Origin of the sequence: Streptosporangium sp. NPDC002721 (genome assembly GCF_042888905.1) — a bacterium.
In the GTDB taxonomy this organism is placed as follows: domain Bacteria; phylum Actinomycetota; class Actinomycetes; order Streptosporangiales; family Streptosporangiaceae; genus Streptosporangium.
Genome location: NZ_JBIAQI010000002.1, coordinates 398,015 through 453,344 on the forward strand (window position 1 = coordinate 398,015; position 55,330 = coordinate 453,344).

A 55,330-nucleotide genomic window follows, 5' to 3' on the forward strand; every position below is an offset into this window, starting at 1 on the left:
CCCTAGGTGCCGGGCCATTTCTGCGGTGGCTCTGAAATTCGCGCGCCACACCGTTCCGCCACGTGCCGGAGGCCGTGCGCGAGCTGTTCGACGGCCACTACGCGAACGGGACCGTCGGCCTCGGCGTCGCCGTGACCGCGATCCTGCCGGTGCTCCGCGTCGCGGTGGGAACCCGCGTCCTCAACCGCGAGAACGCCTGACCGTGGCTCCAGCCCGGACAGCGCTCGGAAGAACTCACTCCGGGGGGCCGTACGGCTCGATCCTCGGGTCGGAGTAGGGGCCCTCGCCCGCCGGGGCGACCCGGCGGGCGGCGGTCTCGCTCACCCGCAGGCCGTACAGGCCCTGGTCGGGGTCGATGAGCACCAGGCCGTAGTCGGTGTCGACGTCCTCCTCGGGTAACTCCAGGCGCCGCATGGCCTGCGCGAGCGTCGCGTCGGGCGGGAGCCGTACGGTGATCAGGAGCATGCACTCACGCTACGCGCCTGGCGCGGCGGCGCAACGAGGCGAGCATTCCGGCCGTGTCGACGACGCCGTAGCCGTAGTCGTGGTCGTATCCGATGACGCCGTGGTCGTCGGCGGTGCGCCGGAGCAGGGTGCGCAGCTGGGCGGGTGACAGGCGGGAGGAGGGCCACACGGTGCGCACGGCCGCGACCAGCCCGGCGGCGACGGGGCACGCGGCCGAGGTGCCCGAGTCGGCCTCGTCGGCGCCGAAGGCCGCCGAGCCGGAGAAGTGGGTGTAGGCGCACAGGTCGGGCTTGCGGGCGGTGAGGCGGCCCGGCCCCTGCGAGGAGTAGCCGACCCGCTCGCCCCGGACGTCGACGCCACCGACCGACAGGACGCGCGGATGGGAGTTGGCGCCGGTGATCGGCCGGCCGGGGTAGGCGCACCGGCCGTCGGGGCAGTCGCGCCCGCAGTTGCCCGCGGCGAACAGCACGTCGGCGCCCGCCCGCTCCAGGCTGGCGACGATGAGGTTGAACGGGTGGGCGGGGTTGTCGGAGTAGTTGCCGGGGTGGCCCGCGGGGAAGTCCCAGGCGGGGGAGAAGGAGCCCCAGCTGTTGCTGACGACCAGGGAGCGCGAGGCGGCGGGCTGGGCCTCCAGGACGGTGCGCAGGTGGGCGAAGGCCGCCACCGCGTCCGACAGCAGGCCGTCCAGCGCGCTGCCGCCAGGGCGCCGGGACAGCAGCACGGGCACGTCGATCAGCGACGCGTTCGGCGCGGCGATGAGCGCGTCGAAGGCGCACATGCTGCCGTGGTCGACGGGGAACTCGCCCGCCTCGCCCCGTACCCCCGACGGCTTCCAGCTGTGCTGGGCGTCGAGGGCCACGGGGCGGTCGAGGCGCCGGGCCACATGGGCGGCGTTGATGCCGGTGTCGAGCACCGCGAGCGCGACGCCCGAGCCGTCGAGACCCTCGCGGGCCAGCTCGGCGACGTTCAGCAGCCGCTCCACGTCGTGCCAGTCGCCCACCGGGGGCGTTCCGCCGCAGGTGAGGCCGCGCTGTATCACCGGGTCGGCGAAGACCCCCACGACGTCCGGGCGGAACGAGGGCAGCAGGGCGACGCGGGTGGAGATCTCGTCGTCGGAGATCTCCCCGCGGACCAGCACGGAGGCCTGGTCCGCGGCGAAGGAGAACGTCAGCGGCTGGTTGAGCGAGAGGGGGTCGCCCCCGGCCTCGGGAACGGGCCGGGGCGTGAGGACCGGGGCGAAGGAGGGGTCGACGACGACCCCGGGCAGCGCGTCGGCGACGTCGGCCGCCGGGGTGCTCACCGTGGGGTCGGCCACGGCCGCGACGACGTCGGGAGAGGGACGGAGCTGGAGCAGGACCCGCATGTGCACCACCGTGGCTCGAGGGGATCGGGGATCACCACGTTCCTTCATCCGCCTCGGTCGCGTCCAGCCGTTGAAACCGCTCCCTATCTGGACTCATAGGACGAACCATTACAAACGATGGGCGCGGATTTCCTTCCCTGCGCGGGTGCCGATCACTAGCGTGGGGCGTCATGACCGCAGAGGCGGAGACGACTCCACCCCCCAGCCCCGATGACCGGCACACCCACTGGCTGAGCACGCGGCCCCGGCTGATAGTGGCCAGTGGTTTCATGCTCTTCCTGGAACTGGCCCTGATCCGGTGGACCGGGTCGAACATCGTCCATCTGAGTTACTTCACCAACTTCGTCCTGCTGGGGTCCTTCCTCGGCATCGGACTCGGCTTCCTGCGGGTGGGACGCAGCACCCGGCAGCCGTACTACTCGCCGATCGTGCTGGCCGTCCTGGTCCTGGTCGTGTGGCTCTTCCCGGTCACGGTGGACCGCCAGACCGAGGGTGTCCTGTACTGGACGAGCCTGAGCGCCAGCGGGCCGCCCCCCTGGCTCATCCTGCCGGTGATCTTCGCCGCGGCGGCGATCGTGCTGATGGGCCCGGCCGAGCTGGTCGGGCGGTGCTTCCCCGAGCTCGAACGGCTGGAGGCCTACCGCTACGACCTGATCGGCAGTCTCAGCGGCATCGCGCTGTTCACCGCGCTGTCGTTCCTCAGCGCGCCCCCGGTGGTGTGGGGCACGATCGCCGCGATCGCCTACGCGGTGCTGCTGTGGCCCCGCAAGGTCTGGGCCCGCGCGGCGCTGCTCGTGCCGTCGCTGATCGTCGTCGGCGTCCTCGCGACGGAGACGCTGACGGCCGGGGCGCTGTGGTCGCCGTACTACAAGGTGACCTACGTGCGCGGCTACTGGAACGACGTGCCGCTGATGAACATCGACGTCAACGGCATCCCGCACCAGCAGGCCACCCCGGCCAAGAGCCGCCTGGAGTGGGAGCGCCAGTACGCCCTGCCGTACGAGCGCGCGGCCTCCGGCAAGCTGGACAACGTGCTCATCGTGGGCGCGGGCAGCGGCACCGACGTGTCGATCGCGCTGTCGAAGGGCGCCAAGCACGTCGACGCCGTGGAGATCGACCCCAAGCTGCTCGAACTCGGCCGCTCCTACCACCCCGACAGTCCCTACAGCGACCCCCGGGTCACCACCCACGTCACCGACGGCCGCGCCTTCCTGGAACGGACCTCCGACAAGTACGACCTCATCCTCTTCGCGCTGCCCGACTCGCTCACCCTGGTGTCCGGAGCGAGCTCGCTGCGGCTGGAGAGCTACCTGTTCACCCGGCAGGCGATGGAGGCGGCCAGGGACCACCTCAAGCCCGGTGGCGCCTTCTCGATGTACAACTACTACCGCGAGACCTGGCTGGTGGACCGCCTCGGCTCCACCATGCAGGCCGCCTTCGGCCACAAGCCCTGCGTCGACATCGTGAGCGAGACTGGCCAGCAGGCGGTGATTACCGCGGGGCTCACCGCCGAGGCGCAGCGGTGCGGCTCGGAGTGGGCGGGGGCGAAGGCCGACACCCCGCCCCCGGCCAGTGACGACCGGCCCTTCCTGTACCTGAAGGACCAGACGATCCCGCAGATCTACCTCATCACCCTCGGTCTGATCCTCATCGTGAGCCTGCTCGCCGTCCGCGCCGTCGCCGGTCCGTACCGGCGGATGCGCCCGTACGCCGACCTGTTCCTGCTCGGGGTGGCGTTCCTGCTGCTGGAGACGAAGAGCGTCACCGGGTTCGCGCTGCTGTTCGGCACCACCTGGGTGGTGAACGCGATCGTGTTCGGCGGGGTGCTGGTCGCCGTGCTCGCCGCGGTGGAGGTGACACGCCGCTTCAGGGTGCCGTCCCTGCCGGTGATGTACGGGGTACTGCTGGCCGGGCTCGTCCTGGCCTGGCTGGTGCCCGACTCCTGGCTGCTGAGCCTGCCGCTGCCGCTGCGCGCGGTGACCGCCGTGGTCGTGGCGTTCCTGCCGATCTTCGCGGCGAACGTGGTGTTCGCCAAGCGCTTCGCCGACTCCGCGGACGCCACGGTGTCCTTCGGCGCCAACCTGCTGGGCGCGATGGTCGGCGGCTGCCTGGAGTACCTGGCGCTGATCGTCGGCTACCAGGGACTGCTGATCGTGGCGGGCCTGGTCTACCTGGGCGCCTTCGTCCTGCTGCCCAGGAGCTCCGGGGCGGTCGGGGTGGCCGGGGGTGCCGGTGGTGCCGGTGGGGTCAAGGTCGGCTGAGCCCTGAGGTCCCGGACAGGGGTCCGGTCCGGGAAAGCGATGTGGCCCGTCCTCCCGTGGGGGAGGACGGGCCACACGCGTGCGGAGCCGTCATCGACGGCCGGGCCGCCGGTCGTCAGGGGCGGGTCAGGGCGGGGTGGTCAGAATCCGCAGAGTTCGTCCAGGGACTCGGCCTCGCCGTTCTGGGTGGGGGTCTGGCTCGGGGCGGCGGCCACGGCCGTCTTCGAGGGCTTGGGTGTCGCGCCACTCGTGCCGTTCGTGCCGTTCGTTCCGCTCGCGCCGGGGGAGGCCGTCGCGGCCAGGGGGCGGCGGGCGGGCTGCAGTGACCGGCGAAGTGTCTTGGCGGTCGCGGCACGGATCTTCTGCCAGTCGGGCGAGCCGGTGTAGAACTGCGGCGGCACGAACTGGAGGCTCACGATCCTGGCGTCCTTGACCTTCAGCCCCAGCTCGGTGATGTGCTCCAGCAGCTCGCGGGGGATGTCGGTCTTGGCCATCTTCTTGGCCACGCCCGCGATCTTGGCGAAGTTGGTGAGCACGACCGACGGGGTGGCCTGCTGGGCGAAGGCGCCGATGACGCAGCGCTGGCGGGCCATCCGGGAGAAGTCGTCGCTGCCGACGCGGGAGCGCCCGTACCAGAGGGCCTCCTCGCCGGAGAGCTTGCGGTATCCGGCCTTGATGGTCCCGGCGGTGCCGTAGAGGCCGCCCCACGGGATGTCCCGCTCCACCCTGATCCTGAGGCCGCCGATGGCGTCCACCAGGTGGGCGAAGCCGAACATGTTCACCAGGGCGTAGTAGTCGATCTTCAGGTTGAGCGTGTAGCCGATGGCGTCCATGAGCGCCCGGGGGCCCCGCTGCCCGTTCTTGACCCCGGGCATCACCTCGGGGTGGTCCTCGGCGTACTGCCAGACCTCGTTGAGCAGGCCGCCGTTGGGCAGCTCGCGCATGAAGCCGTCGGGGAACCGCTTGCCGAGCGCGCTGCCGGGCGGGAAGCGGACATGCTGGAGGTTGCGGGGGAGGCTGAACATCGCGGTGTTGCCGGTCGCGACGTGCACGCTGGCCATCGTCATGCTGTCGGTCCGCACGCCCTCCCGGTTCCCGGCGCCGTCGCCGCCGACGAGCAGGAAGTTCACCCGCTTGCGGCCGCCCCACGGGTCCTCGTGCTTGACGGGGGCGGCCGTGGGGTTGTCCGAGGCGCTCTCGAAGATGCTGTTGGCCGCCTCCTTGACGGTCATCACGGTGCTCGCGGTCAGCGCGAACGGCGCCATCACCGACACGCACAGCACGCCGACCGCGACGCCCGACACGATCTGTCCCCTGCCGCTGAGCCGGTTGGGCCCGAGGGAGACGTAGGAGAAGAGCACCAGCAGGAACCAGGCGACCGCGCCGACGACGGCCAGGACCGCCCCGGCCATCAGGGTGCTGTCGCGGGCCAGGAAACCCGTGTTCCCCTCACCGCTGAGGACGAGCCCGCCGACCAGGGCGGCCAGCAGCAGCGCGACGAAGACCGTGAGCAGGATGTACCCGGTGCGGCGGCGTCCCGCGCGCAGGTGCGCCGCGCCGGGGAGGATCGCCGACAGCGCGGTCCAGCCGATGAGCGCACCGACCGTGAGCGGCTTGGCGAACTTCGGCCGCTTCCCGGCGGAGGCCGGAGACCCGGGGGGACCGGGAGGGCCGGGAGGTCCGGGAGGTCCCGGGGGACCTGGAGGAGATCCGGCGGGTCCTCCAGGGTGTCCCGTTCCCTGACCCTGTCCCGCTCCCGGGCCCTGGCCTGCTTCCTGGCCGGGGCGCGTGACCGTTCCGGCCTGCGAGGGGGAGGCGGTCCGGCCGTCGGCCGCGCCCTGAGCGGGAAGGGGCTCCTGCCCGTTGTGCGTGGCCTGCCCGTTGCGTACGCCGTGCGGGGGGTTCGTTCCCTGCCCGTTCTGCACGCCGGGGGACGGGCTCACCCCCTGTCCGTTGAGTACGCCGACGGAAGGGCTCGTCCCCTGCCCGTTGTGCGTGTCCTGGAGGGGACGCGCCTCCTGTCCCTCGGCGGTGGCCCGTGCGCCGGGCCGGGGCTGCGGGGGAGGCGTCCCCCGATTGTCCGGTGCGCCCTGGACCAGGTCGGGGACCGGCCGGAGCCCGTTGTGCGCGTCCTGGCCGGTGGGAGCGCCCTGGGCCTGGGGCGTGCCGGGCGGGCCCGGGGGGATTCGCGTCTCGGCCGGACCCTGCTTGCCGCCGCGGTTCGCGCCCTGGCCTCCGCTGCGGCGCCGGGGGCGCCGTTTCCCACTGTCGCCGGCGAGATCCCCCGAGTCTTGCCCAAGGCGCATCGTCACACCGCTTCCTACTACTTTTGCCCCGGTCTACCTGCCAAAACGGCCAGGGTTCCCCGATTGAACAGAATTTGCCAGGATTCTAGTCCCCATACCTGGACATGACAGACAGATGACTAATCTGTGGTGAATGATCCCTTAAGTCGTGACGTCAGCTAAGACGTCGAGGAGGACGGCGCCAACCAGGTGTTGCACTGGAACGCCTTGTTCTTCTCGTAGCCCTGGCGGAACCACCGGTTGTTGTTCGCCGGGGAGCCGTGGTCGCGGGGATAACCGGGCCAGTCGCCCACGCGGGAGTAGAAGTAGTAGAGGGTGTTGCGCCGGGCCGGGGTCACCGGGTAGCTGGCCGAGACCGAGCGCATGAACATCGCGCCGAAGCAGGTCGCCTGGAGCTCGAACCTGCGGCTCAGCGCGAGCTTCCCGCTGCGGCTGCTCGAACGCAGCGACCGCTGCCACCAGGTGTCGGACAGTCCCGACAGGTGCTGCACGTGGTGCCCGTACTCGTGCGCCATCATGCTGATGACCCCGCCGTGCCATTCGGTGATGGAGCCGTACCCGCCGGAGTTGCCGACCCCCCGCGCCATCGCCCTGGTCGAGGCGTAGATGGTGGTGTTGCGCGGGCAGTAGTACGGCACCATGCTGCCCGGCGAGGGGAAGTCGCCGCAGGCGCCGCGGCCCTTCGTCGGGGTGAGGGCGTAGCCGGGCGGGCGCCACTCGATGCCCTGCCTGCGCATGATCTGCGACCAGCCCCTGTCCATGCACTTGGACGTCTTGAGGATCAGCGCCTTGAGCTGGCTGTGGCTGTAGATGCTGGCCGACCCCGCCGGGCAGTTCACCCGGGGAAGCCCCCCGGCCCGGTAGAGCGTGTTGTTCTCCAGGGTGGTGTTGAGCCGTACCTTGACCGGTGGCGTGATGGTGTTCTCGGAGATGTCGGAGGAGGTCGTCGTCCGGCTCGGCTCGGCGGACGCGGTCCGCGAGGGCTCCGAGGTAGGCCTGTACGTCGGCCTGCTGTCCAGTGAGGTGGGCAGGATCGCGATCGGCGAGACCGGGTCCGAGCGGCGGCTGTTCTTGGCCACCGCGCCCAGCACCACGAGCCCGACGAACACCAGCGCGAACACGCCGAGGATCCCGCCGACGATCGCCCCGGCGCCGCCGGAGCGAGGACGCTGCGGCTGCCACTGCGGCGGCGGGTGGGCGTGCCGCTGCCGGGGGTCCGGCGGCGGTGAGCCTGGATGCCCGTACGGCGCCGGACCCGGATGCCCGTACGGCGCCGGACCCGGATGCCCGTACGGCGCCGGGCCCGCGGGGCGCGTCGGCTGCCGCTGGTACCCCTGTCCCGGCGGTGGCTGCCGCGGAGGCGCCTGCGGGGGCATCTGCGGGGGCATCTGCGGGGGCGGGAAACGCGGCGGATATCCCGGATGCGGCGGCTGGGGGTGGCCCTGCGGCGGTCCGTGAGGCGGTCCCTGTGGCGGTCCGTGAGGCGGGCCGTGCGGTGGTCCGTAGGGCGGACCCTGCGGCGGTCCCTGCGGTGGGTACCCCTGGCCCGGCGGGGGTGGCTGCCTGGAGGGTGCGGGCGGGTACCCGTACCCGGGCGGGAATCCCTGTCCTGGCGGCGACGCCGGGTGGCTCCCGTGCCCCGGCGGCGGCGCTGGACGGTTTCCCTGTCCCGGTAATGCGGGTGGATGTCCCGGCGGCGGCGCCGGTGGGCCTCCCTGGCCCGGATACAGGGGCAGGTGCGGATATCCCTGTCCCGGTGGCGGTTGGGGGTGGCCCTGGGCGGCCCAGCCGGGCGGTGTCTGAGGCGGTCCCTCCTGAGGTGGAGGGGGCGGTGGAGGATAGTGCCCGTTGCCTGTCACGCTGTCTCCCCGTCGACCCGAGCGTCCGATATGAGCTACAGGTCCGGACTTTTGCCGAATTTGGGGCGTAAGCATACTGATTTATCATCCGTCACGGATGTCGCTGCATTCGATTACATTCCGAAATCATCCAAGGTGATCTCCGCGATGTGCCGGACCGATCCAGGGCTTGTGACCTAGCTTCAAATCATGAATCTGCAGCAGCTCCGCTATGTGGTCGCGACGGCGGAGCATCGCACCATGACCGACGCGGCCAGGTCGCTGTACATCGCACAACCTGCCCTTTCCCGTGCGATCAGGGATTTGGAACGAGAGCTCGGGATGACGTTGTTCGCACGTTCCGGACGTGGCGTGGTCGTCACGGCCCAGGGACGCCGGGTGGTCAAGCTGGCCCGGGAGGCACTCGACGCCGTCCGCGAGATCGAGTCACTGTCCACGCACGGCCACGCGTCCGAGGCGGAGCTCCGCATCGCCTCGATACCCAGCCTCGAACCGGGGCTGGCGGGACGCCTCCTTCCCGCGTACACCGCAGAACATCCGGGTGTGCGCATTCACATCGTCCGCTGTGACGGGCGGGACGGCGTGGTGAGCGCCATCAGGGACCAGCGGGCCGACCTCGGCCTGACGGACCTGCCCGTCCCCACCGATCTGATCAGCCATCCGCTGGAGCGCCAGGAGATCGTGCTGATCTCCCCGCCCGGCGTGGACCTGCCGGACCCGGTGCCGATGAGGAGACTCAACGGCATGCGGCTGGTGTTACCGGTTCCGGGCAGTTCCCGGCGCCGGGAGTTCGACGCGCTCTTCGCCAAGCACGGTGTGGCCCCCGTGGTGGCGACGCAGCTCGACGAGCGCGGCAACTGGCTGAGCACCGTACGTTCGGGTACGGCCTCGATGCTCTGGTACCGGGGGATGGCCGAGCAGGCCGCCCGCGCCGGGCTCGTGGTCCGCACCCTCGATCCCTCGGTCCGCCGGGTGATCGCCATCGTTCACGCGCGACGGCGGCTGCCCGCCATCGCCCAGGAGTTCCTGTCCGTGGCCGAAAGTGGGTCGGCCGCGTAGGAGCCCTGAGGCTCGTCTGTTTTCCCCCAGAGGCGGCGCAGGTGGGAGCGCCGTCCTCTCCGACACCGGGCTATAGGCTCGGTCTCGATGACTATCTTGCGCCTGCGCGGCCGTGAGTTCCGGCCCGGCGAGTTCGCGATCATGGCGGTGGTCAACCGCACCCCCGACTCCTTCTTCGACCGTGGAAGGACGTACGGCTTCGCGGCCGCCCTGGAGGCGGTGGACGGTGCCGTCGCGGGAGGCGCGGACATCGTCGACATCGGCGGCGTCAAGGCGGGGCCCGGCGACGAGGTCGATCCCGCGGAGGAGATCCGCCGGGTGGCAGACCTGGTCGCGGAGGTCAGGCGCCGTCATCCCCGGCTCATCGTCAGCGTCGACACCTGGCGCGCGGAGGTCGCCGAGGTCGTCGCCGAGGCGGGCGCGGACCTGCTCAACGACACCTGGGGCGGGGTCGACCCCGAGCTGGCCGGGGTCGCCGCCAAGCACGGCATCGGCCTGGTCTGCGCGCACGCCGGCCGCGTGACCCCGCGCACCCGCCCGCACCGCATCGCCTACGCCGACGTGGTCGCCGACGTCATCGGCTACACCGTCGACCTCGCCGAGCGCGCCGTCGCCGCGGGGGTGCCCAGGGAGTCGATCCTCATCGACCCGGCGCACGACTTCGGCAAGAACACCTGGCACTCCCTGGAGGTCAGCCGCCGCCTGGACGAGATGGTCGCCACCGGCTGGCCGGTGCTCGTCGCGGTCTCCAACAAGGACTTCGTCGGCGAGACCCTCGGCGGCCTGCCGGTGGACGAGCGCCACGCCGGGACCATGGCCACGCTGGCGGTCTCCGCCTGGCAGGGGGCCCGCGTCTTCCGGGTCCACGACGCCGCGTCCGCCCGCGCCGCCCTGGCCACCGTCACGAGCCTGCGCCGATGACGTCTCCGACCCCCGCGGGCGCCACACCGCCCGCCGCGAACACGGACGGGAGCCCGACCATGCCGGAAGCCACCCCGCGAGCCATCCAGCAAGCCACGCCGGAAGAACTGCTCGACCACCTCGTCTACGCCACCCCCGACCTGTACGCGACCGTACGGGAACTCGGGGGCCTGCTCGGCGCCGAGCCCGTCGAGGGCGGGCGCCACGTGGGGCTGGGCACCCGCAACTACCTGCTGGGCCTGGGCGGGCGCCGGTACCTGGAGATCATCGGCCCGGATCCCGAACAGCCCGATCCCGGCCTCGCCCGGCCGTTCGGCCTCGACCTGCTGCCCGGCCCGCGCCTGGTCACCTGGGCGATCCACCCGGCCGACCTCGACGCGACCGTCGCGCGGGCCCGCGAGCGCGGGTACGAACCGGGCGACGTCCACCCGATGTCGCGCCGCACCCCGGAGGGCGAGCTGCTGGAGTGGCGCCTCACGTCCTCGCCCGAGGACACCGGCGACGGGCTGGTCCCGTTCCTGATCGACTGGGGGGCCACGACGCACCCCGCCGAGCGCGGCCTGCCCGTGGTGGAGCTCACCTCCCTGACCGCCTTCCACCCCGACCCCGCGGCCGTCGCCTCGCACCTGGCCGCGCTCGGGGCCGAGCTGGAGGTGGCCGCCGGAGACGAGCCCCGCCTGGTGGCCGTGATCGGCGGGGTGAGGCTCTCGTAGAGCGCCGTCCCGGGGAGGACCGGCCGGGTCCGGGGAAGGGCGGGCCTTCGCGGGGAAGCCGGGCCTTCGCGGGGAAGCCGGGCCTTCACGAGGAGGCTGGGTCTTCACAAGGAAGCCGGGTTTTCGCGGGGAAAGGGACCGGGCCACCCGTTGGGGGGACGGGTGGCCCGGTCATGGGGCGGGCGCGTGCCGCGCCCTCCTGGAGGGTCTACTGGAAGGTCTGCTGTGAGGTGATCTTGCCTGGAGGGTCTACTGTGAGGTGATCTTGACGTCGTCGATCCCGGCCTCCACCAGGCTCGCCCCGGAGGCGTCGGCCGCGTCCACGACGACGCGGACGACCTGTCCGGCGTGACCGGAGACGTTGGCCGTTGCGGTGGCCCAGGCGGCGGCGCGGTTGGACGCGGCACCGGTCTGGTTCAGCACGGTCGTGGTGGTCGTGCCGACCACGCGGACCCGGACGTAGTCCGCGCCGCTCGCGTTGTTCAGGTGGCCGAGGTACCAGGAGAAGGACAGCGTGAGCGTCCCGCTCGCGGGCAGCGTGATCGCCGGTGACTGGGCGCTCGTCACGCCGCCGTCGATGTCGCCGTCGCCCGCGCTCGCCCCGGCCGCCGCGCCGCTGACCAGCCCGTACGTGCCGCTGGGGGTGGTGCCGGGCTGGGTGACCACGCCGCTCGACGTCTGTCCCGGGTCGCCGCGCTCGAAGCGGCCCGTCGTCGCGGTGTCGGTGCCGCCGGGGTTCACCGTCCAGCCGCGCTCGGCCTCGAAGTCGTCGGAGTAGACCACGGTGGGCTCGGGGCCGGGGGGACCCCCGGCGACGTACAGCAGCAGGTTCGGCGATCCGGTGCCGGGGTTGGTCACCACGCCGGGCGTGGCGTCGGTGACGATCGTGTCGCGTACCTGCGCCGGGGTGGCGGTGGGACTGCCGCTCAGGACCAGCGCCGCCGCGCCCGCGACGTGCGGGGAGGCCATCGAGGTGCCGTTGATCGTGTTGGCGGCGGTGTCGTTCGTGTTCCAGGCCGAGGTGATGGCCGAGCCGGGGGCGAACAGGTCCAGGCAGGTGCCGAAGTTGGAGTAGGACGCGCGGGCGTCGGTGCTGGTGGTGGCGCCCACCGTGATCGCGGCGGGCAGCCGCGCGGGGGAGCGGGTGCACGCGTTGGTGCTCTCGTTGCCGGCGGCGAGCGCGTAGACGACGCCGGAGGCGATGGAGTTGGAGACCGCGGTGTCGAGCGCGGTGCTCGCGCCGCCGCCCAGGCTCATGTTGGCCACGGCCGGTTTGACCGCGTTGGCGGTGACCCAGTCCACGCCCTCGATGATGATCGAGGTGGAGGTGCTGTTGCCGCAGCCGAACACCCGCACGCCGACCAGCGTGACGGCCTTGGCGATGCCGTACTGGCCGCCGCCGACCGTTCCCGCGACGTGGGTGCCATGGCCGTTGCAGTCGGCCACGTCGTTGTCGTCGTCGTAGACGTCGCGCCCGGCCTGCGCCCGCCCGCCGAAGTCGGAGTGGGTGACCCGGATGCCGGTGTCGATGATGTAGGCCCGCACGCCGGAACCGGTGTTCGGCGCGGTGTAGTTGCCGTCGAGCGGCAGGTTGCGCTGGTCGACCCGGTCCAGGCCCCACGAGGCGACGGCCTGGTTGATCAGGGTGAACTCCTGGTCCTGCTCGACGTAGGCGACGTCGGGGCGCGCGGCGATCCGCCTGGCCTGCTCCTCGCTGGCCCGTACGGCGAATCCGTTGATGGCGCGCTGGTAGACGGCGCCGACCTGCGCGCCCTCGCCCTCGGCGACCTCGCGTGCCCTGCGCTCGCGGTCGGCGCGGCTGAACTGGCCCTTGAGGACCACGATGTAGCTGTCGGGGAGGGCGTTCGCGCCGCCCGCGTTGACGATGGAACCGGTGGAACCGGTGGATCCCGTGTGCTGCAGCGCCGAGGCCGGGGTGACCGAGCCGAGGGCGAGCAGGAGTGCGGCGGTGACCAAGCCCGCTAATCGGAGGGCGGGGGCTTTGCTCATGTTCGCGGACCTCCTGGAGGGGGTTGGCCCGGTATCCCGATCGGGAATACCGGGCGGCGGTGGAGCGTCCCCATCGTCAGTCAGCCCGATATTTACTGCAATATCGTGACAGAGGTAAATCAATTTGTTATGGAGTTGTCCGCAAGGAATCAGGAGTAGATAACGGAAAGGAAGCGGATCAGGATGGCCTCCCGCCGGTCGGCGGGGAGGGCGTCGAGGACCGCGTTGACCACGGCCATCTCCGGCTGTCCCGAGCCGCCCAGGTCCACCCCGACCGCCGCCGCCAGCTCGCCGAACGCGGCGTCGTCGAGCGCGTCGAGGTCCAGGCCCGCCACCAGCTCCACCAGTCCCTCAGGCAGCCGCGCGGGGCCGTGCTCGCGGGCCGCCTCCGTGGCCTCCGCGATCACCTCCAGCATCGCCTCGACACCCCGCAGGGTCACCCCGGTCACCGTGATGTGGATGTTGGCCGGGATGCCCGCGTAGGACAGCTGCGGCTGCAGGAACCACCCGCGCTTCCTGGCCTCGTCCGACAACACGAAAACGTCCACCCCGTCCGCGTCCCCCGCGGAGCCGAAGGCGACCAGCGCCGACTCCGGGTCGCCGAGCACCCGCAGACCGGGGATCTTCGCGATGCCCTCGCGGAGCTCGCGGGCCGCCGCCAGGGTGGTGCGGCCGAGCTCCAGGTAGCCCTCACGGCCCAGGGCCTGGAAGGTGGCCCACGCGCCGCCCAGCGGGCCCGCGGACTTCGAGCTCTGCACGGTGGCGTTGATCACCGTGTAGCCGGGCCACGACGCCGAGGCGAAGTACGCCTTGCGCCGCAGCGCCGGGTCGGCGAACAGCACGACCGAGGCGCCCTTGGGCGCGTACCCGAACTTGTGCAGGTCGCAGGAGAGCGACGTGACCCCGGGAACCGACAGGTCGAAGGGCGGGATCTCCGCCCCCGCCTCGCGCAGCCACGGCAGCAGCCACCCGCCCACGCAGGCGTCCACGTGGCAGAGCACGCCGCGCGCGGCGGCGATCCCGGCGATCTCGGCGATCGGGTCGATCACGCCCTGCGGGTACGACGGCGCCGAGGCGACCACCAGGACGGTGTCCTCGGTGATCGCGGCCTCGACGTCCGCGGGGGAGGCCCGGAACGTCACCGGGTCCACCGGTACGGCGTCCACCACGACGCCCAGGTAGTGCGCGGCCTTGTGGAAGGCGGGGTGCGCGGTCACCGGCACCGCCATCCGGGGACGGCCGGCCGTCTCGCGGGAGTCCCGCGCGGCCTTCACCGCCAGCATGATCGACTCGGTGCCGCCGCTGGTGAAGATGCCCGACCCTCCGCCGAGCAGCTCGGCGACCGCGCCGACGACCTGCTTCTCCATCTCCACCACGCTGGGGAAGGCCGTCGGGTCGAGGGTGTTGACCTCCAGCATCTCGAAGTAGGCCCTGGCGGAGGCCTCGTGCACCTCGGGCCGCCCGGTGTCGTAGACGTACGCGGTCACCTTGCCGCCGCGCACGGGCAGGTCGTCCTGCTTGAGGCGGGCGATCTCGGCCAGCAGTTCGTCGGTGGTACGGCCCTTGTCAGGCAGGCTCATCTGTCTCCTCGGGGGTACGGCTCGCGCGGGCCGGAAGGACGCGGCCCGCAGGGGCCGCCGGGGAAATGTCAGCATCACACGAAATCACATGAAATCGTGCCTTATGGGGGTGTGGCGGTGTGGAGCGGCCCGGGGGTGTCGGGCGGCGGGGACGGGGGCGACCCGGGACGCGGGGCCGGGTGGCGCTGGGAAAGCCCGGGGCAGGGGGTCAGGGCGGGGGAGGGGAGCCGGGCAGGGCGGCGACGCGGTGGACCATCTGGTGCAGGTAGGCGCGGAACCGCCGCACCGCGGCGGGGTCGTCCGCGCCATGACGGTTGCCCTCCTCGTCGAGCACCCCGGTCCGGCAGAAGCCGTGCACACACCACACCACCGACCAGAAGACGTACCGCATGTCGGCGTCCACGTACCCGGCGGCCGTCGTGGGGGCGATCACGCTGAAGATACGGGCGAAATGCGGGTGGACGTACCTCCGTTCCAGCTCGGTGATGTCGCTGGCGTCCGAGAGCCACCGGTGCATCCAGAGGGAGGGGAACTCGGGATGGGCGAGACACAGGTCGAGGTAGTGGTCGACGATCCGGTGAACCACCAGCGCCGTCTGCTCGGGGGTCGCGGTGGACGCCCCCTCCAGCGCCTTGTCCAGGGACGCCCGGTCGGTGCGGTACGCGTGCTCCATGATCTCCAGGTAGAGCTCCCGCTTGCAGCCGAACTCCTCACCGAGGGCCTCGACGCTCAGTCCGGCGGCCTCGGCGATCTGGCTCGTGGACGTGCTGTCGTACCCCAGCGCGGCGAACAGGCTGGTGGCGACCCGCAGGATCAGCTCTCGCCTGCTGTCGTCGACGGAGGTCATGGATGCGACGCTAGGTTCCGGCCGATCGCGGGCCAAGCAGGTGATTCACAAGCCTCGGTCAAGATAGCGGAAGTCGTACGACGGCGCGGAGGCCCGGTGAGGCGTCCTCCAGGTGGACCGCGCCGCCGTGGGCGTGGACCGTCTCGCGCACGATGGCCAGGCCCAGCCCGGCCCCGCCCTCGTCACGGCTGCGCGCGCTGTCCAGCCGGGTGAACCGGTCGAACACCCGTTCCCGGTCGGTCTCGGGGATGCCCGGCCCGTCGTCGGTGACGGTCAGCACGGCATCGGCCCCCTCGGCCCGCAGCTCGACGAGCACGGGGGCGGAGGTGTGCCGCAGCGCGTTGTCGACCAGGTTGACCAGCACCCGGCTCAGGTCCATCGCGTCCCCGGTGACCCGGAGCGGCCTGCTCTCCGGCCTGCTCTCCGATCCGTTTCCCGGTTCGCGGGCCGTGCCGGGCTCGTGCCCGGTCCCGCCACCGGGCGCGCGCTCCGGCCCGTGGTTCGGCCCGTTGCCAAGTTTGTGGTTCGGCCCGTGGTCAGGTTCGCGGTCCAGGCCGTGGTCCGATCCGTAATCCGGTTCGCCCGCGATTCGCACCGTGACGGCCTCGCCGTAGCGCTCGACGGTCTGCGCGACCAGCTGGTCCAGCTCCACCGGCTCCCCCCGCGCGGGCGTGCCGCCGCGCTCGTCCAGCCGGGCGAGCGAGAGCAGGTCCTCGGCCAGCCTGGACAGGCGCATGGTGTCCTCCAGCACGCCCTCGGCCGTCTCCCGCCAGTCCTGCCCCTCGGGGTGGCCGAGCGCCACCTCCAGCTGGAGCCGGATGCTCGCCAGCGGGCTGCGCAGCTCGTGCGCCGCGTCCGAGACCAGGGCCCGCTGCCGGACGCCGGCCTTCTCCAGCCGGGCCAGCATCGCGTTCAGCGTCGTGGCCAGGCTGTGCACCTCGTCGCGTGCCTCGGGCACCGGCAGGCGGCGGGAGCGGGCGGTGTCGCTGATCTCGTCCGCGCCCCGGCGCAGCGCCGCGATCGGCCGCAGGGTCCCGCCGATGATCACCCAGCTGGCCCCCGCGAGCAGGATCAGCAGCAGCGGCGTGCCGACGACCAGTACGTGCCCGGCCGTGGAGATGCTGGTCTGCACCTCGCTGAAGGGACGCGCCGCGATCACCGTCTGCCCCCGGTCGGCGCTGAGCACCCGGACGCGGAGCACGTGCGGGATGCCGTACGGCTTGCCGTCCAGGAAACGCGCCTCGCCCCTGCCGACGGCCGCCGCCCGCTCCCCGGCGTCCAGCAGCGGCACCAGCCTGTCGGTGCCGGTGGTCGTGTGGGTGATCCGCCCCCTGCCGTCGATCACCTGCAGGAGCGTGCCGTCCGGCGAGGTCATCTCGTCGGGCAGCCGCCCGGCGTCGGCGAGCGAGACCGTCTCCCTGGCCCGCTGGTAGATCGAGTCGTCGATGGTGGCCAGCAGCGCGTTGCCGAGCACAGTGATCATCACGTAGGCCGAGACCACCAGCGCCACCGCCAGCACGGCCGAGGCGACCGCCGTCAGCCGGAATCGCAGGCTCTTGCGCCGCCACAGGCCGACCGCGCGCGCTCCCCCGTGCGCGACCGCGTCGGCCGGGGAGGCCGCGCCGGTACGGTGCCCCGCGCCCGCGCCCGCGCTCGCTTCGGGGGCAGGCCGGTCGCGGGGGTCGCGGCGGCCCCAGGGGCCGCGGGCGTCGCGGGGATTCCGGGGGGCCCGGGGAGACGGGTCAGCCGCCATCGCCGGCCAGCCGGTATCCCGCTCCCCGTACCGTCTGCAGCGCGTTCCGGGAGAACGGCACGTCGATCTTGCGCCGCAGGTAGCCGACATACACCTCGACCACGTTGGGATCGGTGTCGAAGGTGTCCCATACGTGCTCCAGGATCTCCGTCTTGGAGACCACCTCGTCGTGGTGGCGGATCAGGAACTCCAGCAGCGCGAACTCCCTGGGCGTCAGCTCCACCGGCGTCTCGCCCCTGGTGACCCGCCGCCGCGCCGGGTCAAGCGCGAGGTCCCCGGCCCTCAGCACGGACGGGCGCCGGTTCGCCCCGCGCCGCAGCAGTGCCCTCAGCCTGGCGACCAGCACCACGTACGAGAACGGCTTGGTCAGGTAGTCGTCGGCGCCGAGGTCGAGCCCGTCGGCCATGTCGTACTCGCCGTCCTTGGCCGACAGCATCAGGATCGGCACCCAGTTCTCCTCGGCCCGCAGCTGCTTGCAGACGTTGTAGCCGGAGATCTTGGGCAGCATGATGTCCAGCACCACGATGTCGTACTCGCCGTGCCTGGCCTGGTGCAGGCCGTCCTCCCCGTCGTGCGCGAGGTCGACCGCGAACCCCTCGGCCTGCAGGCCGCGTTGCAGGGCGGCGGCCATCCTCCGCTCGTCCTCCACGACGAGAACCCGCATGAGCTGCCCCTTCCATCATCCGCCGCCGCCTGGACGTGCCCATCCTCGACCACCCGGCCTGAGAGACGGCTGAGAACCCTGTGAGCCCTCTCAGTCTGTCTCAGCTTCGGCACAGGACCCGTCACGCAGGCTGCTGATGACAGGGATCGACGGCATACCGTGGAGGAATGAGATGTCTGAGCAAGCGAGACGGGGGCGCGCGTTGAGGTGGGCCGTGCCGGTCGCCGCGACCGCGCTGGTCGCCGGAGCCATCGGAGCCGGACCGGTCATCGCCGCCGTCCAGGGGGATCCCGCACTGCCCGAGCGCACCGCCGAGCAGCTGCTGGCGAGCGCCGCCCAGGCCGGCGAGAGCGGGCTGAAGCCCATGTCGGGCACCGTCATGCAGACCGCGTCGCTCGGGCTGCCCAGCCTGCCCGGCCTGTCGGGCGCGGGCGGAGCCTCGCCCGCCGCCCTGCTGTCGGGTTCGCACGAGCTCAAGGTCTGGTACGGCGGGGAGGACAAGGTCCGCTTCGCCCTCCCGGGCCGGATGAGCGAGACCGACCTGATCGTCAACGGCGACCAGGTGTGGCTGTGGCAGAGCGACGTCAACAAGGCCACCCGCGTCAAGGCGGGGAGCGCCGAGGGCCACAAGGAGCGGAAGCCGGGCGCCTGGAACGGCGGCGCGCACGAGGCGCTGCCCACGGCGACCACACCGCAGCGACTCGCCCGGGACCTGCTGGGACGGATCGGCGCCGACACCACGGTCAGCGTGACCAGCACCGAGAAGGTCGCCGACCGCGCGGCCTACCAGCTCGTCCTCGCGCCCAAGGACCCCTCGTCCCTGGTCAGGGAGGTCAAGCTCGCGCTGGACGGGGAGACCTTCGTCCCGCTGCGCGTCCAGGTGTACGCCAGGAACGCGGCCGAGCCCGCCTTCGAGGTCGGCTTCACCTCGGTCACGTTCTCCCCGCCCGCCGCGGAGAACTTCACCTTCACCCCGCCCGCGGGGGCCAAGGTCGAGGAGACGTCGATCGGCGAGCTCACCGGGGAGGACGGCGCGCGGCAGGGCGAGAAGCTCAAGGAGGGCGAGGAGATCAGGGAGAAGGCCAGGACCGTCGGCGAGGGCTGGACCACGGTCGCGGTGCTCCCCGCCCCCGAGCTGGAGAAGCTGACCTCGGCTCCCGAGGGCGAGGGCCCCGCCGGGCAGGACGCCGGCGCGGTCACCGACGCCCTGCTGAAGTCGGCCAAGCCGATCAGCGGCGCGTGGGGCAGCGGCAAGGTCGTCCAGACCAAGCTGGTCTCCGCGCTGCTGACCGACGACGGCCGCCTGCTGGTCGGCGCCGTCACCCCGGAGAAGCTGTCCGAGGCGGCCGGACAGAAGTGAGACCGGCGCCGGAAGCCTGACGCCCCCGCACCGGAGGCGTCAGGCTCCTTCCCGGCCCCCGCCACCGGCCGAGTCCGGCGGGGTCCGGCGGCGGGGTCCGGCGGCGTGGATCGGGGACGCCGTCCGGGCCTCGCGTGCCGCTCCGGAAAACCAGCACATCCAGCGTGTTCACCCGTTCACGGGTGTTCGTGGGCACTCGTGAACGTTCAGGGCGTGAGATCCGACCGGGACGGCCGCGTGGCCGTCCCGGAACCGACGAGCAGTGGGGGAGAAGTGCCGATCGTCCAGAACGTGAGGGCCGGCGGGAGCGGGGAGAGCCGCTCCGGTGAGGTCCGGGAAGGCCCGGCGGGAGGGGGCGCCGTGCTGACCGCCGAGGGACCGGACCCCTCCGAAGAGGGGCTCGCCATCGTCACCAAGGGGCTGACCAAGCGCTTCAAGGGCGGCCAGGTGGCCGTGGACGCCCTCGACCTGGCCGTACCCGGCGGGTCGGTGTTCGGCTTCCTCGGCCCCAACGGCTCGGGGAAGACGACCACGATCCGCATGCTGCTCGGCCTGGTGGCCCCGACGGCGGGAGACTGGCGGCTGCTCGGCACGCCGATGCCCGGAGGGGCGGGCGGGGTGCTGCCCAGGGTGGGGGCCCTGGTCGAGGGGCCCGCCTTCTACCCCTACCTGTCGGGTGAGGCCAACCTGCGCCGCTACGACGCCGCCGACCCCTCGGCCGACCCGCGCACCGTCTCGGCCAGGATCGGGTACGCGCTGGAGAGGGTGGGCCTGGCCGCCGCGGCGCGCAAGCGCTACCGGGCCTACTCGCTCGGCATGCGCCAGCGGCTGGCCATCGCCGCCGCGCTGCTCGGCCCGAGGGAGCTGCTCATCCTCGACGAGCCGACCAACGGCCTGGACCCCCAGGGCACCCGCGAGGTGCGCGGCCTGGTCAGGGAGATCGCCGCCGAGGGGACGACGGTGTTCGTCTCCTCCCACCTGCTGGCCGAGGTGGAGCAGATGTGCTCCCACATCGCCGTCATGCGGACCGGGCGGCTCGTCGCCCAGGGGTCGATCGCCGAGCTGCGCTCGGGGGAGGCGGTCAGGATCCGGGTGGAGACCCCCGACACGGTCGAGGCGGCGGCCGTGCTGGCCGGGCTCGGCCTGCCGGAGATCCGCCTCGGCGAGGGCGACGTCAGCGCCGAGCTGGGAACCGGCGTGCCGGAGCGGGTGTGCGCGGCCCTGGTCGCCGCGGGCGTCGCCGTCCGCGGCCTGGCCGTCCAGCGGCCCAGCCTTGAGGACATGTTCGTGGGCCTGACCGGGGAGGGATTCGATGTCGACGGTTAGCGGGAAGGAAGCCGTGTCCACCGAGAACGCCGCACGTGCCACAGGTGCCGTACGCGCGGATTCCGGTGGGGAGCCCGTCACGGGGGCGGGCTTCGCATCGGGAACGACCCGGCCGGAAACGGGCTCCGCGCCGGAAACGGCTTTCATGCGGGAAACGGCTTCCACGCCGGAAACGGGCTCTGTGCCGGAAACGGCCTCCGCGTCGTTGGCGACCCCCGCGCCGCCGACGGCTTCCGTACCGGAAACGGCTTCCGCGTCGGGGACGGTCCACGCGCCGGGGGCGGGTCCCGCGGGTCGCGGGCGAGCCTCCGGAGGTCCGGTCCTCGCCGGGCGGGCGGTGAGTGCGCCCCGGGCGTGGCTGCGGCTGCTCGGTTCGGAGGTCGGCCTGACCTTCCGGCGGCCGAGGAACATCGCCATGCTCGCGGTGCTCGCCGTGATCCCGGCGCTGATCGGGATCACGCTGCGGACGTTCAGCGGCTCCATGGGCGGCGGGGGCGGCGAGGGCGGTGGGGGTGGCGGCGGGTCGGCGATCTTCGAGCAGGTCACCGGGAACGGGCTGTTCCTCACCTTCGCCGCGCTCTCGGTCCTGGTGCAGCTGCTGCTGCCGGTCGCCGTCGCGATCGTCGCCGGAGACTCGGTCGCGGGGGAGGCGGGCATCGGCACGTTGCGCTACCTGCTCGCGGCCCCGGCGGGCCGCACCCGCCTGCTGGCCGTCAAGTACGTCGCCGTGATCCTCTTCTGCCTGGCCGCCGTCACCGCGGTGGCGCTGTCCGCGCTGCTCGTCGGCCTGCTGCTGTTCCCCGCCGGTCCGATCACGCTGCTGTCGGGAGGGACGATCCCCTTCCTCGAAGGCGTGCTGCGAATCGGTGTCGTCGTTCTGTACGTCACCGCGGGCATGGCGGCCCTGGCCGCCATCGCGCTGGCCCTGTCGACCTTGACCGAGGTGTCCGTCGGGGCCATCGCCTCGACCGTGGTCGTCGTCATCGTGGTCCAGGTGCTGGGGGTGATCCCGCAGCTGTCGGTGATCCGGCCGTACCTGCTCACCGAGTGGTGGAGCGGCTTCGACGGCGTCCTGCGGGATCCGATGGCCACCGGTGAGATGGGCCAGGGATTGCTGGTCTTCGCCGCCCATGTCGCCATCTTCGGCTCCATCGCCTGGGCGCGCTTCACCGGCAAGGACATCACCGCCTGACCCTGCCCCGGCCCCTCAGCCTCCAGGTCCCCCGCGTCCCGCGAGGTGCGATCGTCCGGAGGAGGTGCCGGGTGCTCAGAACCTGGCAAGCCGGGCGGTTCGCTCCCGATGTCCCGGCGGTCCGTGATCACGCGGCCGCCGGGGTGCCCGTCTCACCGCCCGTGCTCCTCGAGGTGTTTCCAGCCATCGGGGCGGCGATGGGAGAACCTGTCGCCGGGGAAGACCTTGAAGCCCTGCCGCCGCGCGTAGGCGCTGAGCCTCCGCTGCCAGGTCTTCAGGCCGGTGTTGAGGTCGGTGGCGTTCGAGAACGAACGCCCCACACTGTCGCCGAACAGGCCGTTGGCGTAGAGCTGGAACGGCAGGTACTGCCAGCCCTTCGCCACCTGCGCGGAACCCTTGCTGAACAGCCTGTTCGCCTGCTGGCCACCCAGGACAGGGATCCTGACGTCGAGGAACTCCCGGCTTCCCAGCAGGCCGGTCGTCGCGGGGAACACGCCGGAGGCGGTGTTCAGTGACCTGACCGCCTCGGGATCGGAGTTCAGCCAGCGGGCGAAGCCGAAGGCGGCGAGCCGGTGTTCGCTCGTCGAGAGCACGGACACGCCGGAGCCGCCGTTCTCCGCGTTGACCGGCTTCCCGGCGTTCCAGCGCGGGAGGGGCGCGGCGCGCCACTCGCCGCTGGTCCGCGGGATCGCGCCCTCGATGACGCCGGGTGCCCAGGCGCCCGTCAGCCACAGCGCGTACCTGCCGCTCGCCATGTTCCTCCACCACGCGTCGGTCCAGCCCACGGCCGGCTCGACGAGCCTTTCGCGCGCGAGTCTCGTCCACAGCCCCGCCCAGCGCCTGCTCCCCCTGTCCTGCAGGTCGATCCGGATGGTCGTGGCGTTCTGGATGCCGAACGGCCGCCCGCCCGCCTGCCAGATCAGGCTGTCGGCGATGCCGGAGTCGGTCGGGTCGACGCTGGTGATGAAGAGGTGGGGGTCCTTCTTCCTGATCGCCTCGGCGACCGTCACGAACTCGTCCCAGGTTCTCGGCGGCGTCAGGCCGAGCCGGTCGAAGACGTCCTTGCGGTAGATCATGGTCATCGGGCCGGTGTCCTGCGGGACCGCGTAGACGCTGCCGTTGAGGTCCACCTGGTCCCAGGCCGAGGGGGTGAACCTCTTCTCCAGCTCTTCGGCGCCGTACGGGTTGAGGTCGGCCAGGGTTCCGGAGAACGCGAAGCGGGGCAGCGCGAAGTACTCGACCTGCACCAGGTCGGGAGCGCCGGTCCCGGCCTTCAGCGCCGCCCGGAGCTTGGCGTACTCGACCCTGGACCGCCCGGCGTCGACCAGATTGACCTTGATCTTGGGATATCTCCGCTGGAACAGCGCCACCGTCTTCTGGAGGTTGGGCACCCATGACCAGAACGTCAGCGTGGTCCTGGTCCGCAGGGCTTTCTCGATGGCGGGGGCTTTGATCTCAGGTGCCGGAGACTGCGAGCTGTGGTGCGGGGGCACGCCGCAGGCCGCCGGGGCGAGTAAGGCGACGGAGAGTGCGGCGACAGCTGTGGCGTGCTTGGTGTGCCGCATGACGGAAACCTCCATGAGGAGCGGAAGAACGTTGCCCGGCGGCCTCGGCCGGCGGAGCCGGTGAAACCGGCGCTGCCGTGGGAGAGGGAGGGGGCGGGGCGGCGTAAGAGGCGCGGTGCAACGTACATACCGATACAACGCTGCCCTGAGCTGCAAACATTTCCGTAACGCGCGGCCGGATGCCCCGTCTCACGGCGCCGCTCCGGCGCCGTCATGAGGGATCGGACGCGCTCTTCGACACGAAACGCGGGCACGAAACGCGGGACGGCCCCGGGAAAGGAGGCTTCCCGGGGCCGTCCCGCGCGATCCGGAGGAGATCCGGACCGGAAGAAGATCGGAGAAGAGAGGGTCGGAGAAGGTCGGAGAGGTGGTCGAAAGGCGGTCACGAGACGGCCGGAAAGCGCCAGAAAAGCGACCGGACAAGCGGACCCCGCCACTCGCCCGGCCAAGCGACCGGACAAGCGGACCTGGCCACTTACCCGGACAAGCAGACCCGGATAAGCAGACCCGGACAAGCAGACCCCGCCACTTGCCCGGTCAAGCGACCGGGCAAGTGGCCAGGAGGTGCCTGGGAGGCGTCCGGTTAGGAGGCGCGGCCCCGGCGCAGGCCGAACGCCGCGACCACGAGACTGGCGAGCCCGAGCACCAGCCCGGCCCCGCCGAGCAGGCGGGCGGTGCCGTCCGAGCTCTCCGAGGCGGCGACCGGAGCCACCGACGGCGCCGACGTCGCCGGGGCCGCCGGAGCCGCGGCCGAGGGGGTGGTGGAGGCGCCGTGGCCGTCTCCCTCGGCGGGGGCGGGGGTGAGCTTCAGCGTCGGGGCCGGGCGCTCGGGCTCGGAGCCGTCGGCCTTGGGCTCGTCCGCCCACTTGACGACCTCGCCGCCGCTGTAGGTCTGGGTGGCCGGGAAGACGAGCTGGTCGGTGTCGGTGGGCAGCGCGCCCATGGACACCTCGAACTCCTGGAACTGGCCGGGCTCGATCTTCCCGCCCGACCAGGTGACCTTCGTGACCGCCTCGGTGAGCTCGCCGTACTCGGTGGTGACCGGCTTGGGCAGCTTGCCCTCGACCACCTTGACGTCCCAGCCGGGCACCGGCTTGACCGAGACGAAGGCCAGCGGGTGGTCGGTGGGGAAGGCCACCTCCAGCTTGGTCGTCGAGGCGTCGTCACGCTCGTTCGGGACCCGGAAGGCGACCTTGGTGAAGCCGCCCTGCACGGCGGTGCCGGGATTGATGGTGACGTGCGCGAGGGCGGGGAGGGCGAGGGCGAGGGTGAGCGCGGTGGTACCGGCGGCGACGGCGGCCAGGCGGCGGAAGGCGTGCGAGAGCGACATGGGGGTTCTCCACTTCGGGAACTTCGGGAACTTCGAGGTTCCGGGGTTCGGGACTTTGCGGGGTCGGGTCAGGCGGCGGGAAGCGGAGGACCGCGCCGGCTGACGGAGTGGCGGAGGACGGCACGCGCGGGAACGGGCGTGACCGGGGCGTACGCGGGGCCGCGCGGGGAGGCGACGACGTCCGGGGGCCGCAGCAGCGGGAACATGGCGCCGAGGCGGCGGCCGGCCGAACGGAGCAGCACCCACAGGGCGTTCTCGCCGCGGGCCAGCCACCATCCGGTGATCAGGGTCGCGGTGAGGTGGGCGACGAGCATGCCGAGGTTCTCGCCCAGCCCCCTGACGTGCGGATGCGGGGGCGGTATCCCCGCGGCGTCCCCGAGGGCGAACAGCTCGTGCAGCGACAGCTGCAGGACGGCGAGCCCGCCGTTGATCGTCACCATCGACCGCTCGTGCCCGGCGAGCAGCGCGGCCATCGCCATGACCGCCGCTCCCGCCGCGGCCACCGCCCACGGCCGCGGCCAGGAACCGCCCGCGGCCACGTGGCCGAGGACGGCGAGCGCCAGACAGACGGCCGAGAAGGTGGCCGCGCGCATGAGGCGTAACGGGAGGCGGGCACGCATGGTGACCCATATGTTCTCACGCCCAAGGTGTCTGCCGTTCTGGTGTTTTTGTCGCTATGGTTGCCGCGACCGTGACAGGTCCTTCAAGCCGAGGTGGTGGCGATGCGGCACGTCGTTGGGGTGCTCGTCGGGCTGGTCGTGTCGGCCGTGCTGCTCTTCGGTGCGGGCTGGGCCGTGCAGGAGGCGGGGGCGAGCCTGGCGCCCCTGCCCGTGGAGAGCGGCCCGAAGATCTGGATCGCCCTCGGGGTGATGGCCGGGATCGGCCTCCTGGTCGGCCTGGTGGTCGCCGGTCGCGTCTCCCCGCTGGCGACCTTCGTCCCGTCGATGGTCCTGCTCGCCTGGACCGTGGTCTACGCCCTGGACGTCAGGCGCGCGATGGGCCTGGTCCCCGACGACCCGACCTTCCACGAGGTGCTGCTGCAGGCCGGCCGCGGCATGGGCCTGCTGCTGACCACCGGTGTCTACGCGCTTCTCGGCATCCTGCTGTTCCTGCCGGTGCTGATGCCCTCCCGCTGGGCGCCCCGGTTCCGGGACGAGGAGGAGGAGTACGAGGAGTCCGACGCCCACGGCTACCGCTGACCCCCGATCACCGAGGCCGTGTCCGTCCCCGCGTGCCCGTCGCCGCGCTCTGCCGCCGCCCGTCCACGGCCGTGCGTCCGTCCCCGCGTGCCCGTCGCCGCGCTCTGTAACCGCCCGTCCGTTACCGCGCGTCCGGCAGTGCCCGTCCGCCATCGCCCGTCCGGTGGCCCCGTGCCGTGATCCCGGTCAGCGCCGGCGGTGGCCGACCCAGCTGACCGGGCCCTCTGTATCGGTGTCCTCGTGGGTCATCCCCTCCCGGGACCCTTCTTTCCGGGAGCCCTGCTGCCGGGAGGCGTTCTCACGGTGATCTTCCTCGCGGGCGGACTCCTCGCGGGCGGACTCCTTGCCGGCGGGCTCGCCGGTCGCCCTCCTGGGAGGCGGGGCGGTCCTCCCCGTGCCGGTGCGCTGGATCTCCTGGTCGGCCCCGAGCGGTCGCGTGTCCTCCGCCGGGAGCCGCAGCACGAACCGGGCCCCCTTCGGCGAGTCCTCGATCAGCAGGGTTCCCTGGTGGGCGTGGGCGATGTCGCGGGAGATGGCGAGGCCGAGCCCGCTGCCGCCGGAGTCGCGCAGCCGCCCGTCGTCCAGGCGGGTGAAGCGTTCGAAGACGCGCTCGCGGTCGGCGGGCGCGATGCCGGCGCCGTCGTCGACCACGGCCACGACGGCCTTGCCGTCCGCGAAGCCGACGGAGACCTCGACACGGCTGTCGGCGTGCCGCCGCGCGTTGCTCAGCAGGTTGCCCACCACCCGGATCAGCTGGATCCGGGAGCCCCTGACCTGAACGCGGTCGGTCACCTGGACCCGTACCGGCATCCCGGTGCCCTGGGCCGCCTCCTCCGTCACGAGGGCGCCCAGGTCGATCAGCTCCTGGGGCGCGGGGTCGGCGGCGCGCAGCCGGGCCAGCTGCAGCAGGTCGTTGACGATCGCCTCGAGCCGGCCGCTGGCCGTCAGCGCCCCCCGGATGGTGTCGCGCGGATCGATGTCATCGGGGTAGAGCAGGGCCTCCTCCAGTTGCACCCGCAGACCCGCGATCGGGGTCCTGAGCTCATGGGAGGCGGTGGAGGCGAAACGACGCTGCTGCTCCACGGCCTCCTCCAGGCGGGAGAGGGTCTGGTTGGCGGTACGGGCGAGCAGCGCGATCTCGTCCTCGCCCGGAGGGATGGGCACTCTCAGGCTCAGGTCGCTCACCGTGATCTCGGACATCCGGGCGCGGATCGCCGCCACCGGGCGTAGCGTCCGTCCCACGACGCACCAGGTCATCCAGGCCGCGAGGGCCAGGAGGACGAGGACACCCGCGGCGATGAAGTACTCCAGGTGGTGCTCGTGCAGGATGGCGGGTTCCTCCAGACCCGCGTAGACCACCGGGGAGTCGGCCGCGGGGGAGACCCGGATGGCCATGACCATGACGGATCCCTCGGTCAGCTGCTGGAACCGGTCGTCGGCCGGGGGGCGGCTCGTGCTGATCGGCGGCAGGCCGATGGCCTGCCTGCTGGAGTTGATGACCACGCCGTGGGCGTTCACCAGCTGGACGAGGTCGACCGGCGCGGTGGCGGGTATCGGGTCGGGGATGTCGCCGATCCGCACCAGCGCGCTCCACTGGCTGGCGACCCGCTCGGCGTTGCCGAAGCCGTCGTCCTGGATCCGGTAGCGGATCGCCATGTCGATGCTCGCCCCCACCAGGGCGAGGATGACCAGCAGCAGCATCGTGGTGATGATCGTGTAGCGCGCTTGGATCGAGCGCAGGCGCGACCCCCTCATGGCGACGTCAACGCCGCTAGGCTGCCCAGCAGGTCCAGGGCGTGGGCCGAGGGACTTCCGGGCTCGGCCTGGAAGACGATCAGCCTCTGGCCCGGGGAGTCGTTGATGTTGAACGCCTCGTAGGTGAGCGTCAGGTCGCCGACGTCGTGGTGGCGGAAGTTCTTGGTCGCGATGTTCGAGCTGGACACGTCGTGGCGCGCCCACATCCGGCGGAAGTCCGCGCTCTTGAGCGAGAGCTCGCCGACCAGGTCGGTCAGGTGCGGGTCGTCGAGGTCCGCGCCCGCGACGGCGCGCAGCTGGGCCACCTTGCGGCGGGCGCACTCCTCCCAGTCCCGGTAGAACAGGCGGGAGGCGGGGTTCAGGAAGATCAGCCGGAGCAGGTTGTCCCTGTGCTCCAGCCCGTCGTAGAGGGCGTCGGCCATCTGGTTGGAGGCCAGCACGTCCATCCAGCGATTGGTCACGATCGCCGGGGTGCAGGGCCAGCTCCGCATCAACCGCACCACCGCTGGTTTGACCCGGTTCGGCTGGTCGGCGATGTTGAACTGCCGTGGCCAGGGGTGCGCCAGTTTGTGCATGTGCGCCGCGGCGTCGGCGCCGAGGTTGAGGACCTGCATGAGGGCACCGAGCACCCGCTCGGACGGATGACGTTCCCGACCCTGCTCCAGACGGATGTAGTAGTCGGTGCTGACTCCGGCCAGCATCGCCACCTCTTCCCGGCGCAGCCCCGGCGTCCGCCGGGAGCCGGCAGGCAGGAGGCCCACCTGTTCGGGGGTGGTGAGTTCACGCCGGGCGCGCAGGAACTCACCGAGGAGATTGTCGCTGTCCATAGCGTTACGGTATGCCAGAACCCATTTGAGAAGGTGGCAGTATTACTCCCACGAACGCTCCCTGGACTTGACGAACGTGCTGGTAGGAGCGTTTTTCTAAGGTTTCTTTCCGATCGTCTTCCTCTTCGAGGCGATGATCGTCGAATCTCGTTCGGTGACGTTTTACCTTTGTCTCCCGATGGCATTTGTGGCTACGCGCGGGGGATTCCAGGAGTAAAGGGCGGAGGGAAACGATCCCTGAAAACCGATTTTTCGTATGGAGGGGCCATGGCGGGTCAAGGGGGCTCCAAACGCGAGTGAAGGATGTCCCCGGCGCCATGAGATCATGAAAATGTGATTAACGTCACAGTGGTCGCGCCCGGAGATTCTTGCCGAACATCTTGACCTTCCGGCCGCGGGTGGCGTACAAAGCCGTCCGGCCGTGACCCGGTGTCCGGCGGTCAGCCGGAGTAGAGGCGGGCGACCACCTCCTCCATGGAGGCCTCCTCGGGGGCGGTGGCGCGCAGGTCGTCGAGGGTGCCGTCGAAGGCGAGGCTGCCGTGGTCGATCAGCATCACGCGGCGGCAGAGCTTCTCGATGTCGCCCATGTCGTGGGTGGTGAGCAGTACGGTGGTGCCCCGCTCGGCGTTGAGGCGCCGCAGGAAGTCGCGCATGGCGGCCTTGCTGACCACGTCCAGGCCGATCGTCGGCTCGTCGAGCACCAGCACGGTGGGGTCGTGCAGGAGGGCGGCGGTGATGTCGCCGCGCATGCGCTGGCCGAGGCTGAGCTGGCGGACCGGGATGGTCATGAAGTCGGCGAGGCCGAGGAGCTCGGTCAGCTCGCCCAGCCTGCGCCGGAAGTCCGTTTGATCTACTTTGTACAGGTGCCGGACCAGCTCGAAACTGTCCCGCAGCGGCAGGTCCCACCACAGGGTCGTCCGCTGGCCGAACACCACCCCGATCCTGCGCGCCAGCGCCGTGCGGCGACGGGTCGGATCGAGCCCGGCCACCCGGATGCTCCCCGAGGTCGGCGCCAGGATGCCGGTGAGCATCTTGATGGTGGTGGACTTGCCCGCGCCGTTGGGGCCGAGGTAGCCGACGAACTCCCCGGCCTCCACGGTGAACGACAGATCCCGTACGGCGTGCACGGTCTTCCTGGCCCTGCGGCGGCCCACGGTGAACGAGCGGCCGACCCGGTCGAGTTCGATCATGTGTCAACTTCCCGTCGAACGGTAGCGGCGGATGCCCGCCCGCCAGGCGAGGGCGGCGACGGCGGCCAGGGCGACGGCCGCCAGGGGTGAGGCGAAGCGGAGCCAGTGCGGCAGGCCGAGCGGGTCGTCGCGGTCGAGGACGAACAGCGCGGGCTGCCAGTTGACGAACGCCAGCGGCACGACGAAGGTGACGCCCTTGACGAGCTCGGAGCCGTAGACGCTCAGGGGGTACTGGGTGAGGGTGCCGCCCCCGTAGGTGAAGGCGTTGGCCACCTCGGGGGCGTCGGTCAGCAGGAACTGGACGGCCCCGCCGAGGGCGAAGATCGAGGTGAAGATGACGAGCCCGCACGCGATCATCAGCGGGATCATCCAGGCCCTGTCCCAGCCCAGGCCGAGCCGGGGTACGGCGATCGCGAGCACGACGGCCGCCTGGGCCAGCCTGCCGAAGCGGTGTACCCCGAAGCGGTCGACGGCCATCTGGGTGAACGCGCTCGCCGGGCGGATCAGCATGATGTCGAAGCCGCCGCTCCTGATGTGCTGGCTGAGCCGGTCGACGTTGCCGAAGAGCATGTCGGCGAGCGCGAAGGACATGCCGGCGGTGCCGTACAGGAACATCACCTCGGTCAGGGTGAATCCGCCCAGCGATCCGGTGTGCTCGAAGATCACCCAGATCGCCGCCACGTCCAGGGCGTTGACCGCGAACGAGCCCACCATCATCATGATCAGGGATTTCGGGTACTGTGCCGAGGCTCTCAGCCAGGTCCAGGCCAGCAGGAGGTACGTCCTCACCGTCGGAGGCCTCCCGCGGTCGTCCTCCGTGGTGCGGGCGCCTCGTGCCGGGCCCCTGCGCCGTCGTCACCCACCTTGGATCACGACCTTCCTGCGGGCCGCGTTCGTGACCAGGGCTCCCAGGGCCAGCAGTGCCACGGCCCACGCGGCCTGGAACGTGAGGGCTTCCAGGACGTCGCGCTTGCCGAGGTAGAGGTCGGCGGGGACCTGGACCATGGCCGACCAGGGGAGTGCCTGCGCCAGGGTGCCGAGCCAGCCGGGGAAGAGGTTGAGGGGCAGGATCATGCCGCTGAAGAAGGAGGTCATCACCAGTGACATCGTCTGCACGCCCCTGTCGTCGAGGACCCAGCAGGCCGACAGCGCGACCAGGTAGCGGAGGGCGAAGCTGACGATCACCGCGAGGACGAAGCCGGCCGCGAAGGACAGGAGGGTGAGCGGGTCGTCCGGTGCGACGAGGCCGAAGAGCGCGGCGCCGACGGCCGTGGGGGGCAGGCTGCGGACGAGGAAGAGGTAGGCGGCCCGGCCGAGGTCGTCGGAGAGGCTCCACATCTGCAGGGAGGCGGGCCGGAGCAGGTCGAGGGCCACGTCTCCGCTGCGTACGCGCTCGGAGAGTTCCAGGCCGCCGCCGAAGACCTGCATGGGGCCGATGAAGGCCTGGCTGAGGAAGCAGAAGGTCACGGCGTCGGCGAGGTCGTATCCGGCGAGGCCGGGGCGGGCCTGCCAGAGGGCGATCAGGACGTGGGCGCGGAGGATGCCGAAGACGGTGTTGGTGAACGCCCCGGCGACGGCGGCGGCGCGGTAGGAGGAGTGGCGGCGGAAGCCGTAGCCGATGATGCGCGCGTAGAGCAGGAAGGCCGCCTCCCCGAGGGTGTCAGGACAACCCCCCTATCGTCGTGGGCGCTCCGGGGGGAGGCAACGAGTTTTCGACGGCGGGCCGGGTGGGAGCGGTGGTCGGGGAGGGAGTTCGGGGGATGGTCGCGTTCGGTGGCGGGATGTCACCTCAGGGTGAGGTATACCTGCGTGATACGTAGTTGTAATCTCCCCGATATGTCCAATCGCCGATAAAAGCCCATTCTGGGGGGAATGTCCTTTTGTGGAGGTCCCCCATGCGCGACGAGATCAATATGGACGTCAGTCCGGCCTACCCCTTCAGCTGGCAGGCCGCGACCCTCAACGCGATCATGCGCGGTACCTTCAAGCCGATCTCCGACCTGCTGCTGAGGAACGACGTCGGCTTCGCCGCCGCCTCCCGCATCGTCGCGCTGGCGGGCAGGGTGCCGTTCCGCCTTCCCGTCCACGTGCGCGTGACCCCCGACGACGAGGGGGCGTGCCCGGGGGAGTGGGTGCGCGCGGGCGAGGAGCTCGACGAGGGCAGGGTCCTGCTCTACTTCCACGGCGGGGGCTACTTCTCCTGCTCCCCGGCGACCCACCGGCCGATCACCTGGCGCCTGTCGGCCGCGACCCGGCGCCCGGTGCTGTCGGTCGACTACCGCCAGGGCCCGGTCCACCGGCCCGCCGAGGCCCTGGAGGACGCCATCGCCGCCTACCGGTGTCTCCTGGGACGTGGGTACGACCCCGCCGACATCGTCTTCGCCGGGGACTCCGCCGGGGGCCACCTCACCCTGGCCACGCTCCTGGCGCTCCGCGACCGGGACATGCCGTTGCCGGCCGCGGCCGTCTGCCTCTCCCCGTGGGCGGACCTGACCGGCGCGCCCCGCAGGGTCAACCGGCTGCTCGACCCGATGATCCCGGCCGGCCGTGTCGACTGGCTCGCCCGCCGCTGGACCGCGGGTCTCGACCCCCGGGACCCCCTGCTCTCCCCGGTGCTCGGCGACTACACCGGCCTGCCCCCGCTGATGATCGTCACCGGTTCCACCGAGGTCCTGCGCGACGAGGGCCGCCGGGTGGCCGAGCGGGCCCGTACCGCCGGGGTGCCGGTCATGTACGAGGAGTGGCCCCGCATGCCGCACGTCTTCGCCATCCTCGCCGACGTCGTCCCCGAGGCCCGCGAGGTGTATCCGCACATCGCCCGCTTCCTCGCCGCGACCCAGGACCTCCTGCCCGGCCGCGTCGCGTCCGGCCTGGAGATGCCCGACCTCGCCGTGCCGGATCTTCCCGTGCCGGATCTTCCCGTGCCGGATCTCTCCGGCCCGGATCTCGTCGTCCCGGAGCTTTCCGGCCCGGAGCTTTCCGTCCCGGACCTCGCCGCGGCGGACCTCCTCCTGCCGGGCCTCGCCGTGCCCGGTCCCGCCCAGCCGGTTCCCTCTCCCGAGGACGTCCCCGCCGCGCCCGCCACAGCCCGGCGGAACCGCTCCGGGCGGTCCGGTTCCGCCGCCGCCTGAGACACGCGGAGGCCCGCCAAGCTGACAACGCGGAGGCCCGCCGAGACGTCACGCGGAGGCCCGCCGAGACGTCACGCGGAGGCCCGCCGAGACGTCACGCGGAGGCCCGCCGAGACGTGCGCCCGCGAGGGGCCGCGCCCGCCCTTCCCGCTGGTCACACCGTCCCGCTCCGTCCCAAGGACATCCCTCACACCATGGATTCCTTACCCTGAGGGATCATTCGCCTTACCTCTCATATCCCTTCTGGCCGGTCGGGAGCGAAGGACGCCCGATTCCCGCCACAGTGTGCTTGCCGTAGCCCGCGCACGAGAGGCTCAACGAGGATGGCACGTGGGGGAGCAGGTCCCGTGAACGGCATGCCGACCGGTGTGCGGCCGCTGACCGTCGGGGACCCGGTCATCATCGGCCGCTATCTGCTGCTCGGCCGCCTCGGGGTGGGTGGGATGGGCATCGTCTATCTGGCCGAACACCCGCAGGGCGGGGTGGTGGCGCTCAAGACGCCGCACCCGATGCATCTCAACGATGCCACGCTTCGCGCCCGTTTCGCCGAGGAAGTGCAATTCTCCCGAAGAGTGGTGCCCTTCTGCACCGCCGCGGTGATCGAGGACGGCACCGACAGGGACCGCCCCTACCTGGTGTCGGAGTACGTCCCCGGTCCCGCGCTGTCCCAGGTGGTCTCCGCGCACGGCCCCCTCACCCCCGACCTGGCGTACGGCGTCGCCCTGGGGGTGGCCGCGGCGCTGGTGGCGGTGCACGAGGCGGGGCTGGTCCACCGCGACCTCAAGCCCGGCAACGTGCTGCTGTCGGACACCGGTCCCCGGGTGATCGACTTCGGCATCGCCAGGGACGTCGACGTGCTCGCCGCGCACACGCAGGCCGGGCAGGTCATGGGCAGTCCCGGCTGGGTCGCCCCCGAGCGGCTCACCGGCGGGCTCGCGCTGCCCGCCTCCGACGTCTTCGCCTGGGGCTGCCTGATCGCCTACGCGGCCGCCGGCCACCACCCCTTCGGGGCGGGGGAGGCCGACGTGCTGACCCGGCGCATCCTGGTCGAGCCGCCGAGGGTGGCCTCGGTGCCCGCGCTGCTGCGCCCGGCGGTCGAGGCGTCCCTGGCCAAGAACCCCGCCGAGCGGCCAGGGGCCGCCGACCTGCTCGGCGCGCTGCTCGCCGCGGGCGGCGTGGGCGACCCGTGGGACCTGCGCGAGGCGGTCGCCGAGGTGCTGGCGGAGATCTGGACGCCGGTGCCCTACACCCCGGGGGCCGGGAGGGTGCGGTTCGCGGCGCCGTCCTCGCCGTCCTTGTCGTCCTCGTCGTTCCTGTCCTCCGCGCGGCCCTCCCCGCTCCACGATCCGCTCCACGATTCGCTCCACGACGAGCCCTCGGTCCCGGTGAGGATCTCCGGCAAGGGGGCCCGCAGGGCCGGGGCGCGCAAGGGCGCGCACCTGTCGCAGGCCGGCTTCGCGGCGCTGGCCACGGTCTCCATGGCGGCGCTCACCGTGGCCGCCGCGACCGGGGGCGGTGGGTCCGATCCCACCGGCGGCTCCGGCGTCCCCGAGCCAGTGCCGCTGGTCCTGCCCGCCGACGGCACGCCCTCGGCCTCCGTCTTCAGCCCGGACACCCGCCCGCTCTCCGGCAGGACGCGCGTACCGACCCCGACGACCCCCTCCACCGTCCAGATCACCACCACCAGGACCGTCTCGCTGCCCACCGAGGGTCTAGACGGTCACGACGGCCGGGAGGATCCGCTGCCGGAGCGCCGCCCCCGGGGGCCCCGTGGCTCGGGTGACTCGCCGGACGACGGCGAGGGCCCGCGCGACTGCGCGGACGCGACCGCCAAGGGCAAGGGCAGGGCCGGGGACTGCCCGACGCCCTCGGGTGGTCCCCGGCCCAAGCCCTCCTTCACCCAGATCCCGCAGACCGGCGACGGCGAGAGCCCGTCCCCGACGCCCACCGCCCCCGCTCCCTCGGGGACGACCATCACCCCGCAGCCCACCCCGGGTCCCTCCATGCAGATGGGCTGAGTCATCCTTTTGGGACGATTTACGAGGAGATTTCGGTGCATCGGTTAAAGTGAGCGCCGCGAATCGAGGCGGAGGGGGATACCGATGGGCGGGCCTGTGGCCGGTGCGGTGGAACTGAGCGGCGTCGGGGTCCGGGTGGTCGGCCGTACGCTCCTGGACGACATCGGCTGGCGGGTCGGGTACGGGGAGCACTGGGTGGTGCTCGGCCCCAACGGGGCGGGGAAGACCACGCTGCTGTCGCTGGCCGCCGCCGTACGCCATCCCACCGAGGGGTCGGTCACCGTGCTCGGCCAGCGGCTGGGCCGGGTCGACCTGCGGGAGCTGCGCCGCCACATCGGCCTCGTCGCGGCGAGCCAGCGGCTCGTCGACGAGGAGTTGCTGGAGGAGGAGGGCGCCACCGCGCACACCGTCGTCCTGACCGGTCACACCGGGACCAGCGCCCCGCTGTGGGACCGCTACGGCCCCGCCGAGCACGAGCGCGCCCACCGGCTGCTGGCCGACATGGGCTGCAAGGACCTCGCCGACCGGCTCTTCCGCGTCTGCTCCCAGGGGGAGCGAGCCCGCGTCCGCGTCGCCAGGGCGCTGATGGCCGACCCGGTGGTCCTGCTGCTGGACGAGCCGTTCGCCGGTCTGGACCTGCCCGCCCGCGAGGACCTGATCACCGCGGTGGAGGACCTGGCGGAGACCCGTCCGGCGCTGACCACGGTCACCGTCACCCACCACCTGGAGGAGGTCCCGGCCACCACGACCCACGCCCTGCTGATGCGCGACGCCCGCGTCCAGGTGGGCGGGCCGGTGGCGGAGGTCCTGACCGCGGAGAACCTGTCGGAGTGCTTCGGGCGCCCGCTGCGCGTCGACCACCTCGACGGCCGCTGGTCGGCTCGCGCGGTACGCGGCTGAGGGTTCCGCGGCGAGCGGGTCCGGGGGCAGAGCGGGTTCGGGCGGGTCCGGTGGATGCGGTGGATCCGGGAGGAGCGGGGCGGCCGGAACGCGGGGCGATCTGCGGGAAAAGCGGTGTTATGCGGGTGATCTTCCCGGTACGGTGTCACGCATGGCGACCAAGTTGAACCAGATCCTCGCCGTGGAGAAGGGCGTCAAGTCCGACACCCAGCGCAAGGTGACCGACGCTTACCACACGATCCAGAAGAACGCCCTGCTGTCGGGCCTCTCGCGGACCTACCAGCCCGTCGACGACGAGGGCGAGCGGCTGCCCCCGGAGTCGACCCGGGTGCAGGTGCAGGGTGAGGAGCTGCTCAAGCAGGTCGGCGCCGCGCTCACCAGGCTGTTCGACGTCACCGCCACCAAGGACTGGGCCAACTGCTCCGCGCGGGCCGACGTGAAGGTCGACGGCTCCACCCTCCTGGAGGACGTGCCCGTCACCTATCTGCTGTTCCTGGAGAAGCAGCTGGTCGACCTGCACACCTTCGTCTCCAAGCTGCCCGTCCTGGACGCCGCCGAGACCTGGACGCTGGACCAGTCGACCGACTGCTGGCGGACCGAGCCGGTCAAGACGACCCGTACCAAGAAGGTGCCCCGCAACCACGTCAAGGCCGAGGCCACCGAGAAGCACCCCGCGCAGGTCGAGGTCTACCACGAGGACGTCGTGGTCGGCTTCTGGACCAAGGTCACCTTCTCCGGGGCCGTGCCGCAGAAGCGGGTCAACGAGCTCCTGGAGCGGGTGGGCAGGTTGCAGAACGCGGTGAAGTTCGCCCGCGAGGAGGCCAACGGCACCGAGATCACCTACCAGCGCGTCGGTGAGAAGGTGCTGGGCTACCTGCTCGGGTAAGATCCAAGGACTCCCCGTGGGAGCGCGGGGATGCGCGAAAGCGCGGAAGCTGAAACTGAACCGTCAGACTGACACGTGGCCACAGTGGGGGTTCGAGTCCCTCCCCCGGCACCACCTGCCGGGGTAGCCCAACAGGCAGAGGCAGCCGCTCAAGCTCAGGCTCTCGCTCCAGATTCAGCATTCGCCGCCGGGCGCCGGATCGAACGGATACGGGCGACGATGGTCGAGTGCGGGTTCGAATCCCGCTGGGTGCTCCACATGCGCCTATAACTTAACGGCAGAGTGCGACCTCATCATGAGTGACCCGGATCCTTAAACGTGCCGGAGCCGCGACATGGCGGCACACCAGGCCCTCGGGGAATGGATACTTCCCCGGGGGCCGTCGCCGTTCTTCGTCCGGGCGGCCGGTCAGTCCTTCTTGCGCTGGCGGATCAGGCCCATGAACCCCGGGCTGGGCTTGAACCTCGCGGTCCAGGTCTCCGCGATCTCCAGCGGTTCCCCGGTCTGCGGGTTGCGGCCGGTTCGTGCGGCCTTGTGCACCATCTCGAAGGACCCGAACCCGGGGATCGCCACCTTGTCCTCGGCCGCCACGGCCGTCTGGATCGTCCCCAGGATCGCGTCGAGGGCCGCGCCGGTCTGCCTGCGGGTGAGCCCGGCCTCGGCGGCGGCCTTCTCGATCAGCTCGCGCTTGTTCATAGGGACAGTTAACGCCATCACCACCCGGTGAATCGAGCCCCGTTCCCCACTCGCGACACCCGCGTGGCCGGGAGGCCCCGCTCGCGCGCGAGGGGCGCGGGGGGCGCGGTCGGCCAGGGTCGGTCCGCGCCGTCGGGGCACGAAACCCCGCTCGCGCGCGGGGGGGCGCGGGTGCCCGCCGTGTCGGGTGGCGGGCACCCGTCCTCGTCAGCGGTCAAGCTGGGCGGCCAGCCGTTCCGCTTCCGTGTGCAGTGCCTCGACGAGGACGAGCTCCAGGAGGAGGTCCTCGTCAATGAGACCGATCAGAACATCCATCGAGCCTCCCTGACTACTCGACGCCTCAGGAGGCGCGGGAGTTGACACACGCACCGAACAAGACTCGGCCGTGATCCAACATTGATCGTTCGTATAGGTGGGGGCTCGCTACGCCGGGACCAACTGCGCCAGGTCGACGTGCTCGCCGACCTCGCGGATGCTCATGCAGTACGCCACCAGGACCCGCTGCCCGTCGATCCGACGGGTGACCAGCAGACAGGGGCCATCGTGGACCACGATCGCCTCGACCTCGATGCCCTGGGGGCTTCGCCAGATACCCATGAGCCCGAGGCTACGAAGAACGGGGTAAGGGCGGGGTAACCAAACGGGCATATCGTGATACACGGCATCGGGTCTATGGATCTATATGTGTGTCTTCTGATGATTAACCTGGCGGCTTTGGGTAGCAGGACGCTGGAATTACCGTCATCAGGGAGAAAACACCATGGCTTTGCCCAAGCTCACCCCCGAACAGCGTCAGGCCGCCCTGGTCAAGGCCGCCGAGACCCGTACAGCTCGCGCCAAGCTTCTCGCCGAGGTCAAGAACGGCGCGCTCAGCCTGGAGCAACTGCTTGGCCGTGAGGACGACATCGCCAAGCGCATCAAGGTGTCGCAGGCCCTGCGGGCCCTGCCCGGGGTCGGTACCGTCAAGGCCGCGCAGCTGATGGCGCAGGCCGACGTGGACGAGGCGCGCCGTCTGGGGGGCCTCGGTACCCAGCAGCGCCGCAAGCTCATCGAGGCCGTCGGCCGCTGAGATGCCGCCCGCCGTCCACCGCCCGCGTTCCCGGGGGCGAGGCTTCCGGGGACGCGGGCCGTGGGGATCGCGGTGCGGGAGCGGCCACCGGGACCACCGGGACCGCCCTGGCCGCCGCGCGGGGCGCGGCGGCTCGACCGGCCGTGGGACGGGGAGGCCCCGCCGCGCGGACTCGGCGGAATCCGTGCGACGGGGCCTTCATTCGACGACCTGGTCTTCGAGCTCGTCCGGGGAACCGTCCCATGCCCTGGAAGCCGTCCTGACGAGCCCGGTCCGGAGAGTCAGTGAGCCTCTGCGAACTGCTGCTCCTCCGTGGAACCCTTCAGGGCCGTGGTGGAGGAGTCCGGCGCGATGGCCGTGCTGACCAGGTCGAAGTATCCGGTGCCGACCTCGCGCTGGTGGCGGGTGGCGGTGTAGCCGCGCGCCTCCGAGGCGAACTCGGCCTCCTGGAGCTGGACGTAGGAGGTCATGCCGTCCTCGGCGTAGCCGCGGGCGAGGTCGAACATCGAGTGGTTCAGCGAGTGGAAGCCCGCCAGCGTGATGAACTGGAACTTGTAGCCCATGTGGCCGAGCTCGCGCTGGAACTTGGCGATGGTGGAGTCGTCCAGGTGCTTCTTCCAGTTGAACGAGGGCGAGCAGTTGTAGGACAGCATCTGGTCGGGGTACTCGGCCTTGATGGCCTCGGCGAACTCGCGGGCCACGTCCAGGTCCGGGGTGGAGGTCTCCATCCACAGCAGGTCGGAGTGGGGCGCGTAGGCCAGGCCGCGGGCGATGCAGGCGTCCACGCCGTTGCGGACCCGGTAGAAGCCCTCCGCGGTACGGTCGCCGGTGGTGAAGGCCTGGTCGCGGGGGTCGACGTCGGTGGTCAGCAGGGTCGCGGCCTGAGCGTCGGTCCGCGCGATGACCAGGGTCGGCACGCCCAGCACGTCGGCCGCGAGGCGGGCGGCGCTGAGGGTCTTGACGTGCTGGCCGGTGGGGATGAGCACCTTGCCGCCCAGGTGGCCGCACTTCTTCTCCGAGGCGAGCTGGTCCTCCCAGTGCACCCCGGCGGCGCCCGCGGCGATCATGCCCTTCATCAGCTCGAAGGCGTTCAGCACGCCGCCGAAGCCGGCCTCGGCGTCGGCCACGATCGGCGCCAGCCAGTGCGGCGCGTCCCCGTCGCCCTCCGACCAGGTGATCTGGTCGGCGCGCAGCAGCGCGTTGTTGATGCGCCGCACGACGGCCGGGACCGAGTTGGCCGGGTAGAGGCTCTGGTCGGGGTAGGTCTGGCCGCCGAGGTTGGCGTCGGCGGCGACCTGCCAGCCGGACAGGTAGATGGCCTTGAGCCCGGCCTTGACCTGCTGCACGGCCTGGTTGCCGGTCAGCGCGCCCAGGGCGTGCACGTAGTCCTCGGTGTTCAGCAGGTCCCACAGCCGCTCGGCGCCGAGCCGGGCGAGGGTGTGCTCCTCCTGGACGGAACCCCTGAGTCGAACCACGTCCTCCGCCGTGTAGGTCCGCTCGGTCCCCTTCCAGCGAGGGTCGGTCTCCCACTCGCGCCGCAGCTCGTCTGCGGCTCCCTTGAGGCGATCATTCATGATGCGACTCCTTTTCGTCCCCTGGGTGGCCTACCTCGAGTGTCTGTCGCGACGAAACGGGCAAACAAGGTCGACTTGGACGAAAAAATGAAGATTATTCTTCTCAGATCAATACCCGCCGGTATTTGGATGGGAAGAAGTTAATAGTTTTCCCTATGGACTAGACCAATTCTTGTGCCGGGATCGGGGGTGGGACGGGATTTCGCCGCGCGGGCGCCCCTGGGTCCCGTCGGGGGCGCGCCGTGACGGGCGCTCTCGACGGGTGCTTTCAACGGGCGTCCTCGACGGGTGCTCCCGAGGGGCGCTTCCAACGGACGCTCTCGACGGGGGCTCCCGGCGGCGAGTGCGGCAGCCGCTCCGGGCGGGGAGCGTGACGGGTGCTTCCAGGGGTGTCGGACGCCCGCCGGGGCGGACGCGGCGACATCCGTCCCGAGGAGTCGCGGAGAGATGAAAATTCCTCGGAAATTTCGTTTAGCATCGGGTCATGGCATCTTTGGTGGGTGAAGAACCGCTTTCCTTGACGCAGGAGCTCGATCTCATCGCGTTCGGCCAGCGGCTGAGACACCTGCGCAAGCAGCGCGGCCTTACCCTCTCCGACCTGGGCGAACGCGTGAGCCGCGCGCCCAGCCAGCTCTCCCTGCTGGAGAACGGCAAGCGCGAGCCGAAGCTGTCGCTGCTGAAGTCGCTGGCCGCCGCGCTCAACGTGCCGATCGAGGAGCTGCTGCGCAGGCAGGCCCCCAACCGGCGGGCCCAGCTGGAGATGGCCCTGGAGGAGGCGCAGCGCGACCCGCTGTACGCCGGGCTCGGCCTGAGCAGGCTGAAACTCTCCGCGCGCGTCCCCAACGACGTGCTCGAACACATCCTCGGCCTCTACGAGGAGCTGCGCTCACGCCAGGCCAGGGGGACGGCCACCCCCGAGGAGGCCCGCGCCGCCAACGCCGAGCTGCGCCGCAAGCAGCGCGAGCAGGGCAACTACTTCGCGGAGATCGAGCAGGCCGCCGCCGAGGCGCTCGCCGCGGTCGGCTACCGCTCGGGCGCGCTGTCGCAGAGCACGGTCCAGGCGCTGGTGAGCCACTTCGGCTACACCGTCCAGACGGTCCAGGACCTGCCGCGCACCGTGCGCTCCATCTCCGACCTGCGCAACCGGCGCATCTACGTCAAGCACGAGCAGGTCGGCATGCACACCCCGCGCACGATCCTGCTGCAGACCCTCGGACACCTCTCCCTCGGCCACCACCGGCCCCGCGACTTCGCCGACTTCCTGCGCCAGCGGACCGAGGCCAACTACTTCGCCGCCGCCGTCCTGGTGCCCGAGGCCGCCGCCGTGCCGTACCTGCGGGAGGCCAAGAAGGACCGGGCGTTGAGCGTGGAGGACCTGCGCGACGTCTTCGCCGTCTCCTACGAGATGGCCGCGCACCGCTTCACCAACCTGGCCACCAACTTCCTCGACCTCGTCTGCCACTTCGTCCGCAACAACGCCGACGGGATCATCTACAAGGCGTACGAGAACGACGGCATCGTCTTCCCCGCCGACGAGCAGGGCGCGATCGAGGGGCAGCGCATGTGCCTGCAGTGGTCCGGGCGCCAGGTCTTCCTGTCACCCGACCGCTTCTCCGTCCACTACCAGTACTCCGACTCGCCCACCGGCACCTACTTCTGCCTCGCCCACGTCGACATCTCGCGCGAGCGCGACTTCGCCATCACCCTGGGCGTCCCCTACCGGGAGTCGCGCTGGTTCCGCGGCCGGGAGACCACCACCCGCACCAAGTCCGGCTGCCCCACCGGCGACTGCTGCCGCCGCCCGCCCGCGGAGCTGACCCAGCGCTGGGAGGGGTACGCCTGGCCCTCGGCGCGCGGCAACTCCCACATCCTGGCCGCGCTGCCGCCCGGGTCCTTCCCCGGGGTGGACGAGGCCGACGTCTACACCTTCCTGGAGCGCCACGCGGCGGGCTGAGCGCGGCGTCACCCCGCGGGCTGGGCCGTGCGGCGCAGCGTCAGGGACGGGTGGCCGTGGAACTGGTAGGCGCCCGCGCCGTCGGGGGCCTGCGCGCGCATGGACCGCAGCACCTCCGCCGGGGGCTCACCGGCGAAGCAGCGCCGGTAGAACTCCTGGGCCAGGCCGCCACCGGCGGCCCAGAGCGGGGCGACGACCCCGCTCGCGCCCGCGAGCAGGAACGCCCGGACGTCGCCCGGCTCCTCCAGGAAGACGAACGGCGCCCCGGTCAGGTCGTGGCCCAGCGCCTCGGAGGCCGCCCCGCCGTCCGCGAAGTGGACGACCTCGGGGCCCTGGCCGAGCACGCCCAGGACGTCGCCGAGCGCGGGGGAGACCTGCGTGGCGCCGTACTCGGTCACCAGCGGGTGCGCCTGCGCCTCGCCGTACACCACCGCGACGCGGTCGGCGCGGGCGCTCGGGGGAGGGGGCAGCTCGGGACGCCGCCCGCCGAGGGGCCAGCGGCCGGTCACCGTCTGGCAGTTGAGGTAACCGGGGAGCGAGGGGTCGTACGGCCGCTCCAGCACGGCCAGCTCCCAGGGCACGTGCGGCTCCTGGGAGAGGATCAGCACGCTCGGGCGGCGCGGCGCCACCCGGCCTGCCACCGCGTTCAGCAGCTCCCAGAAGCCCCACGGCACCCGCGAGCCGACCTCCCGTCCCAGCTCCTCGGACAGGCGGCCCCGCCCGGTCAGCCGCCCGCCGAACTCCGAGGCCCGCGTGCCGAGGTCGCAGAGCTCGGCGCGGTCGGGGGTGACGAAGTGCGGCGACTGGTAGGTCCACCACAGCCGTCCCGGCCTGTCGCCGTGGACGATGACCGCCGTGACGTCCGCGGGCTCGCCCATCAGGGCCGGGCGGATGCGGGTGCCCGAGACCGGCTCCAGCGCCTCGTGCCCGCTCAGGCTGCCCGGCGAGCCGTGGACCGTGATCGCGCGCAGGCCGAACCCGATCACCTGGCCGCGCACCGCGTAGGTCGCCTGGATCTGCCGGGAGACCTCCGGCTCCTCCTGGGCGAGGGCGATCAGGTTGACCGGGGCGCGTGGGTACGGGGTCGTCTCGTCGGCGCGCAGCCGCACCCGCCACCCGCCGGGCGCGTCGAAGCCCTCGGCGACGATCTGGATGTCCAGGTCGAGCGGCTCGCGCGGCCTCGCGGTGCCGTCCTGCCCCTGGCCGGGGGCGACGCCGACCGCCACCTCGGCCCCCCAGCCCGCGACCGCCTCGGCGGGGGACTCGATCAGCGGGATCCCCTTCCAGTCGGGGCCCGGCGCCACGGCGGGCGTCTCCTTGCGCCGCCTGCGGAAGGCGCCGGTCAGCCGGTCGAGGACCGAGGGTCCCCGGCCCTCGGTGGGGGCCGGCGCCCCGGCGGGCGGCTCGGTCAGCGTCGACGGGGCCTGCGGCGGTACCTCTTGAGGGGCTTGGGGCGCCTGCGGTCCCTGTGGTCCCTGTGGTCCCTGTGGTCCCTGTGGTCCCTGTGGTCCCTGTGGCTCCTGGGAGGGCGACGAACCGGGGAACGGCGACGGGAACGGCGAGGGCGGGGGAGACGGGACGGGCGCGGGGGCAGGGGCGGGGGAGGCCGCCTGGTCGGGGCGCAGCCAGTCGGCGCTCATGGCGCCGGTGGACGGCAGGTCGTCGTACCGGTCGCCGCTCTCGCCTTCGCGGGGCTCCTCGTCCCGGTCGCGCCCGGCCCGCCCGGGGGCCGGGACCGGATGCCCCCGCCCCTCCGCGCCGTGGAGCGTCCATTCCGGGGTGTGGGCGGCTGTCGGCGGACCGCCGGCCGGGTCCCAGCCGGAGGGGTCCGTGCCGTTCGGCGGCGCCGCGCCCCAGGAGGAGGGCGGCGTGGGGCCCGCCCCGCCCGGCGACGGGGGGCTGAGGCTGCTCCCGCCTCCGTGCGCGCCGGGTTCGGCGCCCGCTCCCCGCGAGAGCATGGGGATCACCTGCTCGGCGGTGACGCCGCGCTCCAGGCTCAGCAGCGTGGTGAGCCGCTCCCAGGCGGGGCCGTACTCGGCGATGAGCATGATGACCGCGTCGGCCAGCTGGCCGGGAGGCCTGCTGCCCGCCTCGGCGAGCAGCGGGTCCAGCCGGTCGCGGAGCTCGCCGGAGGCGCCGCCCATCAAGCTGTCGAGCTCGTCGCGGACGCCGCGCGCCGCCCGCATCACGGCTACCGGGTTCATGCCGTCCCCCCTTGTTCCGGACTGGACTGATCTTCCCACCTGCGCGGTGGGGACGGGAGCCGGTAGGTGTGCGGAATCGGCGCCACATAGGGTGATACCCCTAACCGCAGAGGTGATGGAAAGGACGGATCGTGCTGCCTGAGGTCGAGGCGTGGCTGCGCGGGCGCACCTCATCCTCGGCCGACTGGGCGCTGCCGGAGCTGCTGGCGGCCAAGGGGGGGACGACGGTCAGCGTCGTGCTGCCCGCCCGCGACGAGGAGGAGACGGTCGGGGAGATCGTCGCCGCGATCCGCCGCGATCTCATGGGGGCCGTGCCGCTCGTCGACGAGCTCGTGGTCATCGACTCCCGCTCCGTCGACGACACCGCCGCGCGCGCCGCGCGGGCCGGGGCGACGGTGATCGCCCAGGACGAGGTCCTGCCCGACCTCAAGCCGCTGGACGGCAAGGGCGAGGCGCTGTGGAAGTCCCTCGCCGCGACCTCCGGCGACCTGCTGGTCTTCGTCGACGCCGACCTGCGCGAGTTCCGCACGTCGTTCGTGACCGGGCTGCTCGGCCCGCTGCTCGCCGACCCGGCGGTGGTCTACGTCAAGGGCTGCTACGACCGGCCCCTGCAGAACGTGCAGAGCGGCGGCGGGCGGGTCACCGAGCTGGTCGCGCGACCCCTGCTCAACCTGCACTGGCCACGGCTGGCCGGGTTCGTGCAACCCCTCGCGGGGGAGTACGCCGGGCGCAGGTCCGTGCTGGAGAGCGTCCCGTTCGTCACCGGCTACGGGGTGGAGCTCGCCCTGCTGATCGACCTGCTCGACCTGGCCGGGCTCGACGCCCTGGCCCAGGTCGACCTGGGCCGCCGGGTGCACTCCCACCAGTCGACGGAGGCGCTCGGCGGAATGGCCGCCCAGATCCTGCAGACCTCCTGGTCGCGCCTGGAACGCCAGAACCTGATGGTCTCCCTGCACCGGCCCTCTCCCCGCCTGGCCCAGTTCCGCCGGGGCGCCGACGGCCACCAGGTGAGCGTCCGCGACGTCGCCGTCGCCGAACGCCCCCCGATGGTCACGATCCCGGCCTACCGCGCCGACCGCCCCGTCCGCTGACCACGCCGTACGGCCGGGACCGTGGAGGCGAGGATCCGCCGCCGGGCGGAGCTCACGGAGCTCATGAGGCCAGCAGTGACGCGTAGCGCTCCAGGTCGACGTTGCCCCCGCTGACGATCACGCCGACCCGCTTCCCGGCCAGCTCGGCGGCGAGGTTGCGGACGGCGGCCAGGCCGAGGCAGCCGGTGGGCTCGACGACGATCTTCATGGCGGACCCGAAGAGCCTCATGGCGTCGACGAGTTCGGCGTCGGTGGCGGTGACGACGTCGTCGACCTCGCGGCGGATGATCTCGAAGGGGTAGGCGCCGAGGTGCTGGGTCTGCGCGCCGTCGGCGATGGTCTTCGGCGTGTCGATGTGGACGACGGAGCCCGCGCGCAGCGACCGCCGCCCGTCGTCGCCCGCCTCCGGCTCGACCCCGTACAGCGCGCAGCCGGGCGACAGCGCCCGCGCCGACAGCGCCGTGCCGGAGAGCAGGCCGCCGCCGCCCAGGGGGACGAAGAGCGCGTCGAGGTCGCCGACCTCCTCGAACAGCTCCTTGGCGGCGGTGCCCTGACCGGCGATCACGTGGGGGTGGTCGTAGGGCGGGACCAGCGTGAGGCCGTGGTCGGCGGCGAGCGCGCGGCCGATCTCCTCCCGGTCCTCGGTGTAGCGGTCATAGCGGACGATCTTGCCGCCGTACCCCTCGGTGGCGGCCACCTTCGAGGCCGGCGCGTCGTGCGGCATGACGATCGTGGCCGGGATGTCGAGCAGCCGGGCGGCGAGGGCGATCGCCTGGGCGTGGTTGCCCGAGGAGTAGGTGACCACGCCCGCGCGCCGCTGCTCGGGGGTGAAGCGCGACAGCGCGTTGAAGGCGCCGCGGAACTTGAAGGCGCCCATCCGCTGGAAGTTCTCACACTTGAACACCACGTCGGCGCCGACGATCTCGTTGATCCGGCGTGAGCGCAGCACGGGGGTGCGGTGGGCCTGCGGCGCGATGTGGGCGGCGGCGCTCAGGACGTCGTCATAGGTCGGTGGCGTCGGTGGCGTCTGGGACATCGGCTGCCTCTTCTCGGTCGGCACGGCTACGCACCCGAAGCCTGGCACTTCCGCCGGAGGGGCGGGGGCCGGGGTGCCGCGAGGACTTCGGCGCGTGCCCGCCCACCTCGCCGGCGTGAGGCGGTGGCGTGAGGGGGCGTCACGGAATCGATGCGGACACGGCGTGTCATCCGGTCTAGCATCGGGTCGTCCGGCGTGACGGGCAGGCCGGATCCACTGGCCGGGCAGTTCCGGAAAGTGAGTGCGAAGCGGTGCGATTCTCTGCGTAGGTGGTGTTGTTGTGGCAGTAGGTACGATCCTTCGTTTCGACGAGGTGCGCGGGTACGGTTTCATCGCCGCCGTGGGCGGGGGCGAGGATGTGTTCTTCCACGCCAACGACTTCGGCGAGAGCCGGCACGTCGTCCAGCCGGGCCTGCGGGTGGAGTACGAGGTCATGGAGGGCGAGCGCGGACTGAAGGTCTCGACCGTCAGCCTCCTGGACCCGCCGCCCGCCCGGCGGCCGGTCGTGGCGGCGGCGCCCCCGGTCACCGGCGGCGCCTCGCAGCATCTGGGCGACGACGACGGCGTGTGCGACGTGTTGTCGGCGAAGTCCTTCAGCGGCGCGGTGACCGAGCTGCTCATCGAGCACGCCCCCACGCTGACGGGCGCGCAGATCGGGCAGGTCAGGAACCGTTTCCTGGCCTTCGCCCGCTCCCACGGCTGGGTCGACGACTGAGGCACGACTGGGGCCGACGGCTGAGGTCCGCGACGGCGGGCCGGTGAGCGCGGCGGGCGCGGCGGGCGCGCTCCTGAGCGGAACGGCTTGCGCGTCCCGGGACGCGCAAGCCGTGACGGGATCCGCCCCCGGAGGTCAGCTGCCGAAGGAGAACCAGTTGAGGTTGACGAAGTCGGCGGGTTGCCCGCTGCTGAAGGTGATGTAGACCGTGTGGGTCCCGGTCACCCCGCCGATGTTGGCCGGGACCGTGCGCCAGCTCTGCCAGCCTCCCGTGTTGCCGAGGGCGAAGTCGCCGATCGGGGTGGCCGTCGGGCTGCCGAGGCGCACCTGGACCAGCCCGCTGACCCCGCCGCCCGCGCCGGACGCGACGCGGGCGTTGAACTGGGTGGCCGCCGTGGAGCCGAAGTTCACGCCGTCGAAGCGCAGCCAGTCACCGTTGCCGATCTGCGCGACGTTCTGCCCGCCGCCGCTGTCGGTGGTGGTCTCCAGCGACGTGCCCGACTGTGCCTGGTAGCGCTCGGCCTGGATGGTCGAGCGGGCGTCCACCCCGCCGGGGTTGGTGGGTGTGACCGTCGGGCTGGGGTTCGGTCCGGAGCCGCTCTGCCAGACGGCCACGTAGTCGACGAGCATCGGGCGCCCCGAGACCGTGGCGGCGGTCGGGGTCGACCCGGCGAGCGCGTTGGGGAACGCCCCGCCCATGGCCACGTTGAGCAGCAGGAAGTAGCCCTGGTGGTCGGTCATCGCGCTCCAGGTCCCGGCGTCGAACTGCGACTGGCTGACGCTGTGGAACTGCTGCCCGTCGACGTACCATCGCAACTGGTTCGGGGTGACGGCGCGGTCCCACTCGAAGCGGTAGGTGTGGAACGCCGACTGGCAGGAGGAGCCGGGGCAGGCCCTGCTCGCGCCCAGGCCGGTGGTCTCGTTGCAGGGGCCGCCGGGGTTCACGCCGCAGTGGAGCACGCCCCAGACGGAGTTGATGCCGTTGACGTTCTCCATGATGTCGAACTCGCCGATGCCGGGCCAGTTCCAGTAGTTGCCGCGGTACGGCGCCCCCAGCGCCCAGAAGGCGGGCCAGTAGCCCAGGGCCGCGCTGCCGGTGACGTTGGGCATCTGCAGGCGGCTCTCGATGCGCAGGACGCGCCCGGCGGCGGGCTTGAAGTCCGAGCGGCGGGTCTCGACGCGGCCCGACGTCCATTCGTTGCCGCTCTTGATCGGGGTGATGCGCAGGTTCCCGCCGCCGTCGAGGCTCAGGTTGGCGGAACTGTTGGTGTAGCGCTGGACCTCACCGGTGCCCCAGTTGGCGGGGCCGCCCGGGTAGGCGTGGCCGGTGTCGACGATCCAGTTGGTGGAGGAGGGGAGCGACCCGGCGCTCCCGTTGAAGTCGTCGCTCCAGACCAGGGACCACCCGGAGGGCGTCGCCGGTACGGAGGCGTGGGCGGCGATCGCGATCAGCGTCGGCACCAGGGCCGCGGCGATGACCGAGATCCATCCGAGAGAGCGCTTTCTTTGCGGGGGGTGGCTCATTCGGAACCTCTCACAGGGCGAACGAGATGAACGGCCGAACGTCGCTGCAGCGTAAAGACCGATTGGTCTCACTGTTACGCGAAGGTTAAGTTTGGTCAACCCCGCGCGCAAAAAACCCTGAGAGCGCTCTCAAGAGCCGGCCGCCGGGTGTGAGGGGGCATCGGCGCGCGCCGTGGGAGGAGAGGGGAGTGGAGAGGCTCACGACCCCCGGTGCTCTTTGGTTGGATACGAGCCAAAGTTCTGTTCATATGGGACAAAAGCGGCTACTCTCGACGGGAATTGACCATGAGCGGTCGGAATCGCCCGCGGTTTCCGGGTCCGGTGGGCCTTTCCAGTGGAGAGCAGAGGTGGCGATGGCGCGCTGGTTGGGCCAGCTGCTCGTGCTGGCCGTCGTCGCCGGCGTCGCGCTGACCGCCCTCGCGACCCCCGCGTCCGCGCACGGCCAGCTCGCGGTCTCGACGCCGGCCAAGGACAGCACGGTGACCGAGCCGATGGAGTCGCTCGCGCTCTACTTCACCGAGAAGCCCGCACCGAACGCGTACTTCACCGTCACCACCCCCAGCGGCGCCCGCGTCGACCAGCCGTGGTCGCACGGGGAGCCCAAGCGCCTCGACGAGCCGGTCACCGAGTACAACCTCGTGGACGGCACCTGGCAGCCTAGCCTCTACCACACCGGGTTCCCGGCGATGGTCCCGGTCGCGTACTGGCCGGAGCGGGGCCAGTACGTCGCCCGCTACATGTCGGTCGCCTCGGACGGCGAGAAGGTCACCGGCGAGGTCAAGTTCACCTACAAGGGCAAGATGTCGGGACCGCCCAAGGGGTGGAAGGCTCCCACGAACGAGCCCGACCCCGCGCTGCTCAACCCGGCGCACCCCAGTGCCGCGGCACCCTCGGCCGGACCGGCCGCGCCCGTCACCCCGCAGGCCACCCCGCAGGCGGCGGCGTCGAACGCGCCCCAGGCCGGCTCGGGCTTCGACCTCTCCGTGTGGCTGCTGCCCGCCCTCCTCGTCGTCGGGGTGGGGTTCATGGTGGTCCGGGCGGCACGGCGGCCCTCGCCCGGTGGCGCGGAGGTCCGGCGGCGTCCCACCGGGCCGCCAGGGAGAGCGCCCCGGGGCCGGCCCGCGGCCGCGCCGCGCAAACCGCGGGGCGCCAAGGCGGTCAAGACCGCCAAGCGACGCTGACCGCCCCGGTTCCCGCCCCCGCGCCGGTGCCCCGCCGCCCCCTTACCGATCAGCCACCCTTACACCGATTCGCCGTCCCCGCATAGATCAGCCGTCCCCGAACCGATTCGCCTCACCGCACCGACAAGCCCACCCCCGCACCGATCAGCCGCTCCTACGCCGATTCGCCGCCCTCGTACCGATCAGCCGTCCCCGTACCGACTCGCCGTCCTCGCCACCATGCCGGCTCGCCGCCTTCCGTTCCGGCCTGACCCCCCACCCCTCAGGAGAACAGCCATGACGTCCCCCCTTGCCCGCCGCCGCCCGCTGCTCGCCGCGCTCACGCTCGGCGTGACCCTGCTGATGGCCATGCTGACGGCCACGGCCTGCGGCTCGCCCAGCGCGGCCCCCGGCGCCTCGACGGTCAAGGAGATCGCGATCACCATCGCCGGACGGCAGGTGACGCCCCCGCCCGGACGGGTCGAGGTGGCCAAGGGGCAGACGGTGAAGATCACGGTGACCGGTGACGCGGCCGACGAGGCGCACGTGCACGGCTACGACAAGGCGGCGGACCTGAAGCCGGGCGTTCCCGCGACGATCGAGTTCGTCGCCGACCGGGACGGCCTGTTCGAGGTCGAGACCCACGGGTCGAAGCTGCAGCTCTGCCAGCTCGTGGTGCGCTAGGCCCGCGTGATGCTCCTGGCTCACGGCATCGGTGGTCGCCAGGACCTGCCGATCCCCTTCGAGGCCGCGCTGACCGGCGCGATCCTCGCCCTGCTGGTGTCGTTCGTGGCGCTGGGCGCCCTGTGGACCGAGCCGAGGCTGGGCGGCGAGCTCCGCCGTCCCCGCCCGCTCGCCGGCCTCGTCCAGAGGACGGTCTCCGCGCGGGCGTGGCCGTGGTTCTGGCGCGTCGCCGGGCTCGTCGCCGCGGCGTACTTCTGCGTGGGCCTGCTCTTCGGCCCGGACAAGGTCGAGAACCCCACGGCGGGGGTGTTCTACGTCCTGTTCTGGGTCGGGCTGGTACCGCTCTCGCTGCTGTTCGGGCCGGTGTGGCCGGCGCTCAACCCGCTGCGGACGCTGCACCTGCTGGCCTGCAAGGGGCTCGGCCGCGACCCCGCCACCGGGCTGCGCCCGCTGCCGGAAGGGCTCGGCTACTGGCCCGCCGCGGGCGGTCTCCTCGCCTTCGTCTGGCTGGAACTGGTCGCCCCCGAGCGGGCCACCCTGCCCGTCATCGGGGCCTGGCTCGCGGTGTACGTCGTGTTCATGCTCGGCGGAGCGGTGCTCTTCGGGTCGCGCTGGTTCGGCCACGCGGACGCGTTCGAGGTCTACAGCACCCTCGTCGGCCGGCTCGCCCCGGTGGTCAGAGGCCCTGACGGCGTCCTGACCTGGCGCAACTCGCTCGACGGGATGGCCGGGCTCCGGCCGGTACCGGGGCTGACGGTGCTGGTGGTGGTGCTCCTGGGCTCCACCATGTACGACAGCCTCTCCAACGCCCCCGTCTGGGTGCGCTTCGTGCAGGAGAGCGCGGTGCCGGCCCCGGTCATGGGGACGGTGGGCCTGCTCACCGTCATCGGCCTGGTGCTCGCGGCCTACCGCGGCGCGACCGCGCTGGCCGGCCGGTGGGGCGCGGCGGAGCCGGGCACGACGGCGGGCGAGCTCGCCCACGCGGTGGTCCCGATCGCCGTCGGGTACGTGGTCGCCCACTACTACACGCTCCTGCTGCTCGAAGGGCAGCGGACCCTCGCGCTGCTCTCCGACCCGCTGGACACCGGCGCGAACTGGCTGGGTACCGCGAACTGGACCGTCCAGGCGATCGGCACCTCCCCGGCCGGGATCGCCATGCTCCAGGTGACGGTCATCGTCGTCGGCCACGTGCTCGGCACCGTGCTCGCCCACGACCGCGCGCTGGCCCTGTTCCCGAGGCGGACCGCCGTCATCGGGCAGATCCCGCTCCTGGTGCTGATGGTGGTCTACACGGTGGTGGGCCTGCTCCTCCTCTTCGCGGGCTGACCCGCCCCACCACCGGACCCGCGACCCGCCTCGCTGTCGGACCGGCTCCGCCTCGGGAACAGGGCCGGTCCCACTACCGGCCCGGAGCGGGTGTCGTGACCCCTCGATGCCGCGACGGGGACGCCGCGGGATGCGGGGTCTCCCTGGAGTACAGCACGACCACCAGATCCGGGTTCACCCCGGTGGACCTGACGACGTTCTGGGTCGCGGGGGCGTTCCTGGACAGGACGACGACCCTGTTGGCCCGCACGTCGATGTAGCGGACGGCCCCTCCGAGCGGATGGGTGGACAGGATCTGGTCGAGTCTCACCTTGATCGCCCTGAGCATCGCCAGCGACGCGCGGACGACCTCGGCCCTGGCGCCCGCGGAGACGATCCTCGGAATGTCGGCGGCGCTGGTGGTGGCGACCACGAGGGTGTGCGCGGTGGCTCCCAGGATCCAGGACCCGCCGAAGCGGCCGCCGAGCTCCTCGCGCAGCCGTGTCTCGACCGCTGTCAGCCGGATCTCGTTGCGTATCCGTGTCTCGGCCTGGCTCCTGGTGAGACCGAGGTCACGCTGGACCGCCTCGATGAAGCCCGGCGGCAGGGGCGGCATGGGGGGAGTGCTCGCCGTCCGGGGCGGGGCCACGGGGGTGAGGACCGTCGGGACCGGGATCGGGGCCGGGGGCGTCGGGGTGGGCACGGCGCCCGCCGGACGGGACACGGCGGCGGAGAGGGGAGAAGGTGCCGGGGCGGGGGCGGCGTCCGCCGCCCGGTGCGCGACGGCGGCGGGGAGGGCGGTCAGGGCGAGCGCGGTGATCACCAGGACACCCCCCGTGGACGCGAAGTGGTTGCGGGACATGTGATCTCTCCTCGACCTCGGCCTTCGAAGCTTGACGAAGCGTGAGGGGGGAGGTCGTCCCGCGCCGCGGGTTGGTCGCGCGACGTGGACACCGCCACCCTAATCCAGCCGTCTCCGGTTCCGGCCGGAAACGCCCGGCGCCACGCGGAACGGATATCCCGGACGACGGGCCGTACGCCCAGATCAGGGCCGGGAACCGCGCCCCCGCGTCCGTGGTGCCGGTCGTGAGGCCGTCCCGATCGGGCACGTCACCGGCTGCCGACGGCGTTCGCCAACATGTTCACGACGGGCCGGACAATCCGGCAGCGCCCGGAAGCGCGCGCGAGCGCCCGGTTTGACGACGGGACGCGGTGGAGACGAAGGGGAGGGCGGGAGGGCGGGGCGGATGGCCGGTGGCACGCCCCGATCCCGCGAGCGGGACACGGGACAACGGACATGTCCGCCTACGTTCAGGGAGGTCGTCATGCCGCGACGCGGCCGGTTGGGCAAGGTCGGCATCTGGAGCTCGGCCTGGAGCAACGCGTTGCGCGAGGGCAGGGCCGACGTGGGCGAGTTCGGTGACACGGTGGCCGAGCTGGACGCGCTGGGGTACGGCACCCTGTGGATCGGCGGGAGCCCGGCCGTCGACTACGCCGTACCGGCCCTCGAGGCGGCTCCTCGCATCACCGTGGCGACCGGCATCCTCAGCATCTGGGACCACGAGGCCGCCGAGGTGGCCGCCCAGTGGACCGCCGTCGAACGAAGGCATCCCGGGCGCTTCGTCCTGGGGCTCGGCGTGAGCCACGAGGGCTTCGCGGAACGGTACGCGCGCCCGTACTCCGCGATGCGGGAGTATCTGGACGCGCTGGACTCCGCCGCCGATCCGGTGCCCGAGGAGGCGCGCGTCCTGGCCGCTCTCGGCCCCAGGATGCTGGAGCTGGCCGGGGACAGGTCCGCGGGCGCGCACCCGTATCTCGTCACCGTCGAGCACACCGCCCGCGCCCGCGAGATCCTCGGGAAGGACGCCGTGCTCGCCCCCGACCTGAAGGTCGTCCTCGATCCCGACCTCGAGAGCGCCCGCGACGCCGCGCGCGGCTACCTCCGCCTCTACCTGAAGCTGCCCAACTACACCGACAACCTGCGCCGGCTGGGTTTCGACGAGGACGACTTCCGCGACGGCGGCAGCGACCGGCTGGTGGACGGGGTGTTCGCGCTCGGGGACGCCGACGCCGTCGCCGAGAGGGTCGCCGACTTCCTGGCCGCGGGAGCCGACCACCTCGCGATCCAGGTGGTGACCGACGACCCCTTCCACGACCTGCCGCGCGCCGAGTGGCGCCGCCTGGCCGAGACGCTCCCGGTAGGCGGCTGAGCACGGCCCCGCCTCACCACCGCGCGCCGCCCCGGGGGAAGCGCTCCCCGGGGCCGCCGGTCAGCCGATACGCAGCGGGCCGGTCAGCCGACACCGGGCGGGTCAGCCAGCTGATACGGAGCGGGCCGGTCAGCCGATACGGAGCGGAAGTGTGCGCGGCCCGCGGACCTGACCCGTCGCCCAGGTCACCGCCGCCGGGTCGTCGAGGCCGAAGGAAGGGATCCGCTCCAGCCAGACCTCGAGGGCGACCCGCAGCTCCATGCGGGCCAGGTGCGAGCCCACGCAGCGGTGGATGCCCAGGCCGAACGCGGCGTGCCGGTTGACCTCCCGGTCGATGACGACCTCGCCCGCCCGGTCGAACTGGGCCTCGTCACGGTTGGCCGCCGGGAACGACAGCAGGATCCAGTCGTCGGCCTTCATGTCGACACCGCGCCAGTGCATGTCCTCCTTGACCAGCCGCGCCATCGTGACCGGCGCGTAGGCCCGCAGGAACTCCTCCATCGCGGTCGGCAGCAGGGCGGGCTCGGCGACCAGGCGCTCGCGGTCGGCGGGCGTCTTGGCCAGGTGCCACAGCGAGGCGCCGATCGCGCTCCACGTCGTGTCGATGCCGGCGATGAGCAGCAGCGCCATCGTGCCCGCCACGTGGAGCGACTCCAGCTTCTGGCCGTACAGCTCGGCGTTGATGAGATAGTTCGTGAGGTCGTCCCGCGGGTTGTCGATGTGGTCGCGGATCTGCGCCAGCAGATAGTCGAACAGCATCTCCATCCGGGGGATGCGCTCCTCCGGCGGCAGGTTGACGCCCTCCAGCGCGTTCTCGACGAACTCGCGGAAGCGCGGCCCGTCCTCGGGCGGGAAGCCCAGCATGTCGGCGATGACGCGCGTCGGGATGTGCTGGGCGTAGTCGCGGGCGGCGTCGATGACGTCCTGCCCCTCCAGCGCGTCGAGGAGCGAGTGGCAGAACGCCCGCGTCGCCGGCTCCTGCCTGGCGACCGTCGTCTTGGTGAACATCGGCAGCAGCAGCTTGCGCGCGTCGTGGTGGAAGGGCGGGTCGGAGGAGATCGGCGGCGTGCCGCCCACCGGCGCCACCTCGGGCGGCGGCCGGAAGTTGCTCACGATGATCGACCGGGAGGAGAAGCGCTCGGTGTCGTAGGCGATGGCCGAGACGTCCTCGTAGCGGGTCGGCAGCCACGCGCCGCCGAACCGGTCGGTGTGCGCGATCGGACAGCGCCGCCGCAGGTCGTCCTGGATCGGGTACGGGTCGGCGGCCCACTCCGGCTCGGTGTGGGAGAAGTCGGTCGCCCAGTCGGAGACCGGCCCGGTGACGACCTCGTTGCGCACGCCCTCGGGGCGCTCTCGCAGCCTCTCCTGGAACTCGTGCTGGCCGAAGCGGTCATCCACGGTCATGTCGCGCCTCCTGGAGGATCTCGATCGTTCTTTCCGGGCAGTTCGCCACGGCCAGGCGCGCCGCCTGCTCCTCGTCCGGCGGTACGACGCCGTCGCCGACGACCCGCCCGTAGCCCTCGTCGTCCTCACCGAACAGGCCCGGGGCGAGGTCGTAACAGCGACCGTGTCCCTGGCACCGCTCGGAGTCGATCCTTACCTTCACCGTGGGGCTCCCCTCCGTGCTG

At 72.0% G+C, this 55,330-nt stretch carries 47 protein-coding genes and 1 tRNA gene (1 of these 48 only partly in view); 22 read left to right on the forward strand and 26 right to left on the reverse strand.

The features are described 5' to 3' along the window. Window positions 1–62: 62 nt before the first annotated feature. On the forward strand, window positions 63–200 hold the full coding sequence (locus ACFYWM_RS03930; RefSeq protein ID WP_389908166.1) for a hypothetical protein: 138 nt from the start codon (window positions 63–65) through the stop codon (window positions 198–200). Between the two features lie 34 nt (window positions 201–234). Here the strand turns inward: ACFYWM_RS03930 and ACFYWM_RS03935 are convergent, their stop codons facing one another. Both ACFYWM_RS03935 and ACFYWM_RS03940 read right to left on the reverse strand, forming a co-directional pair. Continuing rightward, window positions 235–465 carry a hypothetical protein gene (locus ACFYWM_RS03935; protein WP_389908168.1) on the reverse strand — a complete coding sequence of 77 codons (231 nt, stop codon included), beginning with the start codon at window positions 463–465 and terminating at the stop codon, window positions 235–237. 4 nt (window positions 466–469) lie between these two features. Next, window positions 470–1,828 (reverse strand): S8 family serine peptidase, encoded by a 1,359-nt coding sequence (locus ACFYWM_RS03940; protein ID WP_389908170.1) that lies wholly within the window; start codon window positions 1,826–1,828, stop codon window positions 470–472. A gap of 170 nt (window positions 1,829–1,998) precedes the next feature. On the opposite strand from ACFYWM_RS03940, the gene ACFYWM_RS03945 reads away from it, so the two are divergent. Continuing rightward, the gene (locus ACFYWM_RS03945; protein ID WP_389908172.1) at window positions 1,999–4,089 is read left to right on the forward strand and encodes a spermidine synthase; all 2,091 of its coding nucleotides are present in this window, start codon (window positions 1,999–2,001) and stop codon (window positions 4,087–4,089) included. Window positions 4,090–4,229: 140 nt separating this feature from the next. Here the strand turns inward: ACFYWM_RS03945 and ACFYWM_RS03950 are convergent, their stop codons facing one another. Both ACFYWM_RS03950 and ACFYWM_RS03955 read right to left on the reverse strand, forming a co-directional pair. Beyond that, complete coding sequence (locus ACFYWM_RS03950) at window positions 4,230–6,395, reverse strand: LCP family protein (RefSeq protein WP_389908266.1); 2,166 nt, start codon at window positions 6,393–6,395, stop codon at window positions 4,230–4,232. Between the two features lie 158 nt (window positions 6,396–6,553). Next, complete coding sequence (locus ACFYWM_RS03955) at window positions 6,554–7,771, reverse strand: neutral zinc metallopeptidase (protein ID WP_389908174.1); 1,218 nt, start codon at window positions 7,769–7,771, stop codon at window positions 6,554–6,556. Between the two features lie 672 nt (window positions 7,772–8,443). Here ACFYWM_RS03955 and ACFYWM_RS03960 point away from each other — a divergent pair. From ACFYWM_RS03960 to ACFYWM_RS03970, 3 genes are all read left to right on the forward strand, one after another. Beyond that, window positions 8,444–9,313, forward strand: coding sequence for a LysR family transcriptional regulator (locus ACFYWM_RS03960; protein ID WP_350966547.1), 870 nt, complete (start codon window positions 8,444–8,446; stop codon window positions 9,311–9,313). A gap of 87 nt (window positions 9,314–9,400) precedes the next feature. Then, entirely contained in the window at window positions 9,401–10,234 is an 834-nt protein-coding gene (gene folP / locus ACFYWM_RS03965; RefSeq protein ID WP_389908176.1) for a dihydropteroate synthase, read from the forward strand. After that, window positions 10,231–10,947, forward strand: coding sequence for a VOC family protein (locus tag ACFYWM_RS03970; protein ID WP_389908178.1), 717 nt, complete (start codon window positions 10,231–10,233; stop codon window positions 10,945–10,947). The genes folP and ACFYWM_RS03970 overlap by 4 nt, the downstream gene beginning before the upstream one ends. A gap of 249 nt (window positions 10,948–11,196) precedes the next feature. Here the strand turns inward: ACFYWM_RS03970 and ACFYWM_RS03975 are convergent, their stop codons facing one another. The 5 genes from ACFYWM_RS03975 to ACFYWM_RS03995 all read right to left on the reverse strand — a co-directional run bounded on the left by ACFYWM_RS03975 (window position 11,197) and on the right by ACFYWM_RS03995 (window position 17,801). Then, window positions 11,197–12,957: a S8 family peptidase gene (locus ACFYWM_RS03975; RefSeq protein ID WP_389908180.1), complete on the reverse strand. Its 1,761-nt coding sequence runs from the start codon at window positions 12,955–12,957 to the stop codon at window positions 11,197–11,199. A gap of 149 nt (window positions 12,958–13,106) precedes the next feature. Next, on the reverse strand, window positions 13,107–14,537 hold the full coding sequence (locus ACFYWM_RS03980; RefSeq protein WP_389908182.1) for a pyridoxal phosphate-dependent decarboxylase family protein: 1,431 nt from the start codon (window positions 14,535–14,537) through the stop codon (window positions 13,107–13,109). Between the two features lie 208 nt (window positions 14,538–14,745). Continuing rightward, entirely contained in the window at window positions 14,746–15,384 is a 639-nt protein-coding gene (locus tag ACFYWM_RS03985) for a TetR/AcrR family transcriptional regulator (RefSeq protein ID WP_389908184.1), read from the reverse strand. A gap of 58 nt (window positions 15,385–15,442) precedes the next feature. Then, the gene (locus tag ACFYWM_RS03990; protein WP_389908186.1) at window positions 15,443–17,137 is read right to left on the reverse strand and encodes a sensor histidine kinase; all 1,695 of its coding nucleotides are present in this window, start codon (window positions 17,135–17,137) and stop codon (window positions 15,443–15,445) included. Continuing rightward, window positions 17,127–17,801 (reverse strand): response regulator transcription factor, encoded by a 675-nt coding sequence (locus ACFYWM_RS03995; protein ID WP_389908188.1) that lies wholly within the window; start codon window positions 17,799–17,801, stop codon window positions 17,127–17,129. Before ACFYWM_RS03995 ends, ACFYWM_RS03990 begins: the two co-directional genes overlap by 11 nt. Window positions 17,802–17,973: 172 nt before the next feature. Between ACFYWM_RS03995 and ACFYWM_RS04000 the strand changes: the two genes are divergently transcribed. The 3 genes from ACFYWM_RS04000 to ACFYWM_RS04010 all read left to right on the forward strand — a co-directional run bounded on the left by ACFYWM_RS04000 (window position 17,974) and on the right by ACFYWM_RS04010 (window position 21,679). Further along, the gene (locus ACFYWM_RS04000; protein ID WP_389908190.1) at window positions 17,974–19,161 is read left to right on the forward strand and encodes an outer membrane lipoprotein carrier protein LolA; all 1,188 of its coding nucleotides are present in this window, start codon (window positions 17,974–17,976) and stop codon (window positions 19,159–19,161) included. 213 nt (window positions 19,162–19,374) lie between these two features. Next, a complete protein-coding gene (locus ACFYWM_RS04005) occupies window positions 19,375–20,487 on the forward strand; it encodes an ABC transporter ATP-binding protein (protein WP_389908192.1) in 1,113 nt (370 codons plus the stop codon). A 145-nt stretch (window positions 20,488–20,632) separates the two neighbouring features. Then, window positions 20,633–21,679, forward strand: a complete 1,047-nt coding sequence (locus tag ACFYWM_RS04010) for an ABC transporter permease (RefSeq protein ID WP_389908194.1) — start codon at window positions 20,633–20,635, stop codon at window positions 21,677–21,679. A gap of 152 nt (window positions 21,680–21,831) precedes the next feature. On the opposite strand, the gene ACFYWM_RS04015 is transcribed toward ACFYWM_RS04010, so the two are convergent. The 3 genes from ACFYWM_RS04015 to ACFYWM_RS04025 all read right to left on the reverse strand — a co-directional run bounded on the left by ACFYWM_RS04015 (window position 21,832) and on the right by ACFYWM_RS04025 (window position 25,194). Beyond that, on the reverse strand, window positions 21,832–23,244 hold the full coding sequence (locus ACFYWM_RS04015; RefSeq protein WP_389908196.1) for an ABC transporter substrate-binding protein: 1,413 nt from the start codon (window positions 23,242–23,244) through the stop codon (window positions 21,832–21,834). A gap of 583 nt (window positions 23,245–23,827) precedes the next feature. Further along, a complete protein-coding gene (locus tag ACFYWM_RS04020) occupies window positions 23,828–24,574 on the reverse strand; it encodes a YcnI family protein (RefSeq protein ID WP_389908198.1) in 747 nt (248 codons plus the stop codon). 68 nt (window positions 24,575–24,642) lie between these two features. Further along, on the reverse strand, window positions 24,643–25,194 hold the full coding sequence (locus tag ACFYWM_RS04025; protein WP_389908200.1) for an MFS transporter: 552 nt from the start codon (window positions 25,192–25,194) through the stop codon (window positions 24,643–24,645). A 102-nt stretch (window positions 25,195–25,296) separates the two neighbouring features. Between ACFYWM_RS04025 and ACFYWM_RS04030 the strand changes: the two genes are divergently transcribed. Then, window positions 25,297–25,773 carry a hypothetical protein gene (locus ACFYWM_RS04030; RefSeq protein WP_389908202.1) on the forward strand — a complete coding sequence of 159 codons (477 nt, stop codon included), beginning with the start codon at window positions 25,297–25,299 and terminating at the stop codon, window positions 25,771–25,773. Window positions 25,774–25,959: 186 nt separating this feature from the next. Here the strand turns inward: ACFYWM_RS04030 and ACFYWM_RS04035 are convergent, their stop codons facing one another. From ACFYWM_RS04035 to ACFYWM_RS04055, 5 genes are all read right to left on the reverse strand, one after another. Further along, window positions 25,960–27,528, reverse strand: coding sequence for a sensor histidine kinase (locus ACFYWM_RS04035; RefSeq protein ID WP_389908204.1), 1,569 nt, complete (start codon window positions 27,526–27,528; stop codon window positions 25,960–25,962). Continuing rightward, window positions 27,525–28,355 carry a helix-turn-helix transcriptional regulator gene (locus tag ACFYWM_RS04040; protein WP_389908206.1) on the reverse strand — a complete coding sequence of 277 codons (831 nt, stop codon included), beginning with the start codon at window positions 28,353–28,355 and terminating at the stop codon, window positions 27,525–27,527. Before ACFYWM_RS04040 ends, ACFYWM_RS04035 begins: the two co-directional genes overlap by 4 nt. A 440-nt stretch (window positions 28,356–28,795) precedes the next feature. Further along, window positions 28,796–29,545 carry an ATP-binding cassette domain-containing protein gene (locus ACFYWM_RS04045; RefSeq protein WP_389908208.1) on the reverse strand — a complete coding sequence of 250 codons (750 nt, stop codon included), beginning with the start codon at window positions 29,543–29,545 and terminating at the stop codon, window positions 28,796–28,798. Window positions 29,546–29,548: 3 nt separating this feature from the next. Then, window positions 29,549–30,334 carry an ABC transporter permease gene (locus tag ACFYWM_RS04050; protein ID WP_389908210.1) on the reverse strand — a complete coding sequence of 262 codons (786 nt, stop codon included), beginning with the start codon at window positions 30,332–30,334 and terminating at the stop codon, window positions 29,549–29,551. 66 nt (window positions 30,335–30,400) lie between these two features. Continuing rightward, a complete protein-coding gene (locus tag ACFYWM_RS04055) occupies window positions 30,401–31,183 on the reverse strand; it encodes an ABC transporter permease (RefSeq protein ID WP_389908268.1) in 783 nt (260 codons plus the stop codon). A 257-nt stretch (window positions 31,184–31,440) separates the two neighbouring features. Between ACFYWM_RS04055 and ACFYWM_RS04060 the strand changes: the two genes are divergently transcribed. The 5 genes from ACFYWM_RS04060 to ACFYWM_RS04080 all read left to right on the forward strand — a co-directional run bounded on the left by ACFYWM_RS04060 (window position 31,441) and on the right by ACFYWM_RS04080 (window position 36,737). Then, window positions 31,441–32,676 carry an alpha/beta hydrolase fold domain-containing protein gene (locus ACFYWM_RS04060; RefSeq protein ID WP_389908212.1) on the forward strand — a complete coding sequence of 412 codons (1,236 nt, stop codon included), beginning with the start codon at window positions 31,441–31,443 and terminating at the stop codon, window positions 32,674–32,676. Window positions 32,677–33,032: 356 nt separating this feature from the next. Beyond that, window positions 33,033–34,694 carry a serine/threonine-protein kinase gene (locus tag ACFYWM_RS04065; protein ID WP_389908270.1) on the forward strand — a complete coding sequence of 554 codons (1,662 nt, stop codon included), beginning with the start codon at window positions 33,033–33,035 and terminating at the stop codon, window positions 34,692–34,694. An 84-nt stretch (window positions 34,695–34,778) separates the two neighbouring features. Further along, the gene (locus ACFYWM_RS04070; protein ID WP_389908214.1) at window positions 34,779–35,594 is read left to right on the forward strand and encodes an ABC transporter ATP-binding protein; all 816 of its coding nucleotides are present in this window, start codon (window positions 34,779–34,781) and stop codon (window positions 35,592–35,594) included. Window positions 35,595–35,745: 151 nt separating this feature from the next. Beyond that, window positions 35,746–36,480, forward strand: a complete 735-nt coding sequence (locus ACFYWM_RS04075; RefSeq protein ID WP_389908216.1) for a hypothetical protein — start codon at window positions 35,746–35,748, stop codon at window positions 36,478–36,480. A gap of 123 nt (window positions 36,481–36,603) precedes the next feature. Next, a tRNA-OTHER gene (locus tag ACFYWM_RS04080) sits at window positions 36,604–36,737 on the forward strand. A gap of 151 nt (window positions 36,738–36,888) precedes the next feature. On the opposite strand, the gene ACFYWM_RS04085 is transcribed toward ACFYWM_RS04080, so the two are convergent. Then, window positions 36,889–37,176, reverse strand: a complete 288-nt coding sequence (locus ACFYWM_RS04085; protein ID WP_389908218.1) for an HU family DNA-binding protein — start codon at window positions 37,174–37,176, stop codon at window positions 36,889–36,891. Between the two features lie 423 nt (window positions 37,177–37,599). After that, window positions 37,600–37,773 (reverse strand): hypothetical protein, encoded by a 174-nt coding sequence (locus ACFYWM_RS04090; RefSeq protein WP_389908220.1) that lies wholly within the window; start codon window positions 37,771–37,773, stop codon window positions 37,600–37,602. 163 nt (window positions 37,774–37,936) lie between these two features. On the opposite strand from ACFYWM_RS04090, the gene mihF reads away from it, so the two are divergent. Then, window positions 37,937–38,245, forward strand: coding sequence for an integration host factor, actinobacterial type (gene mihF, locus ACFYWM_RS04095; RefSeq protein ID WP_344750230.1), 309 nt, complete (start codon window positions 37,937–37,939; stop codon window positions 38,243–38,245). Between the two features lie 281 nt (window positions 38,246–38,526). On the opposite strand, the gene aceA is transcribed toward mihF, so the two are convergent. After that, entirely contained in the window at window positions 38,527–39,819 is a 1,293-nt protein-coding gene (gene aceA / locus ACFYWM_RS04100) for an isocitrate lyase (protein ID WP_389908222.1), read from the reverse strand. 484 nt (window positions 39,820–40,303) lie between these two features. Between aceA and ACFYWM_RS04105 the strand changes: the two genes are divergently transcribed. Then, on the forward strand, window positions 40,304–41,773 hold the full coding sequence (locus ACFYWM_RS04105) for a helix-turn-helix domain-containing protein (RefSeq protein ID WP_389908224.1): 1,470 nt from the start codon (window positions 40,304–40,306) through the stop codon (window positions 41,771–41,773). An 8-nt stretch (window positions 41,774–41,781) separates the two neighbouring features. On the opposite strand, the gene ACFYWM_RS04110 is transcribed toward ACFYWM_RS04105, so the two are convergent. Next, window positions 41,782–43,977, reverse strand: coding sequence for a hypothetical protein (locus ACFYWM_RS04110; protein WP_389908226.1), 2,196 nt, complete (start codon window positions 43,975–43,977; stop codon window positions 41,782–41,784). 131 nt (window positions 43,978–44,108) lie between these two features. On the opposite strand from ACFYWM_RS04110, the gene ACFYWM_RS04115 reads away from it, so the two are divergent. Then, a complete protein-coding gene (locus ACFYWM_RS04115) occupies window positions 44,109–45,068 on the forward strand; it encodes a glucosyl-3-phosphoglycerate synthase (protein ID WP_389908228.1) in 960 nt (319 codons plus the stop codon). A 61-nt stretch (window positions 45,069–45,129) separates the two neighbouring features. On the opposite strand, the gene ACFYWM_RS04120 is transcribed toward ACFYWM_RS04115, so the two are convergent. Next, window positions 45,130–46,104 (reverse strand): threo-3-hydroxy-L-aspartate ammonia-lyase, encoded by a 975-nt coding sequence (locus ACFYWM_RS04120; protein WP_389908230.1) that lies wholly within the window; start codon window positions 46,102–46,104, stop codon window positions 45,130–45,132. 280 nt (window positions 46,105–46,384) lie between these two features. On the opposite strand from ACFYWM_RS04120, the gene ACFYWM_RS04125 reads away from it, so the two are divergent. Beyond that, window positions 46,385–46,819, forward strand: coding sequence for a cold-shock protein (locus ACFYWM_RS04125; protein WP_389908234.1), 435 nt, complete (start codon window positions 46,385–46,387; stop codon window positions 46,817–46,819). Window positions 46,820–46,954: 135 nt separating this feature from the next. On the opposite strand, the gene ACFYWM_RS04130 is transcribed toward ACFYWM_RS04125, so the two are convergent. Further along, window positions 46,955–48,343, reverse strand: a complete 1,389-nt coding sequence (locus ACFYWM_RS04130; protein WP_389908236.1) for a glycoside hydrolase family 16 protein — start codon at window positions 48,341–48,343, stop codon at window positions 46,955–46,957. A 353-nt stretch (window positions 48,344–48,696) separates the two neighbouring features. Between ACFYWM_RS04130 and ACFYWM_RS04135 the strand changes: the two genes are divergently transcribed. The 3 genes from ACFYWM_RS04135 to ACFYWM_RS04145 all read left to right on the forward strand — a co-directional run bounded on the left by ACFYWM_RS04135 (window position 48,697) and on the right by ACFYWM_RS04145 (window position 51,513). Continuing rightward, a complete protein-coding gene (locus ACFYWM_RS04135; protein ID WP_389908238.1) occupies window positions 48,697–49,524 on the forward strand; it encodes a copper resistance protein CopC in 828 nt (275 codons plus the stop codon). A 276-nt stretch (window positions 49,525–49,800) separates the two neighbouring features. After that, the gene (locus ACFYWM_RS04140) at window positions 49,801–50,187 is read left to right on the forward strand and encodes a hypothetical protein (protein WP_389908240.1); all 387 of its coding nucleotides are present in this window, start codon (window positions 49,801–49,803) and stop codon (window positions 50,185–50,187) included. A gap of 9 nt (window positions 50,188–50,196) precedes the next feature. Then, window positions 50,197–51,513: a hypothetical protein gene (locus ACFYWM_RS04145; RefSeq protein ID WP_389908242.1), complete on the forward strand. Its 1,317-nt coding sequence runs from the start codon at window positions 50,197–50,199 to the stop codon at window positions 51,511–51,513. Window positions 51,514–51,586: 73 nt separating this feature from the next. On the opposite strand, the gene ACFYWM_RS04150 is transcribed toward ACFYWM_RS04145, so the two are convergent. Next, window positions 51,587–52,354: a S1 family peptidase gene (locus ACFYWM_RS04150; protein ID WP_389908244.1), complete on the reverse strand. Its 768-nt coding sequence runs from the start codon at window positions 52,352–52,354 to the stop codon at window positions 51,587–51,589. Window positions 52,355–52,817: 463 nt separating this feature from the next. On the opposite strand from ACFYWM_RS04150, the gene ACFYWM_RS04155 reads away from it, so the two are divergent. After that, window positions 52,818–53,702 carry an LLM class F420-dependent oxidoreductase gene (locus ACFYWM_RS04155; protein ID WP_389908246.1) on the forward strand — a complete coding sequence of 295 codons (885 nt, stop codon included), beginning with the start codon at window positions 52,818–52,820 and terminating at the stop codon, window positions 53,700–53,702. A gap of 129 nt (window positions 53,703–53,831) precedes the next feature. Here the strand turns inward: ACFYWM_RS04155 and ACFYWM_RS04160 are convergent, their stop codons facing one another. After that, window positions 53,832–55,106, reverse strand: a complete 1,275-nt coding sequence (locus ACFYWM_RS04160; protein ID WP_389908248.1) for a cytochrome P450 — start codon at window positions 55,104–55,106, stop codon at window positions 53,832–53,834. Beyond that, window positions 55,093–55,330, reverse strand: the 3' end of a protein-coding gene (locus ACFYWM_RS04165; protein WP_389908250.1) for a TetR family transcriptional regulator. Its footprint extends 602 nt past the window's final position; only the last 238 of its 840 coding nucleotides appear in the window; its start codon lies beyond the right edge, outside the window — the gene reads right to left on this strand; its stop codon occupies window positions 55,093–55,095. The genes ACFYWM_RS04160 and ACFYWM_RS04165 overlap by 14 nt, the downstream gene beginning before the upstream one ends.

What these genes read in the sequence shown, in the direction of transcription:
- ACFYWM_RS03935 (WP_389908168.1), bottom strand. Translation starts at nt 465, where the DNA reads ATGCTCCTGATCACCGTACGGCTCCCGCCCGACGCGACGCTCGCGCAG.
- ACFYWM_RS03940 (WP_389908170.1), bottom strand. Translation starts at nt 1,828, where the DNA reads ATGCGGGTCCTGCTCCAGCTCCGTCCCTCTCCCGACGTCGTCGCGGCC.
- ACFYWM_RS03945 (WP_389908172.1), top strand. Translation starts at nt 1,999, where the DNA reads ATGACCGCAGAGGCGGAGACGACTCCACCCCCCAGCCCCGATGACCGG.
- ACFYWM_RS03950 (WP_389908266.1), bottom strand. Translation starts at nt 6,395, where the DNA reads ATGCGCCTTGGGCAAGACTCGGGGGATCTCGCCGGCGACAGTGGGAAA.
- ACFYWM_RS03955 (WP_389908174.1), bottom strand. Translation starts at nt 7,771, where the DNA reads ATGCCCCCGCAGGCGCCTCCGCGGCAGCCACCGCCGGGACAGGGGTAC.
- ACFYWM_RS03960 (WP_350966547.1), top strand. Translation starts at nt 8,444, where the DNA reads ATGAATCTGCAGCAGCTCCGCTATGTGGTCGCGACGGCGGAGCATCGC.
- folP (WP_389908176.1), top strand. Translation starts at nt 9,401, where the DNA reads ATGACTATCTTGCGCCTGCGCGGCCGTGAGTTCCGGCCCGGCGAGTTC.
- ACFYWM_RS03970 (WP_389908178.1), top strand. Translation starts at nt 10,231, where the DNA reads ATGACGTCTCCGACCCCCGCGGGCGCCACACCGCCCGCCGCGAACACG.
- ACFYWM_RS03975 (WP_389908180.1), bottom strand. Translation starts at nt 12,957, where the DNA reads ATGAGCAAAGCCCCCGCCCTCCGATTAGCGGGCTTGGTCACCGCCGCA.
- ACFYWM_RS03980 (WP_389908182.1), bottom strand. Translation starts at nt 14,537, where the DNA reads ATGAGCCTGCCTGACAAGGGCCGTACCACCGACGAACTGCTGGCCGAG.
- ACFYWM_RS03985 (WP_389908184.1), bottom strand. Translation starts at nt 15,384, where the DNA reads ATGACCTCCGTCGACGACAGCAGGCGAGAGCTGATCCTGCGGGTCGCC.
- ACFYWM_RS03990 (WP_389908186.1), bottom strand. Translation starts at nt 17,137, where the DNA reads ATGGCGGCTGACCCGTCTCCCCGGGCCCCCCGGAATCCCCGCGACGCC.
- ACFYWM_RS03995 (WP_389908188.1), bottom strand. Translation starts at nt 17,801, where the DNA reads ATGCGGGTTCTCGTCGTGGAGGACGAGCGGAGGATGGCCGCCGCCCTG.
- ACFYWM_RS04000 (WP_389908190.1), top strand. Translation starts at nt 17,974, where the DNA reads ATGTCTGAGCAAGCGAGACGGGGGCGCGCGTTGAGGTGGGCCGTGCCG.
- ACFYWM_RS04010 (WP_389908194.1), top strand. Translation starts at nt 20,633, where the DNA reads ATGCGGGAAACGGCTTCCACGCCGGAAACGGGCTCTGTGCCGGAAACG.
- ACFYWM_RS04015 (WP_389908196.1), bottom strand. Translation starts at nt 23,244, where the DNA reads ATGCGGCACACCAAGCACGCCACAGCTGTCGCCGCACTCTCCGTCGCC.
- ACFYWM_RS04020 (WP_389908198.1), bottom strand. Translation starts at nt 24,574, where the DNA reads ATGTCGCTCTCGCACGCCTTCCGCCGCCTGGCCGCCGTCGCCGCCGGT.
- ACFYWM_RS04025 (WP_389908200.1), bottom strand. Translation starts at nt 25,194, where the DNA reads ATGCGTGCCCGCCTCCCGTTACGCCTCATGCGCGCGGCCACCTTCTCG.
- ACFYWM_RS04030 (WP_389908202.1), top strand. Translation starts at nt 25,297, where the DNA reads ATGCGGCACGTCGTTGGGGTGCTCGTCGGGCTGGTCGTGTCGGCCGTG.
- ACFYWM_RS04035 (WP_389908204.1), bottom strand. Translation starts at nt 27,528, where the DNA reads ATGAGGGGGTCGCGCCTGCGCTCGATCCAAGCGCGCTACACGATCATC.
- ACFYWM_RS04040 (WP_389908206.1), bottom strand. Translation starts at nt 28,355, where the DNA reads ATGGACAGCGACAATCTCCTCGGTGAGTTCCTGCGCGCCCGGCGTGAA.
- ACFYWM_RS04045 (WP_389908208.1), bottom strand. Translation starts at nt 29,545, where the DNA reads ATGATCGAACTCGACCGGGTCGGCCGCTCGTTCACCGTGGGCCGCCGC.
- ACFYWM_RS04060 (WP_389908212.1), top strand. Translation starts at nt 31,441, where the DNA reads ATGCGCGACGAGATCAATATGGACGTCAGTCCGGCCTACCCCTTCAGC.
- ACFYWM_RS04065 (WP_389908270.1), top strand. Translation starts at nt 33,033, where the DNA reads ATGCCGACCGGTGTGCGGCCGCTGACCGTCGGGGACCCGGTCATCATC.
- ACFYWM_RS04070 (WP_389908214.1), top strand. Translation starts at nt 34,779, where the DNA reads ATGGGCGGGCCTGTGGCCGGTGCGGTGGAACTGAGCGGCGTCGGGGTC.
- ACFYWM_RS04075 (WP_389908216.1), top strand. Translation starts at nt 35,746, where the DNA reads ATGGCGACCAAGTTGAACCAGATCCTCGCCGTGGAGAAGGGCGTCAAG.
- ACFYWM_RS04085 (WP_389908218.1), bottom strand. Translation starts at nt 37,176, where the DNA reads ATGAACAAGCGCGAGCTGATCGAGAAGGCCGCCGCCGAGGCCGGGCTC.
- ACFYWM_RS04090 (WP_389908220.1), bottom strand. Translation starts at nt 37,773, where the DNA reads ATGGGTATCTGGCGAAGCCCCCAGGGCATCGAGGTCGAGGCGATCGTG.
- mihF (WP_344750230.1), top strand. Translation starts at nt 37,937, where the DNA reads ATGGCTTTGCCCAAGCTCACCCCCGAACAGCGTCAGGCCGCCCTGGTC.
- aceA (WP_389908222.1), bottom strand. Translation starts at nt 39,819, where the DNA reads ATGAATGATCGCCTCAAGGGAGCCGCAGACGAGCTGCGGCGCGAGTGG.
- ACFYWM_RS04105 (WP_389908224.1), top strand. Translation starts at nt 40,304, where the DNA reads ATGGCATCTTTGGTGGGTGAAGAACCGCTTTCCTTGACGCAGGAGCTC.
- ACFYWM_RS04110 (WP_389908226.1), bottom strand. Translation starts at nt 43,977, where the DNA reads ATGAACCCGGTAGCCGTGATGCGGGCGGCGCGCGGCGTCCGCGACGAG.
- ACFYWM_RS04120 (WP_389908230.1), bottom strand. Translation starts at nt 46,104, where the DNA reads ATGTCCCAGACGCCACCGACGCCACCGACCTATGACGACGTCCTGAGC.
- ACFYWM_RS04130 (WP_389908236.1), bottom strand. Translation starts at nt 48,343, where the DNA reads ATGAGCCACCCCCCGCAAAGAAAGCGCTCTCTCGGATGGATCTCGGTC.
- ACFYWM_RS04135 (WP_389908238.1), top strand. Translation starts at nt 48,697, where the DNA reads ATGGCGCGCTGGTTGGGCCAGCTGCTCGTGCTGGCCGTCGTCGCCGGC.
- ACFYWM_RS04140 (WP_389908240.1), top strand. Translation starts at nt 49,801, where the DNA reads ATGACGTCCCCCCTTGCCCGCCGCCGCCCGCTGCTCGCCGCGCTCACG.
- ACFYWM_RS04145 (WP_389908242.1), top strand. Translation starts at nt 50,197, where the DNA reads ATGCTCCTGGCTCACGGCATCGGTGGTCGCCAGGACCTGCCGATCCCC.
- ACFYWM_RS04150 (WP_389908244.1), bottom strand. Translation starts at nt 52,354, where the DNA reads ATGTCCCGCAACCACTTCGCGTCCACGGGGGGTGTCCTGGTGATCACC.
- ACFYWM_RS04155 (WP_389908246.1), top strand. Translation starts at nt 52,818, where the DNA reads ATGCCGCGACGCGGCCGGTTGGGCAAGGTCGGCATCTGGAGCTCGGCC.
- ACFYWM_RS04160 (WP_389908248.1), bottom strand. Translation starts at nt 55,106, where the DNA reads ATGACCGTGGATGACCGCTTCGGCCAGCACGAGTTCCAGGAGAGGCTG.